46 protein-coding genes and 3 pseudogenes (2 of these 49 cut by a window edge) are annotated in these 57,671 nt (G+C 65.5%); 22 read left to right on the forward strand and 27 right to left on the reverse strand.

Annotation, left to right across the window (positions count from 1 at the left end; all coding sequences use genetic code 11):
- Positions 1–66, reverse strand: partial view of a hybrid sensor histidine kinase/response regulator gene (locus DOL89_RS20020; RefSeq protein WP_162937714.1) — the 5' portion only. 2,499 nt of this gene lie to the left of the window's left edge; the window shows 66 of its 2,565 coding nt (coding positions 1–66); its start codon is at positions 64–66; its stop codon lies off the left edge, out of view.
- A gap of 39 nt (positions 67–105) precedes the next feature.
- Here DOL89_RS20020 and DOL89_RS25080 point away from each other — a divergent pair, with 39 nt between their 5' ends.
- From DOL89_RS25080 to DOL89_RS25085, 3 genes and pseudogenes are all read left to right on the forward strand, one after another.
- Complete coding sequence (locus DOL89_RS25080; RefSeq protein WP_162937715.1) at positions 106–312, forward strand: hypothetical protein; 207 nt, start codon at positions 106–108, stop codon at positions 310–312.
- Positions 313–981: 669 nt separating this feature from the next.
- Positions 982–1,128, forward strand: a pseudogene (locus DOL89_RS26070) (hypothetical protein); the annotation flags it as partial.
- A gap of 9 nt (positions 1,129–1,137) precedes the next feature.
- Positions 1,138–1,482, forward strand: coding sequence for an RNA polymerase sigma factor (locus DOL89_RS25085; protein WP_162937716.1), 345 nt, complete (start codon positions 1,138–1,140; stop codon positions 1,480–1,482).
- 164 nt (positions 1,483–1,646) lie between these two features.
- Here DOL89_RS25085 and DOL89_RS20030 read toward each other — a convergent pair whose 3' ends face one another.
- From DOL89_RS20030 to DOL89_RS26075, 4 genes are all read right to left on the reverse strand, one after another.
- A complete protein-coding gene (locus DOL89_RS20030) occupies positions 1,647–3,851 on the reverse strand; it encodes a cytochrome-c peroxidase (RefSeq protein WP_205574713.1) in 2,205 nt (734 codons plus the stop codon).
- A gap of 452 nt (positions 3,852–4,303) precedes the next feature.
- Positions 4,304–5,092 carry a type II secretion system minor pseudopilin gene (locus DOL89_RS20035; RefSeq protein WP_119681117.1) on the reverse strand — a complete coding sequence of 263 codons (789 nt, stop codon included), beginning with the start codon at positions 5,090–5,092 and terminating at the stop codon, positions 4,304–4,306.
- A complete protein-coding gene (locus DOL89_RS20040; RefSeq protein ID WP_404813503.1) occupies positions 5,089–6,057 on the reverse strand; it encodes a type II secretion system protein GspD in 969 nt (322 codons plus the stop codon). The genes DOL89_RS20035 and DOL89_RS20040 overlap by 4 nt, the downstream gene beginning before the upstream one ends.
- Positions 5,973–7,397, reverse strand: a complete 1,425-nt coding sequence (locus tag DOL89_RS26075) for a secretin N-terminal domain-containing protein (RefSeq protein ID WP_404813504.1) — start codon at positions 7,395–7,397, stop codon at positions 5,973–5,975. Before DOL89_RS26075 ends, DOL89_RS20040 begins: the two co-directional genes overlap by 85 nt.
- Before the next feature lie 170 nt (positions 7,398–7,567).
- On the opposite strand from DOL89_RS26075, the gene DOL89_RS20050 reads away from it, so the two are divergent.
- From DOL89_RS20050 to DOL89_RS25095, 3 genes are read left to right on the forward strand one after another with little or no spacing between them, the layout of a single operon-like run.
- Positions 7,568–8,206: a prepilin peptidase gene (locus tag DOL89_RS20050; protein ID WP_119681119.1), complete on the forward strand. Its 639-nt coding sequence runs from the start codon at positions 7,568–7,570 to the stop codon at positions 8,204–8,206.
- Positions 8,206–9,894, forward strand: coding sequence for a GspE/PulE family protein (locus DOL89_RS20055; RefSeq protein ID WP_119681120.1), 1,689 nt, complete (start codon positions 8,206–8,208; stop codon positions 9,892–9,894). Before DOL89_RS20050 ends, DOL89_RS20055 begins: the two co-directional genes overlap by 1 nt.
- Complete coding sequence (locus DOL89_RS25095; protein ID WP_162937719.1) at positions 9,881–11,074, forward strand: type II secretion system F family protein; 1,194 nt, start codon at positions 9,881–9,883, stop codon at positions 11,072–11,074. Before DOL89_RS20055 ends, DOL89_RS25095 begins: the two co-directional genes overlap by 14 nt.
- A gap of 52 nt (positions 11,075–11,126) precedes the next feature.
- Here DOL89_RS25095 and DOL89_RS20070 read toward each other — a convergent pair whose 3' ends face one another.
- From DOL89_RS20070 to DOL89_RS20110, 9 genes are all read right to left on the reverse strand, one after another.
- The gene (locus DOL89_RS20070; RefSeq protein WP_119681121.1) at positions 11,127–11,591 is read right to left on the reverse strand and encodes a hypothetical protein; all 465 of its coding nucleotides are present in this window, start codon (positions 11,589–11,591) and stop codon (positions 11,127–11,129) included.
- Positions 11,588–12,148: a type II secretion system protein GspM gene (gspM, locus tag DOL89_RS20075; RefSeq protein ID WP_162937720.1), complete on the reverse strand. Its 561-nt coding sequence runs from the start codon at positions 12,146–12,148 to the stop codon at positions 11,588–11,590. Before gspM ends, DOL89_RS20070 begins: the two co-directional genes overlap by 4 nt.
- Positions 12,135–13,199, reverse strand: a complete 1,065-nt coding sequence (locus DOL89_RS20080) for a PilN domain-containing protein (RefSeq protein WP_119681123.1) — start codon at positions 13,197–13,199, stop codon at positions 12,135–12,137. The genes gspM and DOL89_RS20080 overlap by 14 nt, the downstream gene beginning before the upstream one ends.
- 1 nt (position 13,200) lies before the next feature.
- Positions 13,201–13,749, reverse strand: a complete 549-nt coding sequence (locus tag DOL89_RS20085; RefSeq protein WP_119681124.1) for a hypothetical protein — start codon at positions 13,747–13,749, stop codon at positions 13,201–13,203.
- The gene (locus tag DOL89_RS20090) at positions 13,746–14,165 is read right to left on the reverse strand and encodes a type II secretion system protein (RefSeq protein WP_119681125.1); all 420 of its coding nucleotides are present in this window, start codon (positions 14,163–14,165) and stop codon (positions 13,746–13,748) included. Before DOL89_RS20090 ends, DOL89_RS20085 begins: the two co-directional genes overlap by 4 nt.
- Positions 14,155–14,574: a GspH/FimT family pseudopilin gene (locus DOL89_RS20095; protein WP_119681126.1), complete on the reverse strand. Its 420-nt coding sequence runs from the start codon at positions 14,572–14,574 to the stop codon at positions 14,155–14,157. The genes DOL89_RS20090 and DOL89_RS20095 overlap by 11 nt, the downstream gene beginning before the upstream one ends.
- Before the next feature lie 10 nt (positions 14,575–14,584).
- Positions 14,585–15,019 (reverse strand): type II secretion system major pseudopilin GspG, encoded by a 435-nt coding sequence (gene gspG / locus DOL89_RS20100; RefSeq protein WP_119681382.1) that lies wholly within the window; start codon positions 15,017–15,019, stop codon positions 14,585–14,587.
- Positions 15,020–15,620: 601 nt separating this feature from the next.
- Complete coding sequence (locus DOL89_RS20105) at positions 15,621–15,938, reverse strand: anti-sigma factor family protein (RefSeq protein WP_162937721.1); 318 nt, start codon at positions 15,936–15,938, stop codon at positions 15,621–15,623.
- Between the two features lie 560 nt (positions 15,939–16,498).
- Positions 16,499–17,327, reverse strand: a protein-coding gene (locus DOL89_RS20110; protein WP_119678677.1) for an IS5 family transposase whose coding sequence is annotated in 2 segments (ribosomal slippage) — positions 16,499–16,957 and positions 16,959–17,327 — 828 coding nt in all. Because the reading frame shifts where the segments join, the coding sequence is not laid out codon by codon here.
- Between the two features lie 520 nt (positions 17,328–17,847).
- On the opposite strand from DOL89_RS20110, the gene DOL89_RS20115 reads away from it, so the two are divergent.
- The 8 genes from DOL89_RS20115 (at position 17,848) to DOL89_RS20150 (ending at position 28,544) form a co-directional block, all read left to right on the forward strand.
- Positions 17,848–19,038 (forward strand): cupredoxin domain-containing protein, encoded by a 1,191-nt coding sequence (locus DOL89_RS20115; RefSeq protein ID WP_162937722.1) that lies wholly within the window; start codon positions 17,848–17,850, stop codon positions 19,036–19,038.
- Positions 19,039–19,071: 33 nt separating this feature from the next.
- On the forward strand, positions 19,072–20,121 hold the full coding sequence (locus DOL89_RS20120; RefSeq protein ID WP_119681129.1) for a multicopper oxidase domain-containing protein: 1,050 nt from the start codon (positions 19,072–19,074) through the stop codon (positions 20,119–20,121).
- 42 nt (positions 20,122–20,163) lie between these two features.
- Positions 20,164–20,973, forward strand: coding sequence for an SCO family protein (locus DOL89_RS20125; RefSeq protein ID WP_119681130.1), 810 nt, complete (start codon positions 20,164–20,166; stop codon positions 20,971–20,973).
- A 68-nt stretch (positions 20,974–21,041) separates the two neighbouring features.
- Positions 21,042–21,215, forward strand: a complete 174-nt coding sequence (locus tag DOL89_RS20130; RefSeq protein WP_119681131.1) for a Sec-independent protein translocase subunit TatA/TatB — start codon at positions 21,042–21,044, stop codon at positions 21,213–21,215.
- Between the two features lie 124 nt (positions 21,216–21,339).
- Positions 21,340–21,771: a hypothetical protein gene (locus tag DOL89_RS20135; protein ID WP_119681132.1), complete on the forward strand. Its 432-nt coding sequence runs from the start codon at positions 21,340–21,342 to the stop codon at positions 21,769–21,771.
- Positions 21,772–21,934: 163 nt separating this feature from the next.
- On the forward strand, positions 21,935–23,980 hold the full coding sequence (locus DOL89_RS20140; RefSeq protein WP_119681133.1) for a TonB-dependent receptor: 2,046 nt from the start codon (positions 21,935–21,937) through the stop codon (positions 23,978–23,980).
- A gap of 12 nt (positions 23,981–23,992) precedes the next feature.
- Positions 23,993–25,237 carry a PepSY-associated TM helix domain-containing protein gene (locus DOL89_RS20145; protein WP_119681134.1) on the forward strand — a complete coding sequence of 415 codons (1,245 nt, stop codon included), beginning with the start codon at positions 23,993–23,995 and terminating at the stop codon, positions 25,235–25,237.
- Positions 25,238–25,367: 130 nt separating this feature from the next.
- Positions 25,368–28,544, forward strand: coding sequence for a nucleoside hydrolase-like domain-containing protein (locus DOL89_RS20150; RefSeq protein ID WP_119681135.1), 3,177 nt, complete (start codon positions 25,368–25,370; stop codon positions 28,542–28,544).
- Positions 28,545–28,598: 54 nt separating this feature from the next.
- On the opposite strand, the gene DOL89_RS20155 is transcribed toward DOL89_RS20150, so the two are convergent.
- A complete protein-coding gene (locus tag DOL89_RS20155; RefSeq protein WP_404813505.1) occupies positions 28,599–30,332 on the reverse strand; it encodes a catalase in 1,734 nt (577 codons plus the stop codon).
- 442 nt (positions 30,333–30,774) lie between these two features.
- Here DOL89_RS20155 and DOL89_RS20160 point away from each other — a divergent pair, with 442 nt between their 5' ends.
- Entirely contained in the window at positions 30,775–31,080 is a 306-nt protein-coding gene (locus tag DOL89_RS20160) for a hypothetical protein (RefSeq protein WP_162937723.1), read from the forward strand.
- 29 nt (positions 31,081–31,109) lie between these two features.
- Here the strand turns inward: DOL89_RS20160 and DOL89_RS20165 are convergent, their stop codons facing one another.
- From DOL89_RS20165 to DOL89_RS20175, 3 genes are all read right to left on the reverse strand, one after another.
- Positions 31,110–32,735: a sensor histidine kinase gene (locus DOL89_RS20165; RefSeq protein ID WP_119681137.1), complete on the reverse strand. Its 1,626-nt coding sequence runs from the start codon at positions 32,733–32,735 to the stop codon at positions 31,110–31,112.
- Between the two features lie 146 nt (positions 32,736–32,881).
- Positions 32,882–33,802 carry an alpha/beta fold hydrolase gene (locus tag DOL89_RS20170; protein WP_318658544.1) on the reverse strand — a complete coding sequence of 307 codons (921 nt, stop codon included), beginning with the start codon at positions 33,800–33,802 and terminating at the stop codon, positions 32,882–32,884.
- A gap of 55 nt (positions 33,803–33,857) precedes the next feature.
- Positions 33,858–34,961 carry an isoaspartyl peptidase/L-asparaginase family protein gene (locus tag DOL89_RS20175; protein WP_404813506.1) on the reverse strand — a complete coding sequence of 368 codons (1,104 nt, stop codon included), beginning with the start codon at positions 34,959–34,961 and terminating at the stop codon, positions 33,858–33,860.
- 171 nt (positions 34,962–35,132) lie between these two features.
- Between DOL89_RS20175 and DOL89_RS20180 the strand changes: the two genes are divergently transcribed.
- Positions 35,133–35,987 (forward strand): LOG family protein, encoded by an 855-nt coding sequence (locus DOL89_RS20180; RefSeq protein WP_225889997.1) that lies wholly within the window; start codon positions 35,133–35,135, stop codon positions 35,985–35,987.
- Positions 35,988–36,000: 13 nt separating this feature from the next.
- Here DOL89_RS20180 and DOL89_RS20185 read toward each other — a convergent pair whose 3' ends face one another.
- On the reverse strand, positions 36,001–36,681 hold the full coding sequence (locus DOL89_RS20185; protein WP_119681139.1) for a gamma-glutamylcyclotransferase: 681 nt from the start codon (positions 36,679–36,681) through the stop codon (positions 36,001–36,003).
- A 72-nt stretch (positions 36,682–36,753) separates the two neighbouring features.
- Positions 36,754–39,045 (reverse strand): glycogen debranching protein GlgX, encoded by a 2,292-nt coding sequence (gene glgX, locus DOL89_RS20190; RefSeq protein WP_119681140.1) that lies wholly within the window; start codon positions 39,043–39,045, stop codon positions 36,754–36,756.
- Positions 39,046–39,166: 121 nt separating this feature from the next.
- Between glgX and treZ the strand changes: the two genes are divergently transcribed.
- Entirely contained in the window at positions 39,167–44,719 is a 5,553-nt protein-coding gene (gene treZ, locus DOL89_RS20195; RefSeq protein ID WP_119681141.1) for a malto-oligosyltrehalose trehalohydrolase, read from the forward strand.
- Complete coding sequence (gene treY, locus DOL89_RS20200) at positions 44,712–47,495, forward strand: malto-oligosyltrehalose synthase (protein WP_119681142.1); 2,784 nt, start codon at positions 44,712–44,714, stop codon at positions 47,493–47,495. Before treZ ends, treY begins: the two co-directional genes overlap by 8 nt.
- Before the next feature lie 56 nt (positions 47,496–47,551).
- On the opposite strand, the gene DOL89_RS20205 is transcribed toward treY, so the two are convergent.
- The 5 genes and pseudogenes from DOL89_RS20205 to DOL89_RS20215 all read right to left on the reverse strand — a co-directional run bounded on the left by DOL89_RS20205 (position 47,552) and on the right by DOL89_RS20215 (position 51,217).
- Positions 47,552–49,231 (reverse strand): methyl-accepting chemotaxis protein, encoded by a 1,680-nt coding sequence (locus DOL89_RS20205; protein WP_225889998.1) that lies wholly within the window; start codon positions 49,229–49,231, stop codon positions 47,552–47,554.
- Between the two features lie 300 nt (positions 49,232–49,531).
- A complete protein-coding gene (locus DOL89_RS25660) occupies positions 49,532–49,831 on the reverse strand; it encodes a hypothetical protein (protein WP_225890058.1) in 300 nt (99 codons plus the stop codon).
- Between the two features lie 115 nt (positions 49,832–49,946).
- Positions 49,947–50,168 (reverse strand): annotated as a pseudogene (locus DOL89_RS25665) (methyl-accepting chemotaxis protein); the annotation flags it as partial.
- 81 nt (positions 50,169–50,249) lie between these two features.
- The gene (locus tag DOL89_RS25670; protein WP_162937724.1) at positions 50,250–50,708 is read right to left on the reverse strand and encodes a HAMP domain-containing protein; all 459 of its coding nucleotides are present in this window, start codon (positions 50,706–50,708) and stop codon (positions 50,250–50,252) included.
- Positions 50,708–51,217, reverse strand: coding sequence for a CHASE3 domain-containing protein (locus DOL89_RS20215; RefSeq protein ID WP_119681144.1), 510 nt, complete (start codon positions 51,215–51,217; stop codon positions 50,708–50,710). Before DOL89_RS20215 ends, DOL89_RS25670 begins: the two co-directional genes overlap by 1 nt.
- A gap of 554 nt (positions 51,218–51,771) precedes the next feature.
- On the opposite strand from DOL89_RS20215, the gene DOL89_RS20220 reads away from it, so the two are divergent.
- A complete protein-coding gene (locus DOL89_RS20220) occupies positions 51,772–52,656 on the forward strand; it encodes a YihY/virulence factor BrkB family protein (RefSeq protein WP_119681145.1) in 885 nt (294 codons plus the stop codon).
- Between the two features lie 68 nt (positions 52,657–52,724).
- A pseudogene (locus DOL89_RS20225) lies at positions 52,725–54,188 on the forward strand (MATE family efflux transporter).
- A gap of 28 nt (positions 54,189–54,216) precedes the next feature.
- On the opposite strand, the gene DOL89_RS20230 reads toward DOL89_RS20225, so the two are convergent.
- On the reverse strand, positions 54,217–55,332 hold the full coding sequence (locus DOL89_RS20230; protein ID WP_119681146.1) for an NADH:flavin oxidoreductase/NADH oxidase: 1,116 nt from the start codon (positions 55,330–55,332) through the stop codon (positions 54,217–54,219).
- A 197-nt stretch (positions 55,333–55,529) separates the two neighbouring features.
- On the opposite strand from DOL89_RS20230, the gene DOL89_RS20235 reads away from it, so the two are divergent.
- Positions 55,530–55,733, forward strand: a complete 204-nt coding sequence (locus tag DOL89_RS20235; RefSeq protein ID WP_162937725.1) for a hypothetical protein — start codon at positions 55,530–55,532, stop codon at positions 55,731–55,733.
- A gap of 76 nt (positions 55,734–55,809) precedes the next feature.
- Here DOL89_RS20235 and DOL89_RS20240 read toward each other — a convergent pair whose 3' ends face one another.
- Complete coding sequence (locus tag DOL89_RS20240) at positions 55,810–56,142, reverse strand: YnfA family protein (RefSeq protein ID WP_119681148.1); 333 nt, start codon at positions 56,140–56,142, stop codon at positions 55,810–55,812.
- 150 nt (positions 56,143–56,292) lie between these two features.
- Here DOL89_RS20240 and DOL89_RS20245 point away from each other — a divergent pair, with 150 nt between their 5' ends.
- Positions 56,293–57,671, forward strand: the 5' portion of a protein-coding gene (locus tag DOL89_RS20245) for a multicopper oxidase family protein (protein ID WP_119681149.1). The gene runs 58 nt beyond the window's last position; only the first 1,379 of its 1,437 coding nucleotides appear in the window; it begins with the start codon at positions 56,293–56,295; its stop codon lies off the right edge, out of view.

Raw genomic sequence — 57,671 nt, forward strand, 5'->3', positions numbered from 1 at the left:
GGCGAGATATTGCGGATAGCTGGCCCTGATCCGGGCCATAGACGTCTGGCAGGTCGGTGGGTCCATCCGGCCGACACCCATCTCGCTTATGGCTAGGAGCACGTGATGGACATCGTCGACGATGCGCTGCTGTTCGCCTTCCAGAAGATCCAGCAGCCGGCTCGCCTCCTCACGGATTTCTACCGCCCGCGACTGCCGGAGTTGGAAGACCGTGAAAAGTTGGAACGCCACAAGCGGCAGTCCGACAAGAAGGATCAGGGACATCAGGCGGCCGGCGGGCCAGCGACGATCGACGCGCGACACCCCAAATAGCGCGCCAACCTCCGTGCTATCCCGTTCGTTCATGATTTCGCCACGGAATTTATAAACTTCCCGCCGGCAGGGAAGCACCTGCGCAGCTCAAAGAGTGCTAATCGCTCCGCATTTGAGCATGCACGCCACCGCCATAGAAGTATTACGATCGTATGGGATGAGAACTGCACTTTAGTAGCATCTGTACTTCTGTTCCACCTGGAACCTACGTATGAGGCGTCAGGGGCTCAACAAGGTGGCAGGATGCGGGATGCAGGATCGGACGGGCCTCGCCCTGCTATGTGGAACCGCCTTTCCAGTGGCCCGGATGGTTCACCCAGTTACGCCACATCTGCTATCCGCGAATCCGCATAGGCGGCGGAGACATGCTACCTCCGACATCATGTTCCCGGACTAAACAGCGATACCTCCGAGAAAATATGAGTAAAATTGCGTATTTCATGTCCTCATAAAAATGTCGGGCGATTTGCAAGTCGAGACCGGACGGCCTCACAGCGCATCAGAGCACGACCGAAGTTCTCGAACCGCAGGCGACTTGCCATGGCCCTGTTAACTTCTTCCTCCGGCGCCACAGATGCCGAATGGCCTCGGAAGGGCGTTGCGGCTGAAGCGGACAGCGGAAGTGAAGCGGCGACAGAACCAAATTCTCCTGCGGCACATGTCCGTGCGATGTCTTCATTGCCGGTAGCGCTATCGGGCCTCCGACGTTTCGGTTCCGCACTGACAGGCAGCGTCGCCAATGGGGACGACTTCGCCCAGGCGGCGGCGGAGCGCGCACCGCAGAGGCCGGGACTGATGGACAGCATGCATAGCCTGGGAAGCTGGATGCGCCGTATCATTTCCAATGGCTGGCTGGACAACCGCAAATCGGCGCGCCAGCGTTATGAAGCCGCGACCGGCGGACGTGACGGGCTGATCGGCGGGGATGGCGGAGATGCTATACTCTACCAGTCGCAGCTTTGCGCCACCCGGAAGGCGATGGACAGATTGACGCCGGAACTGCGGGAAGCCTTGATCCTGGTCACCATCGACGGGCTGAGCTACCGCGATGCGGCCGCCCGGCTGGGCGTTCCGGTAGCTTGTCTGAACAGCCGCGTGGCGCGTGCCAGGGCTTTCATTGCCGAACAGATCGGCCTTTTCCAGAACGCCCCGGCCAGACGCCAGCACTGACACGTGCAAGGCTGCGGTCTCCTCGACAGGCTGGTACACATGGAACAGCGGACCCGATGTGGATCGGGGCCGCTGTGCTGTTTCTGCGCGGTCAGTCGTCGTTCCGACATTACCGCCGGAATCGGCCGGGCGGATGATCCTCCGCCCGGCCGATTTCCAGTCGGCTACTTGGCCGGCATCCCGTTGATGTTGCGGGCCATGTCGAAAAGGTTGCCGGTATTGGAAGGGCACTTGTTCGACGGGTACCCGGCCTCACCCGTGGCCTTCAGGATACGCAGCCGGTCCGCAAGCCTGCCGTCCTTCTTGACCGTATTGGGCTTGTGCCCGTCGGGGAGCAGCAGTTCCGGATGGTCGAAGGGCGCTCTTGAACACCGCACCCGCTCATCCGTCAGTGCCTTCATGAAGGCAACCAGATCGGCCTGTTCCCTCTGTGTGAGGCCCAGCGGGGTGATGTCGGGGGCTTTCTCCGGATTGTCGAAGTCGCCGCCGCGATTATAGAACTCCACCACCTGCTCCAACGTGGCCTGACCGCCATTGTGGAAGTAGGGCGGCGTCAGCGCGATGTTCCGCAAGGTCGGCGTCTTGAACGCGCCGTCCACGGCCAGGCGCTCCTTCTTCAGATTGGTCCGGGGGGGCCGTACATCGGGGCCGCAGCCGGCCTCGGCCTGTCCAGGGAACTGCACCTCGAACCCGCAGGGATCGACGATGAAGGAATCCACCTTCGGACGCTGCACCCACTGCCGGGCGAAGGACAGCGGAGAGCCGTACGCATCCATGCCACCGACACCCAGATCTTCCTGAGTGGGCCGGACGCCGATGTTGTAGAAGCCGTTGTCATAAAGGGTCACCTGACCATCGGCATTGAGCATGCGCTCCACCAGCTTGGGCTGGCTACCGGGCTTGTTAAGGGAAGCCGCCTTTGAGAAAACCGCGCCGTCATGGCAGGAGATGCACTTGCCCTTGCCCTCGAAGACTTCCTTGCCGCGCTGCTGCTGGGCGTTCAGTTCCCCGCGATCGAACGGACTGTCATCGGATACCAGCATCGCCTCGTACAGCATCACCGTCAGGCCGAAGAACAGCGGGAAGTTCAGCTCCATCTGGGTATAGCCGTTGGGATCGGGCACCAGCGTGGCCGTGCCGTCGCCGGCATTCACGATCTTGTACCGGCCCGTCGCCGACCAGAAACGCTTGGCAAAGGCCTTCTTGATCATGTCTTCATAGGTGTGCTTGAGGCCCATCTTGGATGGGGCCACGAGTTCGCCGAGCGGGCCGACGCGACCAAGCAGGCTGTCGGTCACGTCCACCGTCTGAAGCTTCAGCGCCGGCTGGGCCAGCAGCTTGCGGCCGATATCGGCGAAAATCCGGCTCGTACAGGACATTTCGAAGTCGCTGAGGAGCGGTCCCACTGCCTGCGACGCCGTGCTGGCATCCTCCAACCGCAGGGCCTGCAGGACCAGGCTGCCATCGGCTTTCTGGACCACCGCACGCGCGGCGGGGTCCTTCTTGATGTCGCGGCGGCCGAAGACCCCGGCGCCGCTGAACAGGTTGTTGGCGCGGCCATCCCAGAAGTTGCGGTGGTAGAACACCGAATTGATGACGGACGGCGAATTGCGGGGCTCAACCTTGCGGACACCGTTCCCGCCGACATTGAAGACGGGATGGGCCGAGACCTTGCACCTGTCCGTGTTGGTCGCCCGAGGCTGCTGCTTGGGCCGCTCCAGCGTGCCGATATAGTCGCCCGCGAAGGTGCCCTGCGAGGCCGCGACGTCGTTGGTGTCGTACAGCACCTTGCTCTTCGCGTTCTTCGGGTTCTGGAGCTTGCGGAATGGAAAGTCCTCCGGCACCAGCGTGATGTTCGGGCCGGCAACCTGGCCTGAGGCAGTCAGCCCGCCTCCACCGCTTCCGCCGAAGGTCGTGTCGCCGGCCGCAAGGCCGGGATTGAGCTGGTTCGTGATGCGTGGGTCGGCGCCGGCGCGGAAATGGCAACTGGCGCAGGCAACCGTGTCACTGCCGACCTGCTGATCCCAGAACAGGGCCTTGCCGGCAGCCTTCGCCCAGTCCTTGTTCCTGATGATGCCGGTCAGCTCAGGCAAAGGCGGAGCCTTTCCCTTCAGGGATTCCAGCGGACGATCCTGGGGTTCGTCTACATCCTGCTCCAGATCGTCCGGATCCGTATCCTCGACGTCCTCAATCTCCTCCGGATCTTCATCGACGTCTCCGACCTCGTCCTCAACCTCCTCATGCTCCGGTTCAGGGCTGTCCGGCACCGACTGAGCGATGCCCGGCGCCGGAAAGGCGAGAGCGATGGCGGCGGAGACGACCAATCCCCTGGCGGCTCTGGGCACACGGCTTGAAAATTGCTTCAACACGGGAGGGCATTCCTGGCTTAGCGCCAAGGCTGAGCGGTGCCGTGGGAATGCATGCCGATCAGGTCCGCCTGCGTCAGTCGCTGACGTTTTACGGACCTTCCGGAAGGCGCAAGGCCTCCGGTTCATCATGTATACCCTCGCCCCTACCCGCCTGAGCGGCAGTTTGGACCATTTGTCGGGATGGTCCGGGGGGCCGGGCATGCAAGTGGGAGTTTGCATCCCGCACCGGCCGGCAGTACAGCACCTTGTTCGCAGGGCGGCCCGGCGCAGAAGCGCCCCTGGCGCTCTGGATGAGGTAACTCGCAGGGATCGAAAAGAACCGCCGGACCGGTTCGTCTTCCTTCTGTCGGGATGGTCTGGTGGGTTCGTGCACTCTTTGACGCCACGCGGGCGTATCGGGCAGGGCCGCGCATGTTCCGCCCAGTGCCGCAGCACCGGGCGAAGCGCCCGCACTACGGCAGAATTGTCCAATCCAGCCAGACAAGCGGTTGCGTGCGGTTACGCGAGATGCGCACCGTCGCCTCGCGCCTGAAAGAGATGCCGCGCAGGCTGGCGCTGGCTCCGATCCGGTAGAGCTGCTGGCGAGATTGCCCATTCCATGTCGCCATCGCAGCCTGTGCGCCCATGGCCTGCCGCAGCTGTTCCGGCGACTTCTGCGGATCGGTCAATGCCCGCCCTGAAAAGATCGTGATCAGGGGCCGCATCGCGCGGTAGACCGCCTCGTCCACGCCGAGCACCTGCTGAAGCTCGCTCACCGAATCAAACGGGGCATCCTTCGCCTGCGCGGCCAGACCCGCTGCGGCATAGTCGGGGTCTTCCGCGCCATTCGGCGTGGTGAAGCTGTCGGTGTCACGGAAATCCACGATCCGGCTGGCAAGAACCGGCACCAGGTCGCTTGGCAGGCCTGCCGCCTGTCCTGCGATCAGCAGGAGGTCGTGCGGCGCGCCGTTCAGGTCAACGAGCCCGTCCACGTCGGCGATGGAGACCATGACCAGGATTCCCGCCACCTCGGTTTCATAGACCGTATCGGGCGGCATCTCCACACGGACCTCCGCGTCGAGGAGTTGAAAGGCGGCTTCCTCGATCGCTCCGTCCACCGCCCCGCGGACCCTGGCTGTCGCCTCCGCCACGTCGATCCTGCCCATGTCCACGCGGGACCGGACCATGATGAGCGTGGCGAAGACGCCGATCGCGACAATCAGCCAGAGTACCGACGGCAGGGCGAAGCCCGGACGTTTCACGAAGCGGCCCCGTCCGGTGTCTCGGCGTGGTCATCCAGCGCCGGCACCGCGGACTCCGGCACCACCTCGATGACTGGAGCGGCCGGCAGCGGCAACCCGCCCGGCGGCTGCATCGAGAGCATCTTCATCCGCAGCTCGTCGGTCATCAGCCGCGCATCCTCATCCGTTGCGATGACCCGCGGCGTGAGAAGCACAAGCAACTCCGTACGGCGGCTGTCGGTCCTTCGAGTGCTGAACAGCGCGCCAATCGCCGGCAGGCTCGACAGGATCGGTACGCCTTCCCTGCTGCGCGACGTGCGGTCCCGGATCAAACCGCCCAGACCGATGGTCTGACCGCTACGGACGGCGACGCTGCTGGCGATGCGCCGTTGCGAGATGGTGGGCGCATCGATCCCGGATGTCAGCGTCACGCCGGCTTCCGACACATTCTGGACGATGTCCAGCATCACCATGCCGCCATCATTGACCCTGGGCACGACTTCGAGCGTCACGCCGGTTTCAATGAACTCGATGGAGTTGACGATTACGCCGTCGGGGTTCTCCAAATTGACAGCCTGCTGAACCGGAATCGGAACGCTGTCGCCCACCTGGAGCGAGGCCATCTGATTGGTCAGCGCCAGCACCTGCGGCGAGGAGATCACCCGCACCTCGGTGATGCTGGACAGCGCGCTGAGCACAGCGCGGGCATCGCCGCCGTTGAAAATTGCCGCGGAGCCCGGCAGGGCGGGAACGATGTTGGTGCCGGCCGTCTGGCTGAGAACCGCCTGGAAGTTGCCGCTCTGGAAGAACCATTGCAGCCCGTAGGCCAGCTCGTCCTCCAGCGTGACTTCGGCGATGGTCGCCTCGATCATGACCTGTAGAGGAATCTGGTCGAGTTGGGTCAGCGCCCGCTCGATGTTCCGGTACTGTTGGCGCGTGGCATAGACGACGACAGCGTTGCGCCCCTCATCGGCGATGATCCGCATGTTTCCGGGCAGCGTGCCGGTCTGCGCCGCGCCGAAGGCGGAGACCGGAGCATCGCCGCCGGCGAACAGATCCGTCCCGGCGGAGGCGAGCGGACCGCCCCCGCCCGCAAGTCCCGTTCCCTCCGCAGTTCCCGTCTGCCCGGCGAGCCCCTCCATTCCGCCGCCAGCCGTCGTGCTGCCGCCAGCCGGTTGGCCGCCAATGCCGGCCCCCCTTCCCCGGCCTGCGAGCCGAAGCCCGAGGTGGAGACGCGCGTCCGCCGCGCCGTGTCGCCCGGTGAAATCTGGCCGTTCTGAGGCGATCCTGCCCCGGACCCGTAGATCTGGCCAAGGGCGCCAGCCAAGTCGGCGGCGCGGACATTCTGTGCCCGGTAGACGAACAGTTCGGGCTGGTCGCCTCCCCCCTCCTGGTCCAGGCGGCGTGTCCATTCCAGCACACGGTCGAGCTGGCCGGCATCCCGCGTTACGATCGCGACGGCCCCGAGCCGCTGCAACGGAACCAGACGCACCGTCCCCTCTTCTCCGACATCGAAGATCTGCGACAGTTCGGCGACGAGAGCATCGGGTGCGGCATAGCGCAGAGGATGCAGAGCGATCGACAGCCCCCTGAGGCGGTCCACATCCATGGACCGGAGCAGTTTGGCAAGCGCCTCCGTGCGGCTGCCCGGCCCGGCGATCAGGAGTGCATTCAGTCTGGGTTCACTCACCAGGCTCGTCCCGCCCTGGGCGAACGGCCCGAGGAGCTGCGCCGCCGTTTCGGCCGAGAGGTTCTGGAGAGGAACGATCTGGACCCCGATTCCGGCGCCCGCATCAAGGCTCACGGGGAAATCCACCGTCCGATCGGACGGAACCACCTGATAGCCGCCCGGGATGGGAACCAGTGCCGCCCCGTGCATCAGCAGCACCTGCTCCACCAGCGGAAGCACCTGATCACGTGGAATCTGTCCCTGCGTCTCCAGTGTGACCGTTCCCTCGATACGGCTGTCCACCGCGTAGTTCAGACCGAGGATGCCGCCGAGCACCGCCCCTGCGAACTCACGCACATCGGTGTTCGGAAAGTTGAGCTGGACGCCATCGGCCGCGCCGTTCCCCACCGGCGGCGCCTCGCCTCCCGACCGTATCCGCAGGCCGCCGCGCTCGATGTAGGTTTCGCGCTGGACCCTGTCGCCAAGGGCGGTTGGTTCCGCCGTTGGGCTGCTGCTTCTTGGCCGGACCTGACCTTCGGACGGCTTTCGGACCAGTAGGCCCGCCATGCGCTCTTCGACGCTGGTCGGGCGCGGCGTACAGCCTGCGGCGGCAAGCATGGCGAGCGCGGCGACAGACGCGACACTTGACTTGAACAAGGTAGGGCTCCCCGCAGAACAAATCGAATGGATTAGTTTTTCTCCTTTTGCGCGTCCTGGACTTCCCCGCACCGTCCTAAGACTTTCGCATAGGAGCTTTACGTTTTGCTTTTTCATAGAATACGAACAGTGAGCGCCGACGTATCGCGCTATAATGTGGTAATGCGACGATGAGCATTGTTCAGTTCGCTTACTTAATCATACCTGGACTGGTCATCGGACATGTGATCGGCGCGTGGGCTCTTACGCAGCAGGATCAATCACTTGGCCGCGTCGGCACTTCCTGCTTCCGGCTCTGCATGGTTGCGGCCGGCGCCCTGATCGGCTTCATTGCCGCCGGTTTCCCGCCCTGGCCAAGCATGGCGGTCGCCGGACTGGGGTGGGCGTTGCTCGCCGTCTCGGCCCTTGATCTGCGAGCGATGGTGATCTCCGACGGGATGGCCCTGCCGGTCGCGGCAGCCGGTCTCGTCATGGCGGCCCTGGACGGCATGGCCGTACTCGCCCTGCATGCGGCTGCGGCTCTCGCCGGGTTCCTGGCCGTCTGGCTGGTCAGCCGCGGCATCAGAATGGCCCGCGGGGTAGAGGCAATCGGCAGCGGTGATGCCGTGCTTCTGGCTGCCGCCGGAGCCTGGGTCGGGCCCGACCTGCTGCCGGTCGTCATGGTCACGTCCGGACTGGTCGGCATGTGCGCCCTCGGCGTGATGGCCGCTGCCAGCGGGGCTTCGCTCCAGACCAGAATTCCCTTCGGCCCGGCCATCGCCTTGGCGGCTTGGCTGGCCTATGTGCTGAAACTGAGTGGTGGCATCTGATGCTGGACGTCATGGACCGGACACTGGCGACGGAGCGGCTGGTCGAACACCTCGCCACCGCCGGTCTTCTCAAGGACGCCGACCTGTCGCGGGCGCGAATGGCGAGCGCCGAGGCGGGCATGCCACTGTTCCACGCCCTGACATCGCTCGGCATCGTGCCGGAGGCGGAACTGGTTGCCGCGATTTCCGCCGTCACGGGCGTGCCTCCGGTGACGCCGGAGGAATGGCCGGCGGAATTGCCCGGCGATGCCAGCCTCCGCTGGCTGGAAAGCGCCAAGGTCCTTCCGCTCCGGATAGAGACCGGACGCATCGTGGTCGCCACGGCCGATCCCACCGACACGGCCGTGCTTGAAGCCTTGTCCCTCTTCTTCGATTGTCCGGTGGAACCGCGGGTGGCCTCCCTGTCGGAGTTGCAGCGGAACATCGCGCGGTTCGCGCAAAGGGTGACCATCACAGCCCAGGCCGCTGCCGGTGACGATGTGAAGCGACTGCGCGATCTGGCAAGCGAGGCACCGGTGGTCCGCTACGTCAGTCGTATGATTCAGGACGCGGTGCAGCGCCGCGCCACCGACATCCATCTGGAAGCGATGGGTCACGGCCCCGCCTTGCGGCTGCGGGTCGACGGCCTATTGGTGGACGGGGAACCGCCGCCGGGCGACTCCCTGGCGCCGGTGGTCTCCCGCCTTAAAATCCTGGCCGGGCTTGACATCGCCGAGCGGCGTCTTCCGCAGGACGGGCGGTTCGATGCGACGGCCAGCGGGCGGACAGTGGATATCCGCGTCTCCACCGTGCCCACCCTGCATGGTGAAAGCGTGGTGCTGCGCGTCCACGACCCCTCCGCGGTGGAGCTGGATCTGGAGAAGCTGGGGTTCACGCCGACCATCCGGGAGGCCTGGCTGGCCGCGGCGACCCGGCCCAATGGCATCCTGTTGGTGACCGCCCCGACCGGGCACGGGAAGACCACGACGCTCTATTCCACCCTGCTGACCATCGAGAACCCGACCCTGAAGGTTTTCACCATCGAGGACCCGATCGAGCGGCAATTGCCGCGCATCAACCAGACGCAGGTAAAGCCCGCCATCGGCCTGACCTTTGCCAGCACCTTCCGTTCCCTGCTGCGGCAGAACCCGGACATCGTGCTGGTGGGCGAGTTGCGCGACCGGGAAACGGCCGTGGTGGCTACGGAAGCTTCGCTGACAGGACACCGGGTGCTCAGCACCCTGCACACCAACGATGCGGCAAGCGCGCTGGCCCGCCTTGGCGCCATGAACATCGATACCTACGTTTTGGCCTCTTCCCTGAACGGCATCCTTGCCCAGCGCCTGATCCGGACCCTGTGCCCCCACTGCGCCAAACCGCATCCTGCCGGAATGTCGCTGCTGGAGAGCCTGAACCTCGCCCACCTGTCCTTGGGTTCCGGCGGGCTGAAAGCGCCGGGCGGCTGCCCGCAATGCGGCGGGAGCGGCTGGAAAGGCCAGACCGCCATCGCCGAGTTCCTTCCCATCTCGCCCGAAATCCGGAAGGCGATGGTCGCCCGCTTGGATGCCGGGCACATCGCAGCCGTAGCCCGCGAGGCCGGCATGGTGAGCATGATGGAGGATGGCATGCGTAAGGCTCTGCAAGGCACCACCACGCCGGAGGAGGTGCTCCGCGTCGTTGCCATCGAGGCCGACGATGCCGCTGTTTGAGTACGAGGTCGTCGAGCAGGACGGACGCCGCGCCGTCGGCATGCTGGCCGGGACAGACAGCCAGGACGTGGCCCGGCGGCTCCAGGCCCGCGGGGGCGTGCCGCTACGTGTATCCGAACGGCAGGTGCCCCGCGCGGGCGGGCGCGGCGCTTCCGCCATCATCGTGGCCCGGCTGTGTCAGGATCTGGCATCGCTGCTGCGGGCGGGCATGCGCATCGACGACGCCCTGATCGCTCTGGCGGAGGCGGCGGATCTCGGCCCGGCTGGCAAGATCCTGCCGACGTTAGCCGCCCGCGTCCGCGCCGGCCAGCGCCTGTCCGAAGCCCTGGCGGAGCGGCCGGACCTGGCGCCCGGCTATCTGGTCGGATTGGTGGCTGCCGGCGAGGAAACGGGCGATCTGGCGGGCGTTCTTGAGGTGGCGGGACGGCTTGCCGGCCGGCAAGCCGAGACGGTGCGCTCGCTAAAGTCCAGCCTCACCTATCCCATCATCCTGCTGACGACCGCCGGGATCAGCATCGGGGTGCTGTTCACGATCGTGATCCCCCAGTTGGAGCCGCTGTTCGCCGGGGCGGAGGGCCGCCTGCCCTGGGTAACGCTGGTCGTCCTGGCGGTGAGCCGCGCGGTCCGCGAATACGGAATGATCGCGCTGATCGTCCTGGCTTTGACCGTCCTTGGGATCAGGCTTGCCATGGGCAGCCCGGCCGGCCGTCGCTGGGTTGACGAGACTCTGCTCCGGCTGCCCATCATCGGGCCGCTGGTGCGGGCGGCACAGGCTTCACAATTCGCCCGCATGATCTCCGGCCTGCTGGCAGGCGGGCTGGTACTGGAGAAGGCGCTGGAGCTGGCGCAAGGCGGCCTCAGCAACAGCGTGATGCGCGATGCCGTGTCGCGGGTTCAGGACGGGGTCGTCCGGGGCGAGCGGATGGGTGACAGTCTGGCGGCCACCGGAGCCTTCCCGAAGGTTGTCTCCGACCTGGCCCGTGTCGGCGAGTCCGGCGGCAGCCTGCCCACCTCCCTAGCCCGCGCGGCCGATATACTGGAGGAACGGTCGGAGAGCGGGACCAAACGGTTGCTCGCGATCCTTGGGCCGGCGGTAACGCTGCTGCTGGGCGGCCTGATCGCGCTGACCGTTGCTTCGGTGGTGCTGGCCATCATGAGCGTCAACACCATCGCCCAATAAGCAAAACAGCGGGACCGCCCCGATATGGGCGGCCCTGCTGGCCGGCGGCTATTTACTTCCGGATCACCACCGGCACATCGACCGTGGCGCCATCGCTGCCGAAGGACACGAAGTCCGGGCGGATCGTTTCGACCGTCCAGCCAGCGATATCGTCACCCTGGCGGACACTCTTCTGCCGACCATCCTCGTCGCTCACCACCACGATAGCGATCCCGCCGGACAAGGCGACGCCCTGCACTCTCGGCACGCCGGGCTGGCCGGTATCGCCCAACGCGATCTCCACGTCCCCCTCTGGCGGGCGGCGTCCGGGGGAAAAGATCGGGCGCTCCGTCATCGTGACGACATGGGGCTCCACGGCGACCACCGGAAGGGGACCTGCCTTCGCGGCGGCAAGCTGCCCGTTCTCCGCGCCGGTGAGCGGGCCGGCCGGAGGCGGCGTCGGCTGCCACGCCAGCGCCGTCCAGGCCAAGGCTGCGCCGGCGACAAGGGCGGAGACGGGAAGGATGTGGCGTTTCATCGTGCGGCCTCCACTGCGACGGCCTCGATCTCGGCCTGGAGGAGAAGGGGGACGATCCCGTCTTCTGCGGCCTGGGCCGAAGTGCCAATGCTGATCTGGGCGATGGACAGGACCGGATCATGTTTGGCGAACGCTGCCAGGAAGTCCGGCAGGTTCGGCTCATCAAGATTAGCACGCAGCCGCGTCCGGACGGTCAGCACATCGCCGTTCTTCTTCGCCGAGAGCGGCTCAAGGCTCAGCACCTGGGCGCCAGCCCCTGCCGCCACGGCCTGGGCCAACGACTGTAATTCCGCCGCGGCCAGAGCCTCGCCTGTCGCCTGGAGGGTACCGGCGACACGGCCGCGCGCCTTCAGGGCGGCCTCGATCTCCGGGGCCCGGGCCGCAGAGGCTTCCAGCCGGTGCTGCCATTCCGCCGCGGCGGCGACCCGGTCCCACCCCTCCTGCCAGCGGAGGACCAGCGGGGCCACCAGCCATTGGCAGAAGCCCGCGACCAGGATGAACAGAATGGACAGGGCCAGAGCCCGCCGGATCGGCGGGGACAGGTCAGCGATTGCCATGGGCCACCTTGCTGGTCTGGGCTTCGATCTGCGCCACCAACCCGAACTGGTCGCCGCCATCGGGAGCGGGAACCACAGGTCCGCGCAGCGCTGTAGCGGCGAAGAGCGGGGAGTCTTCGATGTCCCGCGCTACGACTGCGGCAGAGCCGCCCTCGGCCTGCACTTCAACGCTTCCGGTGGTGAAGCGCAGGCTGGTAACATGGGTGGCGTCCTCCACCACGCGCGTGAGTTCGGCCAGGGCGGCCAGGGCCGTCACGCGGGCGCGGAATTCCTGGACCGTGCTCTGCAGCGCGGCGTCGGCCTGCAGCCTCTCCTCCATCTGGGCGGTGCGACCTGCAGTGACGCGGAGCTGTGCCAACTGCGCCTCCATCTCCTCCGCCAGACGTTCGACCCGCTGGACCGGGACGATCACAGCGATGGCAAGCGCGGCCGCTGCTCCGGCCCAGCCTGCGGCATGCAGGCGCTTGGTCCGGGGGGGAATGGTCGGTCCGGCCGCCAGCGGCAGATCGACTTGCTCGCCATCCAGTTCCGCCTGGAGACTGGCCGCCCGCGCACCAGCGGCCGTGATCGCATCGAGGACCGGCGCGATCACCCGCTTCGGCAGGCAGACCATGTCCACCGTCAGGGTACGCGCCCCGTCCTGCCGCGGAAGCAAGCGGTAACCGATCAGAACGTCGGCAGCACGGAACGGTGTCCGCCGGTCCACCTCGAACGCCAGCGCCGTCTGAAGGGAAGCCTGGACGCTGGCGGGCAGCGAAAGGCGCTGGACCAGAAAAGCGCCCTCCTCCACACGGATCTGAAGGGACGCGTTCCGCAGGAAGGGCGCCATATCCTGCACCGCGATCTGCGACCGCGCCCACTCCGCGCCTGTTACCGCGCGCCCATCCCGACGAAGGGAGATGCGCTCCCGCGTCAGACGCAGTTCCGCGCGTCGTGCGCGGGCAAGCCGCTTGAGCCGGGCCGGCACACAGGCGGCCAGCTCCCCCACCCACCAGGAAAAGCCCTGACGTAACCCATCCAGCGCGCCCTGTGCAGTCAAAGTCTTGTCCATGTCAGCCCCCTGCCCGAAGGCGTGCGGTGATGGTCCAGGGCTCGTCCTCGGGACCGAGACGAAGTTCCACGATGACCGGCAGCTGCGTCGGGGTCTGCCACTCGGACAGCCAAGGCCCCGTCGGCGTTTCACGATAGCGCAACCTCAGCCCGGCCGGGGCTGGTGCAATCAGGTGTGTCTTGGGCTCAACCGCGTTGGTCCGCAACGGGGCCCAACTCATGACGATGCCGTCACGGTCCGGCTTTAGGTTCACCAGATGCGGGCCGGCCTGTCCGAAGCGCGCCGGAAGATCGGTGACGAACGCGATCCGGCCGGCCTCTCCCTGGAACAGCAGGGGCGCATTGTCCCGCCGGCGCGACCGCACCGGCTGCGCCGCGCTGAGCCAGTCCTGAAGCTGGCGCGCCAGGACGAAGCCGTCCCCGCGGTCTCCCGGCGCTTCCGCCGCCTTGCGGACAAGGGCGAGCGCATGCTGTCCGCCCATCCAAATCATCCCGAACAGGGTCAGGGCGATCATGGCTTCCAGCAGCGACAGGCCCGGCCGCCGCTTCATGGCGTCACCTCTTCCAGGATGACCCGGCGGGTCTTGATCTGGACAAAGCGCGCACCCGGTTCAGGGCTTTCCGCGACCTGGACGGTAAGGTCCACCAGTCGGGCCGGAACGCCGCGCGGGCGGGGCCGCGCGCAGCAGATTTCCAACCGCCAGGGGCGGCCGTCCGCGGTTTCGCCGTCCAGAGTGGTGACTGCACGGTCGAATGCCTCGGGCGGAAACTGCCGCTCCACGGTCGCAAGAGCGGCTTCGGCGGCCAGTACCGCCGCCTCCGTCCGGGGGGCCTGCGCCGATACCCGGCTTGCCAGGGAGACGCGCGGCAGAAGAACGCCCAACGAGATGCCCAGGATTGCCAGAGCCACTAGGCTTTCCAGCAGGATGAAACCCGGGCGGCGCGCGGGATGATGCCTATTCCACATCGACGCGACCCGTCACGAAATCGATGGCGATGCGAGACGCCCCATCGCCTTCGCCCAGGGTGAGCCGCCCGCCGGACGATCCGCCATCGGCATCGAACCGGATCAGCGCCGGCCGGCCCGGCGCACAGATGCCGAGGACGTCCAGCGGTCCGCCCGGCAATTCTCCTTTGGCAAGAGCCGGCTCCGTCCACCAGGTGCGCCCGTGCAGGTCGAAGAAGACCTCGACGGGCTGGCGCTGGGCCGTTGCCGTCTGCCGGGCCAGTGTGAGGCCGGAAACGATGGCGCGCGTCGTCATCTGCCGCTGGGCAGCCTCGACCCAGCCCTTCATGTTGGGGATGGCCATGGCCGTCAGGCCCAGGATCGACACTGTGACCAGGGCCTCGAGCAGGCTGAAGCCGGGGCGGTTCATTCCAGTTCCCCTACCAGCTCGTCACGTCGCGCGCTTCACCTTCGCCGCCAGCGGCATTGTCGGCGCCGAGACTGAAGACTTCGACTTCCTGCGTGGCGCCGGGGTAGCGGTACTGGTAGGGGCGACCCCACGGATCGACCAGGTTTTCCGCCTTGCGGATATAGGGACCGTTCCAGCGCACCGCATCCTGAGGCCGCTCCACGAGTGCGCGCAGTCCCTCGGACTGGTTTGGGAAGCTGCCGACATCCAGCCGGTAGAGTTCCAGCGTGGATGCCAGATTCTGGACCTGGAGGCTGGCCGCATCGGATTTCGCTCCACCCAGCATCTTGCCCAGCGTGGGCGAGGTCACGGCGTAGATCAGGCCAAGGATGACCAGACAGACCAGAGCTTCCAACAGCGTGAAGCCCGGACGGCCTTTCGCCTGCTTCTGGTTCCGACGGTTCATTGTCTCCTCCTCCGGGGAGCGTCGCGGCAGCGCGCCTCCCCCGCATTGCTCGTTGGCAGCGCCATGGGATGTGAAGATCGGCGACGGATGCGAAAGATGGTGCGGCTGCTTGCCGGACTGGCGTGACCTCGGCAGCGGGAAGGTGATGGCAGACGCTTTCCGATACTGGCGTCCGCGGCGGCGGAGATCGCTGGCCGCCATTCCGGCGATTACTTTAAAATAGCGCGTTTCCATTATGCGACCGCGCACCGAAATGCGCCTCCCGAGAGCCGGTATTCTTCATCATGTCACATGCAGACCAGACGAAGCCCGACGATATCGGACATGTGACTTGGCTCATTCAGCCCTCCACATATCCACCTCGGCAGACGCCTGCCCTGCTAATGAAGAGACGATCAGCGCCGGTCTTTCTTTTTAAGCGGCCCATGTATCTGGAGAGGTAGCCCGCCCGGCAACCGGGGTGCAGGGGCGCGCCTGGCCTGAACAAGACAGGTTCGGAGATTGCCGCCGTAGGCGGACGGTCAGGAATGCGGGGCACAACGCCACGAGCTGGTGGCTTTGGCTGGAAAGTTCAGCGGGCGGCATATACGCCCGCCCCCCCCTATGCCATGGAAAAATAGAGAGCCGCAGCGATTGCCAGGACAAGGATGATGACCGCGATGGCCAGCGTTCCCGATATCCGCCTGACGGGGCCGCCGCACCGTGGCTGCGGCTCCTGTTCCGGCGGCGCAAGCTCCGTCCTTGTACCCGCTCCATCGGCATGGGCCGCGCGCACGAGCACCGACACGCTGCGGAAGGCCTCAAGCCGCGCCTGTGCTTCCGGATCGCGCTGAAGCTCGGCATCCACGAATGCTCTATCTTCTTCGCTCAGTTCACCGTCTTCGTAGGCCGCCAGCAAGTCGTCGGTAAGTTTTCTCATGCTCGTCCCACCACGCCAAGGTCAGGCGTCTACGAGGAAGTCGAGACCTGTCGCATTTCGGCCGACCAGAGGCAATGCGACGATTTCCCGCGTTAATTCAATGATATCAGGCACCATGAGCCGCGCCGGGGCTGCTGCGACGCGCGGCATTCCGCTGTCAGCCGGAAAGCCGAAGACACTCACGCTGTCGGGTTGACGAGCCGCCCTTCGAAGCAATGGGACCGCCTTTCCATCGTGAACTGCGGAAATCTAATCCCTTCTGCGGCCTGATCAACGATTATATCTGACGTATATTTCAGCGTATTTTGCGAGATTTCCTTTTGCGTGCTCGCCCTCTGCATTCCGGAGGCCGGGTGGTCGTATGCACGGGGCTGTTCGCCGACACCAGTGCCAAGTGGTCGCTTGCAGGTATGGCGTCATCACTTCGAATAAGCCGCATATCTACGGTCGAAGCCGGAACGAGCTGCATCCGCGTCCGTTCCGGCTGCGACAGCCGACCCGCTTCCCCGAGCCCTTTCAAGACACTTGGCCATGGCTGGCCCGGGATGCAGGCTTAGAACCTATTTCAGTAGGCAGACGAACTCCCAGACGGTGATGGCGCAGACGAAGTGGAGCATGGCTTCATAGGTGTCGGCGCGCTTTTCCCATCGGACGAGGATGCGGCGGTATCGGTTCAGCCAGGAATGTGCCCGCTCGATCATCCAGCGGCGGGGTTGGTGCGGGTGGGCGGGCGTTGCCGTGCGATCCTCACCCCTGCGGCGGATGTGGGTCGTGAGCCTGTAATCATACCCAAGCTGCCGCGGCCCGTCATAGTCGTAGCCCTTATCGAGGCAGAGATGCTGAGGATGCGCTGGGGTGGGCTCAGGCCGCGGCACGACAACAGCCTCAAGCGTCTGCTCCAGCAGCTTGAAGTCGATCACGTTGGCGCCAGCGACCGCGAGGCCGAGGGGGAGGCCGCGTCCATCGGTCAGCAGGGACCGCTTGGTGCCCAGCTTGGAGCGGTCGGTCGGGTTGGGGCCGACTTTTTTCCCCGCCCAACGGTGCCTTGGTCATTGCTCCGTCTGCCGACATCCAACTCCAATCAATCCCGACCAGGCCGTCATAGGCCAGCAGCCCCTCACGCCAGAAGGCCTCGAACACACCGGCCTCGGTCCATTCGCGAAAACGGCGGTAGGCGGAAGATGGCGAACAGATGCCGGTGGCTTTGAGCGCCTGCCACTGACTACCCGTGCGCAGGACAAAGAAGATCGCGTCCATCGCGGCGCGATCTGGAACCCGCGGATTATGGCAGCCCAGCGGATGCGCTGGACGCTCCGGCAGCAGCGGCTCCATGCGCCACCAGAGCTCATCCGGCAACCGCCAGCCATCGTCCTGGACCAATCTCCCCATCGTGACCTCCACCCGTTGAAGAGCAAAAGTCCAACAGCCCAGATACGGCAAGCTCCCTACTGGAATAGGCTCTTAGCTGAGGAAACTGGTGGCGATTGCCTACCGGGCTCTGACGTCGTTGGTTATACTGGCACATCCCGGGGAATGTGCTGCGCAACTGTGTGGCGGCCTGTATCAAGTCCAGGCTTCTTTGCCATGTGCCGAACTGTCCTGACATGCAAGAGGACGAGGACGCACCGAGCTTCTTCTTCCTTTCCATTCGGCTTACCGCTCACGTCCAGTGCGCCCGACCCCTTAGACGGGAATACTGGAAGGGGCAGCTCCTTCTTCCAGCATGGATTCCGAGTTTTACATGCCGGGCTGGGATGTACGCCGTCGCCTCGGATGTAATCCCACGGACTCCATTGCGCTCCCCGCGGCACCATGCGCAATCATTTGACGTGTGCACCCGTCTGCCGAGCTGTCCTGACAAGCAGCTTGAACGGGCCGCGTTGGCGGCCCAGGCAGAGGGGGCTCTTTCATGAAACGGCGTAGTTTTCTTAAGCGCGGTCTGCTGTCAGGGGCGGTGGCGGCTGGCGCCGCTGTATCGCCGCTGGGTCTGCGCCAGGGTTTCGCAGGCGACGATGACGTCCTGGAGGACATCCTGGACGATTTCGAAGGGCCCGAGATCCGTCTCGACATCGACGACGTCAAGCTTGAGCTGATCGATGGCAAGCGGGTGTTCATGTGGGCGTTCGGCCTGCATGACGATGCCCCGACAATCCCCGGTCCGGTGCTGCGCCTTGAGCAGGGCAAGACCTACCTGTTCGAGATCAGGAACCGGTCCACGTCGCGGCATTCCTTCACCATTCCCGGCATGGTCTCGCCCGATGGGCTGGCAGTTCATGTCGAACTGGAGGGCAAGGACGACAGCGACAATAGCAGGAAGTCCATCCTGGTCCTGGCCAAGGATTGCGGGGCCTTCCTGTACCAGGACGCCCTCAACGCTCCGATCGGCCGGGTCATGGGCCTGCACGGCTTCTGTGTCGTCGAACCCAAGGAGAACATTACGGTCGGCAACGGCAACATCCCTTACCCGACCAGCGTCGCGCCGCAGGCGGTGACAAGCCTGTTCGAGACGCTTGGCCTTGAAGGCAGCGTGTTTCCGGGAAATGGCTGGAAGGCCAAGTCCGATCGCGAACGGGAATGGATTTTCAATTCCGTCGATCCGCGCTGGTGCGACCGGTTCGAACAGGGTCAGGTCGTGAGCGCCGGCGAAGCCACCGACTTCAAGCCCCGCTATTTCACGCTGAACGGCAATAGCGGCTATGATGCCGCCCACGACCATGACTGCGTGCCGACAGGAACCATCGGTCAGCCGCTGATCCTCCGGACCGCGAATGCTGGCCTTGCCTGGCATTCCCCCCATATTCACGGCAACCATGTCTACGAGTTCAGCCGCCGCTCAGCCAAAGGCGAATTGAGGCTGCACGACAATATCCGCGAGATCGATACCTGGACCATGCCGCCGGGCGAGATCGCTGAACTTCTGCTGCCGTTCAAGATGCCGCCGGATATTCCGCTGTCCAAACGGCCGCCCAACGCGCAGGAGAAGTTCCCCTACTCGTTTCCCATGCACTGCCACAATGAGATTTCCCAAACCTCCGGCGGCGGCTCCTACCCGATGGGGCTGGTCACCGATTGGGTGATCACGGGTCCGTACAAGGGCTGATCCGCGCAACAGACCGCGCCAACGAGGACAATCATGACCGACATCATCATCTCGCATCCTGCGCACGATCCGGCGGCATTCGACGAGTTCGGCTGCCATGTCTATGCCGCCAGCCCGTCCACGCCCGACAAGCTGACGCCGACCAAGAGGTTCTTCCGCCAGGTATCCAGCTGGAACGTCACCATGGCGGATGGCAAGAGCGTGCCGTTCTGGGGGTTCAAGGACCCGAACGTCAGCGGCAGCGACAGCCCCTGGCCGTCCAAGATCATCCGCGTGAATGTCGGCGACATCGTTCATTGCAACATGAAGCCGTCCAAGGGCACCCATACCATCCATTGGCACGGGATCGAACCGACCCCGATGAATGATGGCGTCGGCCACACCTCCTTCGAGGTGAAGAGCGAATATACCTATCAGTGGCAGGCTTCTACGGCGGGCACCTATTTCTATCACTGCCACAAGAACACCGTGCTGCACTTCGAAATGGGCATGTACGGCATACTGATCGTGGACCCGAAGTCCAAGACCAAGAAGCTTTACGATCCGGAGGAGGGCGACAAACTTGGCGACGCCACCATCCCTGCCCGCTATCCGGCATATGACGCCGAGGGCATCTGGTGCTTTGACGATGTCGACCCCCGCTGGCACTTGTACGACCACGATGCCGGCATCTGCGGCGAAGACATCGGCATGGACCGGTTCGAGCCGAAGTATTTCCTGTGCAGCGGCGTGCCGAGCAACAAGACGCTCACCGACTCCCGCACGCTAGTAAAGGCCAAGGCCGGCAGCCCTGTGCTGTTGCGCATCGTCAATGCATCCTACAGCGAGCTGCGGATCACTTTCCCGAAGGATGTTCTGGTCGCTGAAGAGGACGGCCGCGTTTTCCGCACCAATCCCCTCAGGGGGAACTTCTCCAAGCCGTTCTGGACCAGAACGCTGAACCTGAGCACCGCCCAACGGTATTCCGTCTTCCTGGACGCGCCCGCGGCCGGCAGGTCGTGTGACGTGAAGACCGAGTTCCTGCACTGGTGCGACTACAACCGGGTCCAGGGCACGGTCACAACCCGGGTGCTGGGCACCTGACCCGCCCGGCAGGACGGGACGAAAACCGAAGAGGAGGAAGAGATGAAGGTCGCGCTGTCGGTTGCCGCTGTTTGTGCGCTCGGGCTTGTCGGGGCTGCAGCATTGCCGCAAGGGCTGATCCCCGGTTGGGGATCAGCCTCCGAGCAGGTTGAAGCTGCCGGAACAACCGCCCACGGTCATGAAGAACGGGAACACCGCAGCGCGGCCCGTGAAGAGCTGGAGCGTCAGGGGATCACCGTCAAGAACGGCGGAGCCAAGGTCACCAGGATCGAGCCGGAAACGGGCTACAGCCATGGGCATTGGCCGGAACCGTCGAGCCTTGGCGGCGACTTCTCACTGGTCACGCACAAGGGGCAGCCGGTGACGCTGGACAGCTTCAAGGGCAAACCCAGCGTGATCTTCTTCGGATATGCGAAGTGCGACGATATCTGCCCCTTCAGCGTGCAGCTGATGGGCGCGGCCCTGGATGCCATGCCGGACAAGGGAGAGGCGATCAACGCCCTTTTCGTCAGCTTCGACCAGAAATACGAGACGCGGGAAGATCTGGCCCGCTTCATGGCCAAATCGCATCCCAAGCTGGTCGGGCTGACCGGCACCCGCGCCCAGGTCCATGAAGTGTCGGCCAAGTTCAAGGTCCACCGGGAAATGATGCCGCATGTCATGTGGAAGAGCGCGGACGAGCCGGGCTGGCGGCATACGTCGCACTACTACCTGCTCTCCGCGGAAGGGAATGTGGTCGACTATGTCTACCCCACCATCTCGCCCGAAGAGTTGGCGCAGAAGCTGACTGATCTGGCGAACGGCATCATGCCGGTGCCCAAGGTGACGGCAGCCAATACGGCGCAGCATTAACAGTCGATTTGGGCGGAGGCTCCCGTCTGGCGCGCTCCGCCCCGAACCTTCCGCACTGGGGAATGGAAATGGGCAATATCGGCATCTGGCAGATCGTATTGGTTCTTCTGGTTTTCATGCTGCTCTTCGGTGCGGGCAAGCTTCCGCAGGTCGCAGCCGATCTCGCCAAGGGCGTGCGCGGCTTTAAGCGGGAACTCAATGGCGGCGAAGAAGCGGCCGCCGACAATGTGAAGCAGTCCTGAGGGCGGACCTGAACGTTCTCAGGCCCTCCTATAGTTCGTATAGTACCGAATGCCGCTGGACAGGCCCCGCCCTTCGACCTTTCATGGCCTCATGAACCGCCGCCCCCCCATATCCCGAAACACCATGCGCAAGGCTGCCCACTGGCTGCTGCTTTGCGCGTTGATGGTCCAGGCCTGGGTGCCGGCAGGCTTCATGCCCGATATCGGCCGCTTGGCCGAAGGAGGGTTCCCCCTGGTCCTCTGCACCAGGATCATCCAGTCCGGTTCCGCACAAGAAAGCGCCGTGGCCGCGGACCATGACCATGGTCCGGACATGCATGCCGGCCATCATGACGCCGGTCATGCACCGGCGGAGATGGCGCCGGTCGGTCCCTGCCCGTTTGCCACCATGGCCGGGGCCGCGCTGCCGGTTCTGCTCTATGCGCTTCTTCTGCTGGTGGTCTGGCCGCGCTCACCGGTTCCAAAACCGCCCCGCACGGATGTGCGCCGCCCGCTTGCCCGTAGTGCGGACTGCCTCGCCCGCGGACCGCCCGGTCCGGCAGTTTCGGTCGCCTGAGCCGGCCACCGGCAGGATCTGCCCCGGCAGACACCCGGCCGCCCGCCTGCCTCGGCTGCGATCCCCATGACAGCCACCAAGCACCCGGCCTTTCAGCGCTGGCGCACGATGCCGCGCGCGGCGGGCTGTGTGCACCCTGGGTATCCCACCGTGCGAGACTGCGATGACTTCCCGACCGCATCTGTTCCTGCGGGCTTCACTGGCCGTTCTAGGCCTGAGCCTCACCACGCCGGCCCGCGCCGAAACACCCCCACGTACGGCCGCATCGGCCAACGACGCGTCCTTCATCATCGATGAGCTTATCGTGACCGGGTCGCGCATCCGGTCCAGCGCCAACGTCTTTACCTCTGTCGACGCCATCGGCGCTGACCAGATCGAAAGGCAGAGTGTCGACAATGCGTGGGAACTGCTGGGCCGTATGCCGGGCGTCCTGCTCACCGATTTCAACCAGGGCACGACCTCCGGCAAGTTTTCGTTCCGCGGTTTCAACGGCGAAGGCGAGATCAATGCCGTTAAGCTGCTGATCGACGGCATTCCCAGCAACAGCAATGACGGCAACATGCCGTTCATCGACATGGTGTTCCCGCTGGAGCTGGAATCCATCGAGACCGTCCGCGGGACCACCGATCCCCGCTGGGGCATCTACAACATCGCCGGCAGCGCCGACATGCGCACCAGGACCGGCGGCGACTATCTGCTGGCCCGCCTGACCGGCGGCAGCTACGGCACTGCAGAGGCGCAGGTCGTCGCCGGGGCCGAGGCCGGCGGGTTGAGCCAGAACTATATGTCCGCTTATCGGCAATCCAACGGCTACCGCGACCATGCGGAATTCGACCGGGTTAGCGCAGCCGGCAAGTGGTTCTACGCGTTGAACGGCGGCGCGACCAGGATCGGGGCCATCGCACGCTACGCGCAGAACAGAGCGGAGGAGCCGGGCTATCTGACATTCGAGGATTCCAGAACGACGCCGCAGCTTTCCTACCCCTTTTCGGAGACGGATGGCGGGCGACGGCACCTCGGCCAGTTCAGCCTGCATCTGGACGCCGACATTACCGATGAGTTGGATGCATCCGCCAAAGCCTATGTGAACCGCTTCAAGGACCGGCGCTGGGTTCAGTTCTCAGCCGATGTCGCCCAGCAGGAGCGGATTGCCGACGAGTGGCATTGGGGCGGCGTTGCGGCCGTGCACTACACGCCCTCGATCAGCTTCCTGCACGGTCTGACCATTGAGGGCGGTGGAGACTTCCAGATCCAGGAGAATGAAAGCCTGCGCTATCTCACCGCCCAGCGGGAGCGCACGCGTCAGACCCGCGATCAGAGTTTCGATTTCGACATCTATGGCGGTTATGTGCAGGCCGTTATCGAACCTGTCAGCTTTCTGAAGATCGGCCCGGCCTACAGGATCGACGTGCTCGACGGCTCCTTCCGGGACGGTCTGACCGGTGGGCGCTACGAGATCAACGACTATGGCGTCATCGAGCAGCCGAAGCTGAGCGCCGCGCTCACGCCCATCGATGGCATCGTGCTCTACGGCAACTGGGGACGCACCTTCCAGACCGGCGTCGGATCGGGCGCCTACAAGGTCCCACCGCGCACCGCCGATCTGGAACCGTCAATCAACGAGGGCTGGGAAGCGGGCGTCAAGCTCACCCATGGCGACTGGGTGGAAACGCGTTTGGCCTATTGGGAGCAGACAGCCTCCGGCGAGGTGCGGCGGCGCTTGAACGACCCGCTCGGCGATTTCGACAATCTTGGCCGTACGAAGCGGGAGGGCATCGATGCACAGATCAACCTCCACCCGTGGGAGGCGGTCGAGCTATGGCTTGCCTATGCGTGGCAGCGCGCCCTGATCGTGGAGCCGGACCCGGCCTCCCCGGCCACCCGCGGCAACCGGATCGACCATGTTCCGGCGCACCTCGTCTCGGGCGGGGTGGATGTCCAGGTCACGCCCTTGCTGCGCCTCTCCCTCTGGGGAAACGGGCAGAGCAGCTACTATCTGGAGCAGACGAATACGGCGGGACGGTTCGGCGACTACGTCCTGCTGCATGTCGAGGCGGCGTACCGGATCAGCGAATCCCTCGAGGCATCCATCCAGGTCAAGAACCTGACGAACACCTACTACGGATATGTCTGGTGGGACGGCGCGCAGAGCCTGCACTCGCCGGGCGACCGGCGGGCCGTCTACGGCACCCTTGGCCTTCGGTTCTGACGGGAGACAGAGATGAAACCCTGTTCCGTCGATGGCAAATCCGCTACGCCGCGCCGCTGGTTGCGCAGCTTCTGGCGTCTGGCCCACCTTTATCTCGGCCTGTCGACTGGCGCCTTGTTCGTCCTGGCCGGAATCACCGGCAGCATTCTGGTCTATTACGTCGAGATCGACCGCTGGCTGAACCCCGAGATACGGGCCGTGGCGTCCAATGCCCGCCCTTCCTCCTACGAGGACGTGTTCCGTGCTCTTCAGCAGTCTGCGCCCGAGCGAATCGGCGCATGGCGCATCGAAGTGACGGAAAGCGGCGGGGCCATTCCCGTACGCTTCTACAAGCCGTCGGAGAGGGCCGGACACGGCTTCAGCCCCTTGATGGCCTGGGTCGATCCGGAAACGCTGGAGGTGGTGCGCAGCACCTTCTGGGGCGACTACGCCATGACCTGGATCTACGACCTGCACTTCCGCCTGCTCCTGGGACCGGCAGGGGCCACCATCATGGGGATCGCGGGGCTGGTCCTGTTGGTTCTGATGCTGAGCGGCGTGTATCTCTGGTGGCCCGCTAGAGGGAAATGGCTGTCCGGCCTGACGGTCAAGGCCAGGACGTCGCCGCAACGACGGATCTATGACATCCACAAGGTAACGGGCGTGTACGGGCTGGCGGTGCTGCTGGTCCTTGTCCTGACGGGCGTGGTGCTGAGCCTGCCCGGAACAGTGCGCCCGCTTCTGGACCGGATGTCCCCCCTGCACGCGCCCTCGGCCGTGTCGCAATGGGTGCCTGGGGCGGAGCGGATCGCGGTGGACATGGCTATGCGCATCGCGCAGGCGCGGTTCCCGGGGGCCGAGCTGGCATGGATCGAGACTCCGGCCGGCCCCAACGGAACCTTCCGCATCAATCTCTGGCAGGAGGGAGAGCCGAGCCGGCGCTTCCCGCGCACCAATGTCTGGATCGATCCGTCCTCCGGTCACATCCTGGATGTGCGCGACGGCCGCAATGATAGTGCAGGCGATACCCTGCTCGCCTGGATGCACCCGCTGCACAGCGGGGAGGCGTTCGGTACAGCGGGCCGTTTGCTGATCCTGCTGTCCGGCATCCTGCCGGTGCTGCTGTTCGCGACCGGCTTGGTCCGGTGGCGGCAGAAGCAGGACGGTCGCAGCACTGCCCGCCTGAAGTCCGTCGCATCCGAGGTCCGGCCGAAGTCGCACCGCGGTCCAGAAATCCGTGCTTCTGTCACCCCCGAACAGGCTTCCCAAGCGGGTTAGCCCATAAACGGCCAGAAAGAACAGCGCAACGCAGATCGTCCTATGGGCATGCCGGGGCGATTACGGTGCAAGCGCATCCCGTCCGGCAAATGGATCTTGGAATGTCATTGCCAGAGAAGGGTACGCAGAGATGACGAATCCTCGTGTCTTCATTTCCTCCGATATTGGCGGAAGCGACAAGGACGATGATCAATCTCTTGTCCATGCACTTCTTTATGCCGATGACCTGCGAATTGAAGGCCTGGTGTCTTCTCCTGCACCCCATGGCGGTCGCGCCAAGGACATCCATGAGGTGATCGATGCCTACGCCAAGGATTACGCGAACCTCAAGAGCCACTCCTCGGACTATCCCACGCCGGACTATCTGCGCTCAGTGACGCACCAGGGTTCGACCAGCGCCCAGCCCTCGGCCGGCTATTCCAACTCCACCGCCGGTTCGCGCGCCATCGTTGAGGCCGCCCGCGAGGGGTCGGCGTCCGATCCGCTCTACATCCTGACCTGGGGCGCCATGACCGATGTCGCCCAGGCGCTGCATGATGCGCCGGACATCGTGAACAAGATCCGCCTGCTCTCGATCGGGGCCACCAACACGACCTTCGACAAGAACGCCCGCGACTACATCTACAACAACATGGATAAGGGCGAGGCGTTCGAGAACCTCTGGTGGGTCGAGAACAACTCCACCTTCCGCGGCATGTACGCCAGCTCCAGCGGCGCCAACGATCCCTCGATCCACAATGGCTGGATCGACGCCAATGTGAAGGGCCATGGCGCGCTCGGCGAATACTTCGCCAGGATGAGCGTGGATCTTTACGGGGCCGGCTCTGTCGATGGCCTGAAGATGGGCGACACCCCCTCGCTCATGTACCTGCTGGACAATGCACAGAAAGGTGATCCTAGCGACGATGGTTGGGGCGGCAGCTTCAAAAGGACGGGGCACGCGGACAACTACTGGACGGACAGCGAGTCCGGCGGTGACAGGCTGGGCTCCTACAATGGCGCCAAGACGGTCTATGAGCACCGCAACGAGTATCTGAAGGACTTCGCCGCCCGTCTGGACCGCGCCAAATCCTCGGGCGACAACAAGGATGAGAGCCCGGCTCCGGCTCCGTCAAAGCCTGCTCCGGCGCCGCCGCCGGAACCGGAGGCATCCCCGGACATGCCGAAGCCGGAGCCGGAGAAGGAACCGCCCCCGCCCCGTGAGCCCGAGATGGCGGTCGCGAGGATCTCCGTCGGCAGAACTGAAGCCGAGGACCTCGACCTGTCCGAGAGTTATGAGGTCGGAACTGACAGCAGGGCATCCGGTGACATCTTTGTCGAACTCTCCGGCAATGGCGCGCTCTCGGGCGCGTTCTCAGGCCCGTCCGATCGCTATGATGTGAGTTTCGGTTTCCGGAACGGCAATAGCGATACCGTTCCCTTCACCGTGCGCCTTAATCTCGACAAAGGCGATGTCCTGAACCTCTCCGCCACCCACTGGCGTGGCGACTTCGCCCGGCTCGACTGGCTGGACATCAGGAAGGCGGAGGGGAACACCCCGGACTCCGATGGCTCCGCTGTCAGCGATTGGATGCAGGTCGACAGCGCCGCCAGCTTCCTCCTAACCGTCGATGAGAAGAACGCTGCTGCCTGGGCTGTGGCAAACGGCAGTCACCCCGCCGAACCGGAGGAAGGAACCGACCCTGAGGAGGAAAGCGAGCTTCCCCCCGTCACCTGGATCGGCGTCGAGGCCACTGGGCTGCCGGGCGAAGACGCCGTCATCACGGTCGGCGGCACCGAAGCAGAGACGCTCGATCTGGAAGAATACAAGGTCGAAGGGCGCGGAAGCGCGTCCGCCGGTTCGTCCATCACGGTGGATGGAAGCGGACAGGCATCCGGAGTCTTCTCCGGCCCACCCGGCAGATACGATCTGAGCGTCGGCTATATCAATGAGGATGATGGGGAGGCCACCTGGACGGTTCTGATCAACGGTGAAAAGGTCGACAGCTGGATTGGAACAGGCGGCAGAAACAGCACCGAATTCCGCAAAATAGCGTTGGATCTGCTGCCCGGCGACAGGATCATCCTGGCCGGCGAGGCTGACGGTTCGGAATATGCCCGCTTCGATTCCGTAACCATCGACCCGGCCTGGGGCTCCGCCATCACGGAAGGAAGAACCGAAGCGGAGACGCTGTCACTCGGCGGCGGCTACATTGTCGAAACGCGCGGCGATGCCTCCGCCGGAAGCCTGATCATGGTGGATGGCAGCGGTCAGGCCGCCGGGATTTTCACCGGCGCTTCCGGCACTCATGAGATCACGGTTGGCTACCTGAACGAGGATAACGGAACCTCCAGCTTCGCCGTGCTGATCAACGGGGTAGAGGCGAACGCCTGGACCGGGACCGGCGGCAGCAACAAAGAATCGACGCGAAGCTTCACTGCCGACCTGAAGACAGGCGATACCATCACCCTGGCCGGCACGCAGGAGAGCCAGGAACGTGCCCGGTTCGACTGGCTGACTGTGGACCCCGTGGGTACGGATGTGCCGACGCCCAAGCCCGTGCAGAAACCAGAGTCGACGCCGGAGCCGGTGAAAGCCGAGCCTTCCGGTCTTCAGAACGGGGATTTCGACGCCTTCGCCTTTGTGGGTCAGTCGAACGCGGCCGGTCACTTCTTCAAGCGCGGCGGGGACCAGTCCGGCGGCTCGCTCGGCAGCGATGTGTTCGAGAAGACCCTGTCGGCCAAGCTGGACGGGGCGGTGAAGACCATCAACGCCGCCAGCTCGGGCAGCGGTTCGAACGAGAAGGTGGACGGTTCGAGCTACTGGTGGAACCTCAGCCAGGACAAGCCCGGCCCGGCGCTGCGCGAGGCCGTGTCCAAGATCAAGGCCGGTCTCGGCGGCAAGGATCTCGACGGCTTCATCTGGGCCCAGGGCGAGGACGACGCCCGTGCGGTCAAGAGCGACTGGAGCAACCTGTCCGAGGTGGTGAACGACTTCACCACCGCCACCAGGAAGGTGTTCGGCTACCTGCAGGACCAGTTCGGGGACGACCTGCCGATCTTCGTCCAGGAGCTGGGCGCCTTCCGCCAGGACAATGCCTGGCTGGACGGCCCCGTCGGGGCGCTGGACAAGCTCCGCGAGGCCCAATCCAAGCTGATCTCCGGCATGGATGACGTGTATCTGGGCGCAAAGACCGCCGGTCTAGCCGCCTATGACGACATTCACTTCAACAATGCCTCGTACGGCACGATCGCGATGCGTCTGGCCGACAGCGTCGCCGTCGAACTGGTCGGTTTTCGTGGCGTTGCCGCTGTCGGCGACGCGTGAGAATGGAAACGGGGCGGCGTCGCAACGCCGCCCCGGTCCAGGTCCGTGCCGCCGTTACTCGGCGGCCCGGCTCTGCGCCTGCTGACCCATGTTCCGCATTCCGCCAAGTACCTCTTCGGCCGTAGCCTTGTGGTTCTTGACGGAGCTCGTCCACTGGCCCCAGACGGTCGGGTCGATCTTGTCGCCGTTATTACCCAGATTCTGCAGACGGCGCTTATCATCTTCGGTCAGCACCTGCTTCGGCAGGGGCTGGAGGTGACGTACATCATCGGCGGAGATACCGAGCATCTCGCCCACCCGGTTGCCGTAATCGTCATGCACCAGCAGGAAATGCCAGATCATGCGTTCCTGCACGTCGCGTTCGCACTGCCCCAGCAGCGTGCCCATGTTCAGCACCAGATCGTCCCGCTCCCAATCCATCATGGTGCAGAAGCGGCCGCGGGCCTGGGAATAGTCGTTGCGGCGTTCGAGGACGCTACGGGTCAGGCGGCCACGGATTTCCGGCGAATTGTTCGGCTCTTCTCGCGGCGCTTCCATTAGGCCATTATGGATCGACGGTTCGAAGTTGATGTGCGGATTCTGGCCCGGTGCGAGGTCCCGGTAGAAGGACATCTGCCCGCCTACCTGATTGGTCGCCACCCGGGCATTCTTGGGGGCGTTGACCGGGAGCTGGAGATAGTTCGGGCCGACCCGGTAACGCTGGGTGTCGGAGTAGGAGAAGGTGCGGCCGACCAGCATCTTATCGTCGGAGAAGTCCAGACCGTCCACCAGCACGCCCGTGCCCATGGCGATCTGCTCATTCTCATTGAAGTGATCCTCCACATTGCGGTTCAGCGTCATGACGCCGATCTTGCGCAACGGGAAATCCTTCTCCGGCCAGATCTTGGTGTCGTCCAGCGGGTCCCAATCCAGCTCGGGGTGGTCATGATCCTCCATGATCTGGACGAACACATCCCACTGCGGGTACTCGCCCCGCTCGATGGCCTCGTACAGATCCTTGGAGGCGGAGCCGAGGTCCTGGCCCTGCACCTTGGCCGCTTCCTCCGCCGTCAGGCTGGCAATGCCGCAGCGGGGATGGAAATGGTACTTCACCAGCACGGTCTCGCCCTGGGCATTGACCATCTTGTAGGTGTTTACGCCGAAGCCTTCCATGTGCCGGTAGCTGGCCGGAATTCCACGCGGGCTGAACAGGTGCGTCAGCATGTGCATGGACTCGGGCGTCTGGCTCATGAAGTCGAAGATCCGGTTCGGCTCCTGGCGGAAGGTCACCGGGTCAGGCTTCAGCGAGTGGATCACGTCCGGGAACTTGATGGCGTCGCGGATGAAGAACACCGCCAGGTTATTGCCGACAAGGTCCCAATTGCCGTCTTCGGTATAGAATTTCACGGCGAAGCCGCGCGGATCGCGGGCGGTTTCCGAAGAATCGCGCCCACCGATGACGGTCGAGAAACGAATGGCCAGCGGTGTCTTCTTGCCGGCCTGCTGGAACAGCTTGGCGCGGGTGTATTTGGACGCCGGCTCATCCCCGATCTTGCCGGTGGCCTCGAACTCGCCATAGCAGACGAAGCCGCGGGCATGGACCACGCGCTCGGGAATGCGCTCGCGGTCGAAATGGGAGATCTTCTCCAGGAACTGATAGTTCTCCAGCGTGGCCGGACCGCGGCTGCCGACCGTCCGCTGGGACTGGTTGTTGGTGATCGGATGTCCCTGCCGGTTGGTCAGGACGCGCTCCGAGCCGTTCGGCGATCCACCCATTCCGGAGCGGGGCTCGTTGGGGCTCTTGTCCATTGTCTCCTCCATGACGTTGTCGGCAACACCGAGATCGGTATCCGGCCAGGCTCCGAACCGCCTCGCGGGCGGCAGGACATGCAACAACCGGCCAGGAACGTAATCGACCCTCTGCATGCCGCGGCGTGGCATTGCAGTGTCTCAATCCCATCGGCGCAGCCCGCCGACAGATTAGAATTATTCTAAAGAATGGCTGTCAAGGAACCTTGGCCTGTGCCATCCTTAATTGCCCGTGCACGGCCGTTCTGACCGGACCTGCCTCTTTCGGCGGGCCATTCATACCGTGCAACGGCAGCCGGCAGCTTCCGGCTCGGCCCATTGTCAGTCGGGCTACGCAAGTTCCGGCCATCCGGAAACAGTCGGGATCGGCATCGGTCCCGTAGGTTCCGGCAAATAAACGGGCAGTCGCCGGCTGCCGGATAATCCAATGGGAGGTTCGGTGATGGTTCAGCCGATTGCCCTCAACGCTCACCGGGAAATCGCCGCCTTTGCCGAGACGGTGGCCGATATCTGCCGTCGGCGCCTGTGCGAGCGTCCGTTCGATCCCGTGCCGCTGGAGCACATCATGGCCCAGACCATGGAGACCCGTCCGCGCGTCGAAGCCGCCGTCACGTGGCTTGAACGGGAGGAGCGCCTGCACCTCGGCCACTATGTCATGCGGTCGCGCCCACATGTGGCCGTGGACGCGGTGGACAGGATCGACGATGTCGTGATCAGGCTCAAGGAACGCGGAACGGCGGGCGGTTGATGCCGCTCGGCATTCCGCGCGGGTGCCGGTCAGACCAGCGCGCCGTCAGGCGCTTTCTCCTCGGCGGCGACAAGGCGGGATGCGGGGAACACCAGCGCCGCCGTGGTTCCCAAGCCGGGCATGCTCTCGATCAGCAGCTCGCCGCCATGCAGGTTGATCAGGCTGCGCGTCAGCGGCAGGCCCAGGCCCGTGCCCTGGTGCCGACGGGCAAGGCTTCCGTCGACCTGCCGGAACGGCTCCAGCGCCACCGGCACGTCCTCCGGCCTCATGCCGCATCCCGTATCGACGACCTCGATCCGCAGATGCTCCCCGACCGATGCGCGCACAGTGACCTGCCCCCCGGCCGGCGTGAACCGCACCGCGTTCGACAGCAGGTTCAGCAACATCTGCCGTAGGCGCTGAGCATCCGCGATGAGCCGGGGCGGATTGGCCGGCAGGTCGATCCGAAGGTCCACGCCAAGGGTGTCCGCATCCGCCTGGACCATGCGGACCGCCTCGCTCACGGCGACAGCGATCTCGAGCGGCTCCGGCTGAAGTTCGAGCCGGTTGGCCGCCACCTTCGAGAAATCCAGAACATCCGAAACAAGCCCGAGCAGATGATACCCGCTGGCATGGATGTCGGCGGCATAGCCCCGGTACCGCTCGGGAAGCGGTCCCCATACGCCGTCGCGCATCAGTTCGGAAAATCCGATGATCGCGTTCAGCGGCGTGCGCAGCTCGTGGCTCATCGTCGCGAGAAACAGGGACTTGGCTTCGCTTGCCGCCTCGGCGGAGCGCAACGCCTCCTGCAAGGCCGATTGCGTCTGCTGCCATGCGCGCAGGACCCGCGCCGCCAGCACAAACACCAGCACCACCACGCCGAGGATGCCGGTGACCAGGAACTCCATCAGTTCGGTACCCGGGGTCGACGGCGCCCAGCTTAGATGTCCCGCAACTCGGCCGTCGATAGCTTCGAGCGGCAAATGCACGTCCGCATCGCTGTTCGCGTCCGCCCAGTGCAGATTGGTGATCATGAACTGGTCGGCGATCTTGTCGAGAACCCGGCCGTCGATCTCCTTCACGACCAGCAGCACCCCCCGCCCGGGCGGCTGCATCTTCACCTCCCAATGCGTGAAGGGGCTGGCGATAATGAAGTTCGGCTTTCCACCCACCACGATGATGCCGCTCACCGGGACAACGTCGGTCAGCGAGGACTTCCGTGCTTCCGCTGCCAATGCTGCCGCCTCCGGGCCAAGATAGCCCAGCGCATCCTCGCCCACATGGTCCGGTCCGACCGAGGCGAGGATCGTCCGGTTGACCTCATCAAGAATGAAAACGCCGGTGAGGTGGTAGCTTTCGGCCAGCGCCTCGCCAAAGTTCGACCAAGCCCAGTCTATGTCCTTCTGGACGAAGACCCGGTCGACCGCATCCCCCCACCAGCTGTAGCTTACGGCGACGTCGGCCAAAGTCCTGAGCTCCGCGCCCACGGCGGAACGGACGAGGTGAGCCTCGTTCCGGAGCGATATCCGGTTCTGGGCGTAGGAAGCGAAGTAGACGAGAGCGCAGACCAGAACCGCGGCAAGCGCCAGGATCTGCGCAGCCGGGACCAGCAGGTTGGTTTCGGTATGGCCGGAAGCCGGCAGGCTTGGTCTTGGCCATCCCGGAAAATTCAACACGCCCCCCTCCGCACGGCCAGCTTTCTGCGCACCGTATCATTCTGGGGTATAGTTAGACTTTGAAATTGATAATCCGTAAATCCAGTTCCGATATGCTGCCCCGCCGGACGTGCGAAAGCAGCGGCACAATGCCTCCACGGCCCGGATCAGGCCGTCCGCATCCCGCCTAGAAATGCCTCGATCTGTTGAGAGACAAGTTCCGGCTTCTCATGCTGCAGCCAGTGGCTGGCATCCTCCACATGGAGAATTCGGGCCTGATCGCACAAGGCCCCTGCCGCCTCGGCCAGACCGGGTTCCAGGAAGCGGTCGCAATCGGCCCACAGGATCAGGACCGGAGGGCGGACCCTTACAGTCGGCGGCGCCACGCGACGGCGCAGGGCACGGTACCAGTTCAGCATGGCCGTCAAGGCTCCCGGCCTGGACCAAGCCTCGCGATAGCGGGCAAGGTCGGCGGCATTGAAGGTGCCTGGCCGGCTCGTTCCCGTCAGCGCCTGCTCGGCCAGCCGGAAGCCCTGCCACCGGATCAGCAGTTCGGGCAGCTGCGGAATCTGGAAGCCCAGCACGTATAGGCTGCGTACCGCCTGCGTGGGGTGCTGCCTGGCGTAAGGCCGCATCGTTGCGGGGTGCGGCGCATTCAGGATGACAAGCCGCTCCACCCGGTCCGGCGCTGTCAGCGCCACCCACCAGGCGACAATGCCGCCCCAGTCATGCCCCACCACGGCAAAGCGGTCGCACCCGGATCGGTCTGCCAGACGCAGCACGTCGGCGGCTAGCCGGTCGGCCGTATAGGCAGCAATTCCCGGCGGCTTGCCACTGGTCCCGTAGCCACGCTGGTCCGGGGCCAGGACATGGTAACCAGCCTCCGCCAGCGCCCAGATCTGCCGTCGCCAGCCGTACCAGAACTCCGGAAATCCATGCAGCAGGATGACCAGCGGTCCGTTCTCCGGGCCGGCCTCGACGACATGGAGGTTGATGCCCGGCTCCACCTCGACCATGCGATGCCGCAGGCCAGGATCGTCCTCCGCCTTCCCTGCTTCGGCCAGGCCGTTCTGATACGTGCCGGTCACCACCCAGCCCTCCCCGCTGATCCAGGTCTTCCAACCGGGAACCGCGGAGTTTGGCTCAGGGCTCTCCCTTGAAGATCGAGACGACCGGATCGCCGCCCTCGACAAGCCTCGCCCGATACATGCCGGAGGTGTTGAAGCTCCAGGCCACCTGTCCGTCCGGCGTGACCGCGATGACGCCGCCATCGCCGCCCAATTCGGTCAACTGGCGGCCGATCACCTCATCCGCGGCAGCCTGAAGGTCCATCCCCTCGTACTTCACCAAATTGCAGACCTCGCGCGCGACGCCGAGCCGGATGAAATACTCTCCGGTGCCGGTGGCCGATACTGCGCAGGACTCGTCCGAAGCGTAGGTCCCGGCCCCGATGATCGGCACGTCGCCGATCCGGCCCCAGAGCTTGGCGGTAGTCCCGCCGGTGGAGGTTCCGGCCGCCACATGGCCATTCCTGTCCAGGGCGACCACTCCCACAGTGCCGAACTTCCTGTCTTCCGTCAGGCCCGCGGCAGCGGCAGAGGCGGCCGGTTCAGGCGGGGCTCCGGCCGGGCGCGGCGGAATCGGCAGCCCACGTTCCTTCAATGTCTTCAGCAATGACTGCCAGCGGCGTTCGGTGAAGAACCAGACGGGAGCCGCCTGCTCCACCCCCTTCTCAGCCCCGAACCGCTCGGCTCCAGCGCCGATCAGCATGACGTGGGGAGAGCTTTCCATCACCGTCCGCGCCAGCGTGATGGGATTGCGCGTGCCGGTCACGCCCGCCACTGCTCCCGCCTTCAGGGTGGCGCCATCCATGATGGCGGCATCCAGTTCGTTACGGCCATCGGCGGTGAAGACGGCCCCGCGGCCGGCGTTAAACTGGGGATCATCCTCCAGCCCGCGGACCACCGCCTCCACCGCGTCCAGGGCGGACCCGCCCTGTTCAAGGATGGCCGAGCCGCGGGCAAGGGCCGCGTTCAAAGCGGCCCGGTAGGAGGCTTCCGTGTCCGGCCCCATCGTCTCCCGGTCCATGATCCCGGCGCCGCCATGCACGGCCATGGCCCAACCCGGCCGCGCCGCATCAGACGCCGGCTTTGCGGCGCATCCGGTAAGCACCAACCCGATGGTCGCCAGGACGGCGAAACGGCTGAGAAGGGTCGAGGGGGCGGGCGGAAACTTGCGGACGGTCAAGCGTCTCTCCTCTTTCGGCGGGGCGATGGGCCAGAATTGGACTCTTACCAACCCTCTCCGCGCGGCCGCAATCCATCGCCGCATGCCGACGGCGGTACGCCGAGAAGAGGCTTGCCGTCGCGCCGCTGGCCGCGCAAACCGAACGCTGGAGATCGAACCCAGGAGACCGGAGTGTCCGAGACGCCGAAAGCCACCCTGACGCGCAGCTATCTTCTAGCCGTGGAGGATGAGGAATTCCTGAAATGCGACCAGACCCGCGCCATCCGCTTCGCGCTGGAGTACGAGAAGGCGGAGTTGGGGCTGCGCGCATGGGGCATCCGCTCCACCATCGTCGTGTTCGGAAGCGCCCGCATCCCCTCGCCCGAACAGGCCGGAGCCCTTCTTGGCGCAGCCCGAACGCCGGAGGAGCGGGCAACGGCCGAGGCCAAGGCGAAGCGCAGCGCCTGGTATGAGGAGGCACGCCGCTTTGCCCGCATCGTGTCCGAGACGGGCGGCGCGCTGACGCCCAGCGCCCAGGGCATCCTGGACAATGTGATCTGCTCCGGCGGGGGGCCCGGCATCATGGAGGCGGCGAACCGCGGCGCCCACGATGTCGGCGCGCCCAGCATCGGGCTGAACATCCTTCTGCCGCATGAGCAGGGGCCGAACCCCTACAGCACGCCGGAGCTGACCTTCAACTTCCATTATTTTCACATGCGGAAGTTCCATCTGGCCCAGCGCGCCAACGGGCTCGCCGTGTTCCCCGGCGGCTACGGCACCCTGGATGAATGCTTCGAAATGCTGAACCTCCGGTCCACGAACAAGAGTTCGCCGCTGCCCATCGTGCTGGTCGGTCGCGACTATTGGAGCCGGGTGCTGAATTTCGACGCTCTGCTGGAGCACGGCATGATCAGCCCTGGCGACCTGAACCATTTCGAGATGGTCGATACGGCGGAGGAAGCCTGGCAGGCAATGCAGGCCCGCGGCCTGCGCCGGCGCGAACCGCCATTGGCGCCGGACACCGCGCCGCCGGCGGAGCAGCGCTGACGGGCAGGCGGGCTCAGCTGCGGGAGAGACGCTCCCGCACCTTGGCCGCCAGCTCATCCAGATGCCTGTCCGGCAGGTCGATCTCCCGCAGATGGTCGGCTGTGCTGAGCAGATAGGAGGCGCAGGTGCCGAGACGGCCGGAAGCACTGGCGATAAGGTCCGCCGCCCGGTCTTCCGGCACAGCCCCGGCATAGAGCGGATGCGCGGGGTCCGCCACGAATGTCAGCGCCGGAAGCGTTCCCCCGTCCGTCTCCAGCTCGACCCAGCGCGCCGCATAGGCGCCTGTGGCCATTTCCCGTACCCAGACCAGCGCCAGTTCGGAGCGTACCTGCCCGGCCGGGATGCGGAACGCCACGCCGCGGCAGAAATCGCCACGGTCCAGGGCCAGCATCAGACCGGGATGCTCGACCGATCCGCGCCCGATCCGCAGCCACAGGCAGAAGCTGCGCTGCCAGCCCCGGAGCAGCGCCACCCGCCGCTCCACGAAGCGGAAGGCAGGATTCCAGACCAGAGAACCGTAGCCGAACAGCCAGACATCGCTCCGCCCGTCCCAGCGCTGCAAGACACTCTCGAGCGAGGCCTCCAACTCCTCATCGCTGAGAACGGTATGTCCAGACGTCGGGGCGGTCCGCGTCGACTCCCGTATGAAGGCCAGGACTTCGCCGCTTGCCAGCGTGTCCCGCGTGATCTGCATGTCCGCTCCAGTTCCATGCCGCCATGCGCGGCCCTGCCGGGTGGGCTGCCACCCGGCAGGGCCGCGTTCAGCTCAGCGCCGGTCCTTGCCGCCGGCGACTACAGGATCGTCGGCTTTCTCGGCCGGTTCGACAACCTGTTCAGGCAACGGCGCCGGTTTCTCATCAACCTGCCGCAGGGCACGGCTTGCCCGGCGGAGAGCGGAGGAGTGCTTGCCCTCCGGCTCCAGCACGAACATCAGGAAGGAGCGGCCGGTGACTTCGTAATCCTCACCGGCCTCGAACGGCTCCATGCCCTCTGCACCGTCGGCGACGTTGGTGTCCAGCATCAGCCGCCATGTAGATCCGCCGGCAACCTCGGGCAGGGTGAAGCGGACCACATCGTGGTGGGAGTTCACGATCAGCAACACCGTCGCGTCCATGCCCGGACGGCGAATGCCGGTAGCCTGGGCGCGACCGTCCACCAGCATGCCGAGGCAGCGGGCGTTGGGATCGCCCCATTGGTCCTGCTCCATCTCCACGCCGGCCGGCGTGTACCAGGACAGATCCTTCACATCCAACTCGGCATTATAGGCGCCGGTGAGGAACCGCCCGCGCCGCAGAACCGGGAAGGACTGCCGGAGCGCGATGGCCCGGCGCACGAACTCGGTCAGCGCCCGGCCCTCGTCGCCGATCCCCTCCCAGTCCAGCCAGGCGATCTCGTTGTCCTGGCAATAGGCGTTGTTGTTGCCGTGTTGGGTGCGGCCGAACTCGTCCCCGGCCAGCAGCATCGGCGTGCCCATGGACAGGAACATGGTGGCCAGCATGTTCCGCTTCTGACGCTCGCGCAGTGCGATGATCTCGGGATCGTCCGTCGGTCCCTCAACCCCATGATTCCAGGAGTGGTTATTGGAGTGGCCGTCGCGGTTCCCCTCCCCGTTCGCCTCGTTGTGCTTGTCGTTGTAGGAGACGAGGTCGTGCAGGGTGAACCCGTCATGGGCGGTTATGAAGTTCACCGTGGCCCAGGGCTTGCGGCCCCGGCGGTTGAACATGTCGCCCGACGCGGTCATGCGGGTGGCGAGGTCCGACAGCTTGCCGGCATCGCCTTTCCAGAAGGCGCGGGTAGTGTCGCGGAATTTGTCGTTCCACTCCGCCCAGCCGGGCGGGAACTGGCCGACCTGATAGCCGCCGGGCCCGATGTCCCAGGGCTCCGCGATCAGCTTGACGGAGGAGAGGATGGGGTCCTGCAGACAGGAATCCAGGAAGCCGCCGCCCTCGTCGAAGCCATAGGGCTCCCGCCCCAGGATGGTGGCGAGGTCGAAGCGGAAGCCATCGACATGCATCTCCTGCACCCAGTAGCGCAGGCTGTCGGTGACCATCTGCAGGACGCGGGGATGGCTGAGGTTCAGTGTGTTCCCGGTGCCGGTCTCATTGATGTAGTAGCGCTGCTGGTCGGGGATCAGGCGATAGTAGCTGGCATTGTCGATGCCCTTGAAACTCAGCGTCGGCCCGCGCTCATTGCCCTCGGCCGTGTGGTTGTAGACCACGTCCAGGATGACCTCGATCCCGGCGTCGTGGAGGTGGGCCACCATCTCCTTGAACTCGTCCAGCTTGCCGGTGGCCGAATAGCGCGGCTCCGGCGCGAAGAAGCCGATGGTGTTGTAGCCCCAATAGTTCGCCAGCCCCTTGTCGACCAGATGCTGGTCCTGCACGAAGGCGTGAACCGGCAGCAACTCGACCGAAGTAACGCCCAGGCTCTTGATGTAATCCACCACCTCCTTCACCGCCAGACCGGCATAGGTTCCGCGCAGGTTCGGCGGCACGGCGGGGTGGAGCTGGGTAAAGCCCTTCACATGGGTTTCATAGAAGATCGTCCGCTCCCACGGGATGCCGGGTGAACGGTCCCGTCCCCAGGTGAAGGCGGGATTGACGACACGGCATTTTGGCATATAGGGCCCGCTGTCGCGGTCGTCGAAGGACAGGTCAAGGTCGGGACTGTCCATCTGGTACCCGAAATGCGACGGGTCCCAGCGGATGGTGCCGACAATGCCCTTGGCATAGGGGTCGAGCAGCAGCTTGTTCGGATTGAACCGGTGCCCGTTCTGGGGATCGTAGGGCCCGTGGACACGGTAGCCGTAGACCAGACCCGGTCGCGCATCCGGCAGGTATCCGTGCCAGATCTCATTGGTGAACTCCGGCAACTCGATCCGCTCGAGTTCGGTCTCGCCGGCCTCATCGAAGATGCAGAGCTCCACCTTCGTGGCATTGGCCGAGAACAGGGCGAAATTGACGCCCAGCCCGTCCCATGTGGCGCCGAGCGGGTAAGGCAGGCCCTCGCTGACGCGAGACGGCTTCATAACCTGGGGAGCAGACACCCGGGCGTCCATGCTTGATCTCCATGCGTTGCAAGCTGGCAGTGAACACGCGGGCTTCCAAATCGTTGCAACGACGGAACGACTCGGGTTGGAAGCTGTTCGGGCTCCACCCGCCCCTCTGCCGCGAGCCGCCATGACCGCTCCCGCCTACCGAATCACCCTGAACCCGGTATCCGCCACCAATGATCCGGCGGCCTGGCTTTCAGGTGACACTCTGGACACCATTGCCGACATGGTGCTGCCGGCCTATCTCGGGCGGCAGCGCTGGTATGGATCGAAGGACGCCGGTCCTCCCCGCGTCAGCCTTGCCGAAACAGTTCCCTTTCCCGCCGAGGGCATCACCGCCGTACTCGCCATCTGGCAGGTGGAGCCGCCGGGGCGCACTGCCCAGCGCTATTTCCTTCCCCTGGCCGTGGTGCCCCCCGGCATTGTGGAGGCGGGTGACGCATCGGTGCTGGCGGGGGCGCATCCGGAAAATGGCGGGTGGCTGGTTATCGACTCCTTCGCGGCCGACGCTTTCGTGCGCGCCTTCGTCGGAGCGATGCTGGAAGATGGCGGAACGGAACGCGATCCACGGCTGCTGACCGGCTGGACGGGTGTCGCCGCGGCGGATGCCCTGCCGGTCGGGGCCGCTTGGCCGATCCGCCGCGGCTCCGCCGAACAATCCAACACCTCCATCCGCGTCGGCGAAAGCGCGATCCTGAAGGTATTCCGCCGGCTTGAGGAGGGGATTCATCCCGAGTTGGAGATGGGCCGTTTCCTGACGGAGGAGGCAGGATTCCCGGCCATTCCTGCCCTGCTGGGCTGGGCCGAGGTCCAGGGCGGCGGTGGAAAGTCCAGCACGCTGGGCGTGCTGCAGCAGTTCGTCGCGAATGAAGGCGACGGCTGGTCGTGGGTGCTGGACCATCTCGGCGGAGACGCGCCGGACCCCGACCGGAAAGCCGTCACTTGGCTGGCACAGCTCGGCAGCCGCACGGCGGAAATGCATCGGGCGCTGGCCGTGGAAACCGACGACCCGGCCTTCCGGCCGGAGCCCGTGACAGCGGAGGATCGGCGGAACTGGACGGAGGCCGCGCGCGAGATGGCCCGGCGGGCGCTCGACGGGCTTGCTGGCGCCGAAAACCTGCCGGAACAGGTCCGGAAGATTGCGGACAGCCTCGTCGCACGTCGCGAGGAGGTGATGGAGCGCATCGCGGCGCTGCTGCCGGAGGTACCGGTCCACAAGACCCGTCATCACGGCGACTACCATCTGGGCCAAGTGCTCGTGCCCAAGGGGGCGCAGGACGCCATCATTGTGGATTTCGAGGGGGAGCCGCTACGTCCTTTGGCGGAGCGCCGGGCCAAGCATTCGCCGCTGCGCGACGTGGCCGGCATGCTGCGCTCCTTCTCCTACGCCGCCGCTGTCGCGGCGCGGGAGAGCGGCGGGGAGACGGATGCGGATGCGCTGACCCGATGGTCGCACGACGCCTCCAAGGCTTATCTGGATGCCTATCTTGCCGGCTCCCAGGGCTGCCCGGGCTGCGGCCCCTCGGCGGAGGACACGATCCGGCTGGTGCGCTTCTTCATGCTGGAGAAGGCGCTGTACGAGGTGGTGTACGAACTGGCCAACCGTCCAGACTGGGTGGCGATCCCGCTGGGCAGCGTGGTGGCGCTGCTGGAGGAAGGTGGCCAGGCGGCAGGCGCCTCCGCCGGGCCGGTGCGCCGCGCCCACCAGATGCCGTTCGGGGCGGAGGTCCAGGCCGACGGCCGCGTCCGCTTCCGCCTCTGGGCGCCGAAGCATCCCGCCATCCAGGTGGCGATCGAGGGCGGGGAGACCCTGCCCTTGGTGGCGCGGGACGAGGGCTGGCATGAGCTGGTCACTGACCGTGCCAAGGCGGGCGGGCGGTACAGCTTCGTCCTGCCCGACGGCATGAAGGTGCCGGACCCGGCCTCCCGCTTCCAGCCGGAGGATGTGCACGGGCCGAGCGAGATCATCGCCCCCGCCGCCTATGAGTGGCGGGATGCCGACTGGCAGGGCCGCCCCTGGGAAGAGGCGGTGGTCTATGAGCTCCACCTCGGCGCGTTCACGCCGGAGGGCACCTTCCGGGCCGCCATCAAGAAGCTGGACCATCTGGTCGATCTGGGCGTCACCACGCTGGAGATCATGCCGGTGGCCGATTTCCCCGGCCGGCGCAACTGGGGTTATGACGGCGTCCTGCCCTATGCCCCCGACGGCGCCTATGGCCGTCCGGAGGATTTCAAGGCGCTGGTGGATGCCGCCCATGCCCGCGGCCTGATGGTCATGCTGGACGTGGTCTACAACCACTTCGGGCCGGAGGGGAACTACCTGCCCCTGCTGGGACCGATCTTCAACGAGCAGCACCACACGCCCTGGGGTGGGGCGGTGAATGTGGACGGCCCCGGCTCGCCGGCCGTGCGCGAATACATCATCCACAACGCCCTGTACTGGATCGAGGAGTTCCATCTGGACGGGCTGCGCCTGGACGCCGTCCACGCCATCATGGACGACAGCAGCCGTCACCTGCTGGACGATCTGGCGGAGCGGGCGCGCACCCTGGCGGGCAGCCGCCACATCCACCTCGTCCTGGAGAATGAGGAGAACCAGGCCAGCCGGCTGGAGCGTGACGAGCAGGGCCGGCCGCGCACCTTCACCGCCCAGTGGAACGACGACGTCCATCACGGCCTGCACGTCGCTGCGTCCGGCGAGAGCGCCGGCTACTATGTGGAATATCACGGCGACCTGGAGAAGCTGGCCCGCGCCCTGGCGGAGGGTTTCACCTTCCAAGGCGAGATGATGGAGTACAGGGGCGAGCCGCGCGGGGAGCCCAGCGGGCATCTTCCGCCCGGCGCCTTCGTGGCCTTCCTGCAGAACCACGACCAGATCGGCAACCGCGCCTTCGGCGACCGCATCACCGCCGCCAACCCTGCCGAGGCGGTGAAGGCCGCCGCCAGCCTCTATCTGCTCTCCCCCCAGGTGCCGATGCTGTTCATGGGGGAGGAATGGGCGGCCGCCCAGCCCTTCCCCTTCTTCGCCGATTTCGGCCCCGATCTGGCCAACGCCGTCCGTGAAGGCCGCCGCAAGGAGTTCGAGCGCTTCCCCGAATTCAAGGACCCGGAAGCCCGTGAGCGCATCCCCGACCCCACGGCGGAAGGCACCTTCACCTCCGCCAAGCTGGCCTGGGACGACCGCACGAAGACCCCGCATGCCGAGTGGCTGGACTGGTACCGCAGCGCGCTGAAGGTCCGGCGGGCGGAGATCGTGCCGCGCCTGCGCGACATCAAGGGAAATGCCGGCAGCTACGAGCTTGTCGGCAAGGCCGGCATCGTGGTGCGCTGGCGGATGGGCGACGGTTCCACCCTGGCCGTGGCCGCGAACCTGTCAGCCGAACCGGCCGAGGGCTTCCCGGAGCCGGCGGGCCGGGTGATCTGGAGCGTGGGCGAGGCGACGGGCGGCCGGTTCGGCCCCTGGGCGGTGCACTGGCACCTTGAGGAGGGCGGCGGCGGCTCCGGGAAGCAGCAGGAACAGGCCTCCACGCCGCTGGACCAGCTTGCCGCACGCTGCGGGATCGAGCCCGGTTTCAAGAACGCGATGGGCGAGCAGGTCACCACCTCCGCCGACACCAAGCGGCAGCTCCTATCCGCCATGGGCATCCAGGCCGATAGCGAGGAGCAGGCCCGTAGCGCGTTGGAGGAACTGGACCGGAAGGAATGGGGCCGCCCCCTTCCCCCGGTCCAGGTGGTCCGCGCCGACGGGGAGATGCGGGTCGAGATCACCTTACCGTCTGGTGCCCGCGACATCGGCTGGCGGCTCGCGCTGGAGGAAGGCGGGGAGCGCACCGGCCAGTCCAGCTTCGACAGCCTTGCCCTGGTGGACCGGCGCGATCTGGATGGGCAGGCGGTTGAACGTCGGGCCTTGACCCTTCCGCCGGACCTGCCCTGGGGCTATCACCGGCTGGAGCTGGACAGCGGCGCGTCCACGACCCTGATCGTCGCGCCCAAGGCCTGCTGGCTTCCCCCCACCATTGAGCAAGGCGGAAAGCTCTGGGGGGTATCGGCCCAGCTCTATCTCCTGCGCTCCGCCAGCAATTGGGGCATCGGCGATTTCACCGATCTCCGCACCCTTGTCGAACGCACCGCGGAGCGGGGGGCCGACGTGATTGGGTTGAACCCGCTCCACGTCATGTTTCCGGACAATCCCGCCCATGCCAGCCCCTACTCCCCCGCCAGCCGACTGCTGCTGAACATCTTGAACATCGACGTCACGGCGCTTCCGGAATTCGCCTCCTGCACAGAGGCGCAGGAGATCGCCGGGTCGGAGGAAAGCCGCACGCGGCTGGAATCCTGCCGCGCCGCAAAGCTTGTGAATTACGAGGCGGTGGCGGACCTGAAGATGCAGGTCCTGGGCGCGCTGTTCGAGAGCTGCCGCTCCGCCAACCCGGAGCGCTGGCAGGCATTCCAGACATACCGGGGGAAGCAGACGGAGGCATGGGAGCGCTCCTGCCTGTTCCTGGTGATGCGCCAGCATTTCGCCGAGCACGGCCCCGGCCCGGACTGGCACGACTGGCCGGAGGAGTATCGCGACGTCGGTTCCGACGCGGTGCAGCGCTTCGCTCGCGAGCACAGCCACAAGACCGACTTCATGGCTTGGCTGCAATGGATCGCGGACGAGCAGTTGGCCGCAGCGGCCGAAGCGGCGCAGGCCGCCGGCATGGAGATCGGACTGTACCGGGATCTCGCGGTCGGGGCCGACCGGGCCGGGGCGGAAACCTGGGTGAACCCCTCCGCCATGGTGTCGGACGCGCAGGTCGGGGCACCGCCGGACATCTTCAACCCCGCCGGCCAAAACTGGGGCCTGCCTCCCTTCGACCCGCGGGCGTTGCGGGAGGAAGGCTATCGCGGCTTCATCGAGCTGGTGCGCGCCAACATGCGCCATGCCGGCGGACTGCGCATCGACCATGTCATGTCGCTCCAGCACCTGTACTGGATTCCGCAGGGCGCCGAGGCCACGGATGGGGCCTATGTAGCCTATCCCATGGACGACATGGTCGGCATCCTGGCCCTGGAAAGCCAGCGGCACGGCTGCCTGGTGGTGGGCGAGGATCTGGGCACCGTGCCGGAGGGTTTCCGCGAGCGGATGGCGGAGGCCAACATCCTGTCCTACCGGGTGCTGTTCTTCGAGCAGGACGGCGAGACCGGGGCGTTCGCGACGCCCGACGACTACCCCCGGCTTGCCCTGGCCGTGGTTGGAAGCCACGACCTGCCGACCCTGAGTGGCTGGTGGGAGGGGAACGACATCCCGCTTAAGGAGCGGCTGGGCCTCTATCCCAGCAAGGATGAGGCGGAGAAGCAGCGGACCCGCCGCGGGCGCGACCGGTCTCAACTGCTCGAGGCGTTCCGGAACGAGAAGCTGCTGAAGGATGGCGAGGAGATCGACGACAGCCGGCTGGCGGAGGCGGCACACGCCTTCCTGGCCCGCAGCGAGGCCGCGCTCGCCATGGTGCAGATCGACGACCTGACCGCCGAGTCCGACCCGGTGAATGTGCCAGCCACATCGACCGAGCACCCCAACTGGCGCAGGCGCCTCTCCATACCCCTGGAGGAACTTCCCCGGAACCAGCGTTTCAACTCCGTCTGTGAAGTAATCCATGCCGCGCGCGGCGAAGGGGAGATGACCACGAATGTCTGAGCATCAGGACAAGGTGCCGGTGCCACGCGCCACCTATCGGCTTCAGTTCCGGAGGGAATTCGGCTTCGATGATGCCGCTGCCGTGGCTGCCTATGTGGCGCGCCTGGGCGTCAGCCACATCTACGCCTCGCCCTATCTGAAGGCCCGCCCTGGCAGTACCCACGGATACGACATCGTCGACCACCAGAGCCTGAACCCCGAACTGGGCGACGAGCAGGCGTTCCACCGCATGGTGGAGGCGTTCCGCGGCAATGGTCTCGGCCAGATCATGGATTTCGTGCCCAACCATATGGGTGTCGGCGGGGCTGACAATCCGTGGTGGCTGGACGTGCTGGAATGGGGTCCGGACAGCGTCTATGCCGGCTGGTACGATATCGACTGGGACCCCGACCGCCGCTATCTGGAAGGCAAGCTGCTGGTGCCCTTCCTGGGCGATCAGTACGGCGCGGTGCTGGAGTCCGGGAATTTCGAACTCCGCTTCGACGAGGAGACCGGGAGCTTCGCGGTGTGGGCCTACGGCTCCCACAAGCTTCCGATCTGTCCGCTGCATTACGCCCGCATCCTTGGCGTGGAGCATCCGGAGTTGGAGCGGCTCGGCGATTCCTTCTCCGCCCTGCCTTCCTGGCGGCCGCATGTCCACCGCCGGGCGCGCGAGCTGCAGGCGGAACTCGCCCAACTGGCGCGGGAGCAGGAGGATGTGCGGCAGGCAGTCACTGACGCCCTTGCCCGCCTGAACGGCGATTCCGGGAACCTAGAAAGCTGGCGCGGCCTGGACGATCTGATCCAGGAGCAGCACTGGCGGCCGGCCCATTTCAAAGTGGCGGCGGACGACATCAACTACCGCCGCTTCTTCAACATCAACGAACTGGCCGGCCTTCGCATGGAGCTGCCGGAGCTGTTCGACCATGCCCACGAGTTCGCGTTCAAGCTGCTGGAGGACGGTACGCTGGACGGGTTGCGCATCGACCATGTGGACGGGCTTCTCGACCCCAAGGGCTACTGCCAGCGCCTGCGCGAGCGGGCCCCTCGCCCCTTCTATCTGGTGCTGGAGAAGATTCTCGCCCGGCATGAATCGCTGCGCAGCGACTGGCCGGTGGAAGGCACCACCGGCTATGAGTTCACCAATCTGGTACTGGGCCTGTTCGTCGATCCGGACGCGGAGGAGGCCTTCACCCGCGCCTATCAGGAGTTCGCGGGCAAGGCGCGCCCCTTCGCCGACATGGTGCGCGACTGCAAGCTCCTGATCATGGAGAACGAGATGGCGAGCGAGCTGAACGTGCTCGCCCGCGACGCGGCGCGCGTCGCCCGCCAGAATCCCCGCACGGCCGATTTCACCCGCAACATTCTTCAGCGGGCCTTGAAGGAGATCGTGGCCTGCTTCCCCGTCTACCGCACCTATGTGGACGGGTCGGAGCCGCGGCCGGAAGACAGGCGGGACATCGACTGGGCCATCAGCCAGGCGCGGCGCAATGAGCGCGATCTGGACCCGAGCGTGTTCGACTTCCTGCACAAGCTGATGACCGGCGAGCTGGTGGCCCAGCCGCGCAGCGGATTCAGCCGGCAGGCGGCTATCCGGGTCGCCATGCGGGTGCAGCAGTACAGCGGCCCCGTCATGGCCAAGGGCTTGGAGGACACCGCCTTCTACCGCTACAACCGCTTCGTGGCACTGAACGAGGTCGGCGGGCATCCGGACCATTTCGGGCTCAGCCCGGCGGCCGTGCACAAGGCCAATGCGGACCGGGCGCGGGACTGGCCGCACACCATGCTGGGCACTTCCACCCACGACACCAAGCGCGGCGAGGACACCCGCGCGCGGCTGGCCGCCCTGTCGGAGATGGCGGAGGAATGGACCCGGCGTACCCACGCCTGGAGCCGTATCCTGCGCGCCCGCCGCGGCGATGTGGAGGGAACGGCGCCGCCGGATCGCAATGACGAGTACCTGTTCTACCAGCTCATGATCGGCGCCTGGCCGGCCGAGCTGACCGGCATCGGCCTCCCGGATGCGGATGCGCTGAAATCCTATGCCGACCGGCTGGAAGGGGCGATGATGAAGTCGATGCGGGAGGCCAAGGTGCACAGTACCTGGGCCGCCCCCGACACGACCTATGAGGATGCCATGCTGGGGCTGGTGCGCGACGCGTTGGACGTGTCCCGCCCGGCCTTCCTGGAGGAGTTCCTGCCCTTGCAGGAGCGGGTGGCACGGTTCGGCGTGGTCAACAGCCTGGGCCAGACTCTGGTGAAGCTTACCGTTCCCGGCGTGCCGGACATCTACCAGGGTGCGGACATGTGGGAGCTGAGCCTGGTCGATCCGGACAACCGCCGCCCGGTGGACTTCAATGCCCGGTCACGCCTGCTGGACGAGTTGGAGCCCCGGTTGGAGAATGAACCGGAAGCGGCCTTCCGGGAGCTGCTGGAGGATTGGCGAAACGGCACCGTCAAGCTCGCCCTGATCCGGCAGGTGCTGAAGCTCCGCACCCAATCGGCGGAGCTGTTCGCCAACGGCAGCTACGAGCCGCTACGGGCAGAGGGGGAACGGGCGGAGCATGTCTTCGCCTTTGCCCGCCGCCTTGGAAGCCAGATCTCCGTCACCGCGGTGACGCGCCTGCCCGTCCGCCTGGAAGCGGCGGGCGGCTGGGGCGATACCCGCCTGATCCTGCCGGAAGGGGCGGAGCTGAAAGACTGCATCCTGGGCCGACGGATTGCGGCCGACGGACAGTCCGTAAGGGCGGCCGACCTGTTCGCCGCACTGCCCGTTGCCCTGCTGGCGACCGGCTGACAGGATGACGCCCTGCCGCTTGGCGGCGGCAGGGCGGAACCTCTCGCGCGGCGACTTCACCTGCCGATAGCGCTGGCCTCCGCCGCGGCCCGACGCATGGATGCCGACATCTCGTTCGATATCGCGGACTGCTGTTCGACCGTGACCGCGGTCGAGGTGACGTAGCTCTGCACGTTGTCGATGGACTCACGGATGGCGGTGAGGGAGGTCAGGACCTCGTCCGACACATCGCGCAGCTCGCCGATCTCCACCCCGATCCGCTCGGTCGCCGCCCGGGCCTGGGCAGCGAGGTTCTTCACCTCGTTGGCGACCACGGCGAAGCCCTTGCCGGCCTCTCCGGCCCGCGCGCTTTCGATCGTGGCGTTCAGGGCAAGGAGATTGATCTGGCCGGTGATGGTGTTGATCAGCCCGACGATGCCGCCCATGGACTCCGCCGCTTTCGCGAGACGCTGCGCCGAGCTGTCGGCACCGGCGACCCTGGCGGAAGCGCCGTCCGCCGTGTCCTTCGCCCTGATCATGCTGGCGGCGATCTCCCCCATGGAGAGGTTGAGTTCCTGTGCGCCGGCGGAAACGCTTTCCATGAGGCCGGCGACATGCTCGCTCCGCTGCCGGGCCAGGGCCTGAGCGGTAACATCCAGGGCGAACTTGATGACCTTCACAGGCCGGCCGGACGGGTCCAGAATCGGGTTGTAGGTCGCCTGGATCCAGACCGGCCGACCGCCCTTCCCCACCCGCCTGTATTCGCCGCCCTGGAACTCGCCCCGCTTCAGGCCCTCCCAGAACCGACGATAGGCATCCGTGCCGGCCTCCTCGGCGTCCACGAACATCCGATGATGCCGTCCGACGATCTCATCCAGGCGGTAGCCGAGGGTGGCCAGGAAGTTCTCATTGGCCGAGAGCACGGTCCCGTCGAGACCGAATTCGATGACCGCCTGCGACTTATGGACGGCCGAAATCTGCCCGAGGCGCTCTGCGTCCTCCAACTTGCGCGCGGTCACTTCCGTCGCGAACTTGACGATCTTCACCGGCCGTCCATTCGGGTCCAGGATCGGCGTGTAGGTCGCTTGGATCCAGACCTCCCGCCCGCCCTTGCCGACGCGGAGATATTCGCCGGCCTGGAACCCGCCGGCCCGTAGGTTGGCCCAGAAATCCCTGTAATCAGCGCTTTCCCGGTGTTCCGGCGGAACGAACATCCGATGATGGCGGCCCAGTATCTCCTCGCGGGTGTAGCCCATGGCATCCAGAAAGTTCTGGTTCGCCGTCAGGATCGTGCCATCGAGATTGAACTCGATCACCGCTTGGGATTTGTGGATGGCCGCGATCTGTCCAGCACGGTCCACCGCCTCCAGCTTCGCCGCAGTGACGTCGGAGGCGAACTTGACCACCTTGTAGGGACGCCCGTCCGATCCCAGAATGGGGGTGTAGGTGGCTTGGATCCAGACCTCCCGCCCGCCTTTGCCGAAGCGCTTGAACTCCGCGGCCTGAAACTCCCCGTTCCGCAGCTTGTCCCAGAATTCACGATATGCAGCGCTGTCGGCTTCGGTAGGAGCGACGAACATGCGATGCCGCCGCCCGGCCACTTCCTCCAGCGTATATCCCATTGCCGTCAGGAAGTTCTCATTCGCCACCAGGATGGTGCCATCCATGTCGAACTCGATAACCGCCTGGCTCCGCCCGATGGCGGCGATCTTGGCTTCCAGTTCCGCCCGATCGCGCGATTTGAACCAGTGCAGCAATTCTGTTCTCCCCATTTTGGTTCAAGAGCGCCGCCCCGGAGCCGGGCACCTGCGGCAGCTCCGCGTCAATCATCCATTTACCACTAAATAGAAGACAGTCCAGTCCCTACTCCTGGTTTTTCTTGCACTTCTTAAGTATTTGTATTAGCAGCACCTAAAACATACATCTGTCTTACTCCGATATATGCGGTAAGGCGTAGGGATGCCGCTCCGGGCCGGGAGGTATTTCCTGTATAGTCGCGCCGATTATCCGCGCGGGAAGGGACGGCGGCGCACCTTCCTCTCCACCCCGACCCTCGCTCAGGCCGCGCGGATGCCGGCCAGGAAGCGCTCGATCTCAAGTCGTAGCCGGCGGATTGCCTGCTGATCGAGCTGCCCCTCTGCGGCGAGCACCTGCGCCGCGGAGGCGCTGGTCATATCGGCAGCCTCGCTCAATTGGGCCACATTGCCGGATACTTCCTGAGTCCCGGCCGCAGCCTGCTGCACATTCCTGCTGATCTCCGAGGTGGTGGCATTCTGCTCCTCCACCGCAGAGGAGATGGTTGTCGCGATCTCGCTGATCGTCCGGATGGTGCCGGAGATGGACTGGATTGCATCCACGGCGCTGGCGGTCGCCGACTGCATCGACTGGATCTGGACGGAGATGCCCTCCGTCGCGCGCAGTCTGGTTGGCGAGGCTCTTCACCTCGCTGGCCACCACGGCGAAGCCCTTACCGGCCTCGCCGGCGCGCGCCGCTTCGATTGCGGCGTTGAGGGCCAGCAGATTTGTCTGCCCGGCGATGTCCTGGATCAACTGCACGACGGTTCCGATCCTGGCAGCTGCATCAGCCAGTGCGATCACCGTCGCGTTGGTCTGTTCCGCCTCGTCCACCGCCTGACCGGCAACGGTGCTGGAACGGGGGACTTGGCGTGCGATCTCCTGGATTGAGCCGCTCATCTCCTCTGCCGCCGCAGCGACGGTCTGGACGTTGGCTGAGGTCTGCTCGGCAGCGGCGGCTGTGGCGGCTGTGGCGGCAGCCTACCGCTTCGTCTGTTCCGCCAGCGTGTTCATGCCCTGTGCGGTGCTTCCCAGTTCCATTCCTGCCTTGGAGACAGCCTTCAGGATTTTGGCGACGGTTCCATCGAAGTCGCCGATCAGCGCCTCCAACGCCCGGGCGCGGCGCTGCTTCGCTTCCTGCTCGCCGGCCTGCGCCGCCGTAAGCCGGTCGGCTTCCACCGCATTAGGCTTGAAGATTTCGACCGCCTGGGCCATGGCGCCGATCTCGTCCTTGCGGCCAAGACCTTCCACCACCACTGACCCGTCCCCGTGCGCCAAGCGACGCATGAGCTCCGTCATGGCGACAATCGGCGTGGCGATGCCGCGGCTTAGACCGAGGGCCACCCCGATGGCGACGAGCTGGGAATCACCGCCACCTGCGAAGGTCACCGCATACGCGGTCGAGAATGCCCCGTCCTGCGCTTCGGCGCGGCTCCGCATCAGGCTTTCCTCGGCATCAAGGATTTCGTGGGCCAAGCTACGGACGGTATCCATCTGCCGCCGCCGGCCTTCGCCGCTGTCCGCACCTGCTCCGGCCCGCCGGGCTGGCGCAGCAAGACGATCTGGTCGCTTGCGTAGGCGACCCACTCCTCGGCAGCGCCGTTCAACGCATCCACTCGGCGCTGCTGCTCCGGATTGTCGGCAGTCAGTCGTTTCGCCCGGCCGAGTGCCTCCAGATAGGCATTCCTGCCTGAATTGTACGGAGCGAGGAATGCATCGTCGATGGTGATGGTGAAGCCGCGAAGGCCTGTCTCCTTGTCCACCATGGCCGCCAGGACATCCTTGACGGCGTCCAGCACCAAGGCCGTGTGCTTGCCCGAGGCGGTGGTGCTCTGGATAAAGCTCAGCCGGCTGTAGGTGACCGCGCCGACGCCGAGCATCAGGACGATCAACACGGCGAAGGCTGCTGACAGCTTCCGGGATATGGTCAGCTCGCTGAAGAACCGCATCAGAAACTCCAAGGCATTGATACTCGAAGCCCGTGTCGGAGCCGGGAAGCCAGCCGCGCGGGTCTAGCCGCAGGTCCAGGATCTACCGGGCCACCTATCTTTGAATGCGTAAATTTAGCTAATGTCACCACCTTTAGCTGTTACACTAGCTCGAAACAATGTGGCGAATGAATGGTTACGATCACCGGCTGCAACTTTAACTTTGATACTTGCACATGCTGGAACGGAGATCGGGCCGGCTGATTCCATCTGGATGCGTCGGATCGTGAAGTAAGCCTCCCCGCCGGGAGGGTGGGCAGCCACCTCGCCCGACGGGGAACCACCAGGAGGCCGGACGGTTCGAATGGGTCAATGGCACACGGGAGGGAGTCTTGTTTCTCTTTTTCTCGAACCGCCTCGGCTTGGCGGGCTCGATCATTGTTTCACTGGTGCTGACGGTCGTGCTGCTCGCTCTCCTGGGCATCTTCTAGCCAGACGTGAAAGCGGGCTTGATCGACGGCGTGTCCCGCCCAACACCGGGATGCATGAACAACCTTGGCCATCAGAGTTGAGATATGGAGCGGCTGCTGCAGGTCTATCGGATCGTGGTGAAGGCCGCGAGCGCGTGGTTCGAGGATGGCGCCATGAGCATGGCCGCCGCGATCGCCTTCTATACGACCTTCTCCCTGGCCCCGATTGTCATCCTCGTGACCGCGTTCGCCGGCATCATTTTCGGTGAGCAGGCGGCGCAGGGCGCCATTGCCGATCAGATCGAGGAATTGGTCGGCCCGGCGGAGGCGCAGACGGTGCAGACGCTCGTCGCCAGCGCACGCAGCCCTGGGGCCAGCACGCTGGCCGGCATCTTCGGCATCGGCGTTCTGATCATCGGGGCCACCACGGTGTTCGGTGAGCTGCAGGCGGCACTGAACCGCATCTGGCGGGTAGAGCCGCCGAATGAGGCCCTCGTGACCTGGCTGGTCAAGGCGCGCCTGAAAGGCCTGGCTCTGGTCGGGGCCATCGGATTCCTGCTGATTGTCTCCTTGACCATCAGTACGGCGCTGGGCGCCCTCACCACCCTGGCCAAAACCCATCTTCCCGAGGGCGCAGCCCTGTTCTGGATGTTCGACCTCGTCGTGAGCTGGTTCGTCTTCGCCGTTCTTTTCGCTGCCGTCTTCCGCGTCCTGCCCGACACGCACATACCCTGGCGCGATGTAGCGCTTGGGGCGGCGATTACTTCGCTGCTGTTCCTGATCGGCAAGTTCCTGATCAGCCTGTATCTCAGCACGGCCGGGGTCGCCAGCACCTATGGGGCCGCGGGATCGTTCGTCGTCATCCTGCTCTGGGTCTATTATTCCGCGTCCGTGTTCCTGTTCGGGGCGGAGGTGACACGGTTCTATTCCGAGCATCTTGGCAGCCGCACCGGGAGGAACACATCCGCCCGGCAGGCAGCGGCGGAGTAGAGCGCACGCAGGACACCGTGGCAGTTCCAGTGGCCGGAACAGTGGACCGGCGCAGCCATTGAGGCAGCATGCCCGCCGCCCCCGCTTCCTCCCGCCGTACCTACAGCACTGACCTGACACAGGGCCCGATCACGCGCACATTGGCGCTGTTCGCCTAGCCGGTGCTGGGGTCAAACGTGCTGCAATCCGTGAATGGCTCGATCAACGCCCTGTGGGTCGGACGTTTCCTTGGGGAAGAAGCCCTAGCGGCCACGGCCAACGCCAATCTCGTGCTCTTCCTGATCCTTGGCACGGTGTTCGGGATCGGAATGGCCTGCACGATCCTGGTCGGGCAGGCCTTTGGCGCCCATGACCTGGAGCGGGCCAAGCGGGTGGTCGGCACCAGCGCTACATTTTTCTTGGCGATCTCCGCCCTGTTCGCCGCCGGCGGATATTTTCTTACCGACCATGTCCTGCGCCTGCTTGGGACGCCGCCGGATGTGGCGCCCCTCGCCTCCACCTATCTGCGGATCATCTTCCTGGCCGTGCCGGCGATGAACTGGCTGAGCTTCCTGATGACCGTGCTGCGCGGAGCCGGGGATTCGCGGACCCCCTTCTACTTCATGGGTCTGGCCGTCGTGCTGGACGTGGTTTTGAATCCGCTGCTCATCACGGGAGCGGGGCCGCTGCCGCCCTTGGGAATTGCGGGAGCTGCCCTGGCGACGCTGATCTCGCAGGCTGTGGCGCTGACGTCGATGCTGGCCCTGCTTTATGGCCGGCGTCATCCTCTGCGCCTTGCCGGCGCGGATCTCGCCTATCTGCGTCCTGACCCGGCCCTGTTGCGAACGGTGCTGGCCAAGGGCGTGCCCATGGGGCTCCAGATGATCGTGATCTCGGCGTCCGCCTTGCTGCTGATGGGCTTGGTGAACGGCTACGGTTCCCGCGTGACGGCGGCTTACGGGGTGGCAGCGCAGCTCTGGACCTATGTGCAGATGCCGGCCCTCGCCATCGGAGCGGCCGTGTCCTCCATGGCTGCGCAGAATATCGGGGCCGGACGCTGGGACAGGGTCGGCCGCATCACCCGGGCGGGCATCATGTTCAATCTCTTCCTGACCGGAGGGCTGGTCGCCCTGCTCTATGCCGCCGACCGGCCCGCCCTGGCCCTGTTCCTGCCGGGCGATCCGGAGGCGGTGGCCGAAGCAGTTCACATCAACAGCATCGCTGTCTGGTCCTTTGTGCTGTTCGGCATCACCATCGTCCTGTTCGGGACGGTGCGGGCCACCGGCGCCGTGGTTCCGCCGCTGGTGATCCTCACCCTCTCCCTCCTCGCCATACGCGTATCCTTCGCCTACCTGCTCCAGGACACCCTCGGCGACGACGCCATCTGGTGGAGCTTCCCCGCAGGCGCCGGCGTCTCACTGCTGCTCGCCGCCGGCTATTATCGCTGGGGCCGATGGCGGGAGGCGCGCATGGTGGGGCCGCGTCCGGTGGGCGGAGAACCGCCGGATACCGGCTTTGGCATTCCCCGCGGCCACGCGGCCATCCACCCGTGAACGCTGCTCTGGCCGCAGCACTGGGGCGTCAGCGCTGCTCGATGGAGGTGGTGCCGAACAGGCGCTTGTACTCCCGCGGCTGGGAGCGCCAGTACTGCTTGGGCGCCTTGATCTCGGCCCCCAGCTCCGCCGCCGCATGCCAGGGCCAGCGCGGGTCGTAGAGGATGCCGCGGGCCAGCGCCACCATGTCCGCCTTTCCGGTGGCGATGACTTCCTCCGCCTGCATCGGCTCGGTGATCAGCCCCACGGCGATGGTGGGCATGCCGGTCGCGGCGCGGATCGCCTCGGCGAAGGGCACCTGATATCCCGGTTCCAGCTTGATCTTCTGCGCCGGGGTCAGCCCGCCCGACGACACGTCGATATAGTCGCATCCTCGCGCCTGCACCGCCTTGGCGAAGGCAATCGTCTGCTCCAGATCCCAGCCGCCCTCCGCCCAGTCGGTGGCTGAAACGCGGACGCCGACCGGGCGGTCGCTGGGGAAAGCGGCGCGCACGGCGTCGAACACCTCCAGCGGGAAGCGCATGCGGTTCTCCAGGCTGCCGCCGTAGCTGTCGTCGCGCTGGTTGGAGATGGGGGAGAGAAACTGGTGCAGAAGATAGCCATGCGCAGCGTGGAGTTGCACGGTCTCGAACCCCATCCTGGCCGCCCGCTTCGCGGATTCCACGAAGGCATCGCGCACCCGGTCGAGGCCTGCCGCATCGAGCGCCAGCGGCGTCCGCTCACCGGGATCGTGCGCCAGCGGCGATGGGGCGAAGCAGTCCCAACCGCCTTCCTGGCGCGGCACCTGCCCCCCGCCCTGCCATGGCGGACGGACAGAGGCCTTGCGTCCGGCATGGGCGAGCTGGATTCCGATCGGCACGGCGGATTCCTTGCGGACGGCTTCCAGCACGCGGGTCAGCGCCGCCTCCGTCTCGTCCGACCAGAGTCCGAGATCGGCCGGGCTGATGCGGCCTTCCGGCTCCACCGCCGTGGCCTCCAGGAACATCAGGCCGGCTCCGGACAGCGCCAGATGCCCGAGATGGATCAGGTGCCAGTTCCCGGGTTTTCCATCCTCTGCCGAATACTGGCACATCGGCGCGATGACGATCCGGTTCTCAAGCTCGAGATTGCCGAGCCGGATCGGCTGGAACAGGTGACTGGTCATCGCAACGCTCTCCTTATTTGGCCGGAACCGAAACGGGATATACCTCGGCGCTCCGTTTTCCCAAGGGCAGGTAACATCAAGCCGTGCAGGCGGCTGCGGTCAAGCTGGTCTCAAGGCTTGCGCGCGCATTGGTGCCATCAGGGAACAATCCTCCTCTGCTCCGATTGTGGGCGGAGTGATGACTCATGGAGGAAACGATGGCGGATAATCGCAATCCCGAAGGTCGGGCCGGCGGCACGGCGGACCCGAAGTCGAATCCGCCCAGCGGCGAGGGTCCGGCGGCCAAGCACAATCCGGATGAAACACGCCGCGGCGACAAGGCCGGCCAGGTCAGTCAGGAAGGCGGATCGACGGCAACCAGCCGGCCCGACACGCAATCCGGCAAGCCGGGCTGGAAATAAACCCCGCCAGAGGCAACCCAGGCTCTGGCGATACCGCCTCGCTGGCGAAGTTGATCGGGCGGCCTGCCCGCTCCGCTCAGCTCGCCGTCCCGCGCGGCCCCAGCAGGATGAGGGCAGCGCCCACCAGACAGATGGCCGCGCCGGTGACGTCCCACCGGTCGGGCCGCTGCCCCTCCGCTATCCAGAGCCAAGCCAGTGAGGCTGCTATATAGACCCCGCCATAGGCGGCATAGGCGCGGCCTGCGAAATCCGCGTCGATGCGGGTGAGCAGCCATGCGAACGCGATCAGGCTAGCGATGCCGGGGACGATCCACAGGGGTGTCCTGTCCAGGCGCAGCCACGCCCAGAAGGAAAAGCAGCCCGCAATTTCCGCTAGCGCCGCAAGACTGTAGAGGACGAGGGCGTTCATCGGCGGCAGTCCAGCATTCCATACCGGGCACGACCGGACAACGGCAGGTCGGACCAAGCGCCTGGACGGCTGCTACTGCGCCGTTTGCGTCCAGACGCCGTTTCAGGGCAGAAATGGAGCTGGGGGACCAGCACCTGGTTGAGGATTTGCATGCGGTACAGTTTCTCTGGTCCGTTGGTCGGCCGACGTCGCCTGCTCCTGGCTGGTGGCGCCGCCACGGCCGCAGCTTTGTCGCCCGGACTGGTGTGGTCGGCCGGGGCGGCCGGACCGGTTCATAGGCTGAAGCCCGGCCCCGGGCAGGTCAAGCTGGTCGGAGACGGCTATCCGGAAACGGCGGTATGGGCCTATGACGGCCTTGTTCCCGGTCCCGAAATCCGCGTCCGCCAGGGCGACCGGCTTCGCATCGAAGTAACCAACGCGCTGGCCGAGGAGACCACCGTGCACTGGCACGGCATGCGCGTTCCCAACGGCATGGACGGCGTTCCGCACATGCCGCGCCCGCCCATTGGCCCCGGCGAGACCTTCACCTACGAGTTCGATGCGCTGGACGCCGGCACCTTCTGGTACCACCCGCACATCCGCAGTCATGAGCAGGTCGAACGGGGCCTGTACGGTGCGCTTATCGTGGAGGAGCGTGAGCCGATCCAGGTGGACCGGGACGTGACCTGGGTACTGGATGATTGGCGGCTGGAGGCCGATGCCTCCATCAGCGGGGATTTCGGCAATTTCCACGACCTCAGCCACAATGGCCGGCTGGGCAACACGCCCAGCATCAACGGCCGGCTGCCGGACGCCTTTCCGGCGCAGGCGGGAGAGCGTATCCGGCTGCGCCTGATCAATGCCGCCAACGCCCGCATCTTCGGCCTTCGCTTCCAGGACCATCAGCCTCGCATCATCGCCATCGATGGCCATCCGGTGGAGCCGCATGAGCCGGAGGACGGCCAAGTGGTGCTGGCCCCGGCCATGCGCATCGACCTGATTCTCGACATGATCGGCAGTCCGGGGGACCGCGCCACAGTGGTGGACGAGTTCTATCCCAGGCTGGCCTACCGGCTGGTCGATCTGGCCTATGGGCCGGAGCGGCTGCGGGACCAGCCAATGGACACGCCCATCGCCCTGCCGGCAAACCCTGTGCCGGAACCGGACCTCGCCGCCGCCGTGCGGCATGAGGTGGTGCTGGGCGGAGGCATGATGGGCAGCATGACCGGGGCGATGCTGGACGGGAAGCCCCTCGACATCCGCACAATGATGCGGCAGGGCATGGCCTGGGCCATCAACGGCACGGCCTCCAGCGGCCATGTCATGGAGCCGATCCTCACGCTGGAGCAGGGCCGGAGCTGCGTAATTGCCATGGCGAACGACACGGCCTGGCACCATCCCATGCACCTGCATGGCCACACATTCCGGGTGCTGTCCCGCAATGGAAAGCCGACCCGCTTCAGGGAATGGCAGGACACCGTGCTGCTATCCCCTAAGGAGCGGGTCGAGATCGCCTTCGTCGCCGACAATCCCGGCGACTGGATGTTCCA

This window comes from Indioceanicola profundi (assembly GCF_003568845.1).
GTDB classification, from domain to species: Bacteria; Pseudomonadota; Alphaproteobacteria; order Azospirillales; family Azospirillaceae; genus Indioceanicola; species Indioceanicola profundi.

Coding starts and splice junctions, on each gene's coding strand:
- DOL89_RS25080 (WP_162937715.1), top strand. CDS start 106: ATGGACATCGTCGACGATGCGCTGCTGTTCGCCTTCCAGAAGATCCAG.
- DOL89_RS25085 (WP_162937716.1), top strand. CDS start 1,138: ATGCGCCGTATCATTTCCAATGGCTGGCTGGACAACCGCAAATCGGCG.
- DOL89_RS20040 (WP_404813503.1), bottom strand. CDS start 6,057: ATGCGGATCATCGCCGATGAGGGGCGCAACGCTGTCGTCGTCTATGCC.
- DOL89_RS20050 (WP_119681119.1), top strand. CDS start 7,568: ATGAGCATTGTTCAGTTCGCTTACTTAATCATACCTGGACTGGTCATC.
- DOL89_RS20055 (WP_119681120.1), top strand. CDS start 8,206: ATGCTGGACGTCATGGACCGGACACTGGCGACGGAGCGGCTGGTCGAA.
- DOL89_RS25095 (WP_162937719.1), top strand. CDS start 9,881: ATGCCGCTGTTTGAGTACGAGGTCGTCGAGCAGGACGGACGCCGCGCC.
- DOL89_RS20070 (WP_119681121.1), bottom strand. CDS start 11,591: ATGAAACGCCACATCCTTCCCGTCTCCGCCCTTGTCGCCGGCGCAGCC.
- gspM (WP_162937720.1), bottom strand. CDS start 12,148: ATGGCAATCGCTGACCTGTCCCCGCCGATCCGGCGGGCTCTGGCCCTG.
- DOL89_RS20080 (WP_119681123.1), bottom strand. CDS start 13,199: ATGGACAAGACTTTGACTGCACAGGGCGCGCTGGATGGGTTACGTCAG.
- DOL89_RS20085 (WP_119681124.1), bottom strand. CDS start 13,749: ATGAAGCGGCGGCCGGGCCTGTCGCTGCTGGAAGCCATGATCGCCCTG.
- DOL89_RS20090 (WP_119681125.1), bottom strand. CDS start 14,165: ATGTGGAATAGGCATCATCCCGCGCGCCGCCCGGGTTTCATCCTGCTG.
- DOL89_RS20095 (WP_119681126.1), bottom strand. CDS start 14,574: ATGAACCGCCCCGGCTTCAGCCTGCTCGAGGCCCTGGTCACAGTGTCG.
- gspG (WP_119681382.1), bottom strand. CDS start 15,019: ATGAACCGTCGGAACCAGAAGCAGGCGAAAGGCCGTCCGGGCTTCACG.
- DOL89_RS20105 (WP_162937721.1), bottom strand. CDS start 15,938: ATGAGAAAACTTACCGACGACTTGCTGGCGGCCTACGAAGACGGTGAA.
- DOL89_RS20115 (WP_162937722.1), top strand. CDS start 17,848: ATGAAACGGCGTAGTTTTCTTAAGCGCGGTCTGCTGTCAGGGGCGGTG.
- DOL89_RS20120 (WP_119681129.1), top strand. CDS start 19,072: ATGACCGACATCATCATCTCGCATCCTGCGCACGATCCGGCGGCATTC.
- DOL89_RS20125 (WP_119681130.1), top strand. CDS start 20,164: ATGAAGGTCGCGCTGTCGGTTGCCGCTGTTTGTGCGCTCGGGCTTGTC.
- DOL89_RS20130 (WP_119681131.1), top strand. CDS start 21,042: ATGGGCAATATCGGCATCTGGCAGATCGTATTGGTTCTTCTGGTTTTC.
- DOL89_RS20135 (WP_119681132.1), top strand. CDS start 21,340: ATGCGCAAGGCTGCCCACTGGCTGCTGCTTTGCGCGTTGATGGTCCAG.
- DOL89_RS20140 (WP_119681133.1), top strand. CDS start 21,935: ATGACTTCCCGACCGCATCTGTTCCTGCGGGCTTCACTGGCCGTTCTA.
- DOL89_RS20145 (WP_119681134.1), top strand. CDS start 23,993: ATGAAACCCTGTTCCGTCGATGGCAAATCCGCTACGCCGCGCCGCTGG.
- DOL89_RS20150 (WP_119681135.1), top strand. CDS start 25,368: ATGACGAATCCTCGTGTCTTCATTTCCTCCGATATTGGCGGAAGCGAC.
- DOL89_RS20155 (WP_404813505.1), bottom strand. CDS start 30,332: ATGGACAAGAGCCCCAACGAGCCCCGCTCCGGAATGGGTGGATCGCCG.
- DOL89_RS20160 (WP_162937723.1), top strand. CDS start 30,775: ATGGTTCAGCCGATTGCCCTCAACGCTCACCGGGAAATCGCCGCCTTT.
- DOL89_RS20185 (WP_119681139.1), bottom strand. CDS start 36,681: ATGCAGATCACGCGGGACACGCTGGCAAGCGGCGAAGTCCTGGCCTTC.
- glgX (WP_119681140.1), bottom strand. CDS start 39,045: ATGGACGCCCGGGTGTCTGCTCCCCAGGTTATGAAGCCGTCTCGCGTC.
- treZ (WP_119681141.1), top strand. CDS start 39,167: ATGACCGCTCCCGCCTACCGAATCACCCTGAACCCGGTATCCGCCACC.
- treY (WP_119681142.1), top strand. CDS start 44,712: ATGTCTGAGCATCAGGACAAGGTGCCGGTGCCACGCGCCACCTATCGG.
- DOL89_RS25670 (WP_162937724.1), bottom strand. CDS start 50,708: ATGCGGAGCCGCGCCGAAGCGCAGGACGGGGCATTCTCGACCGCGTAT.
- DOL89_RS20215 (WP_119681144.1), bottom strand. CDS start 51,217: ATGCGGTTCTTCAGCGAGCTGACCATATCCCGGAAGCTGTCAGCAGCC.
- DOL89_RS20220 (WP_119681145.1), top strand. CDS start 51,772: ATGGAGCGGCTGCTGCAGGTCTATCGGATCGTGGTGAAGGCCGCGAGC.
- DOL89_RS20230 (WP_119681146.1), bottom strand. CDS start 55,332: ATGACCAGTCACCTGTTCCAGCCGATCCGGCTCGGCAATCTCGAGCTT.
- DOL89_RS20235 (WP_162937725.1), top strand. CDS start 55,530: ATGGCGGATAATCGCAATCCCGAAGGTCGGGCCGGCGGCACGGCGGAC.
- DOL89_RS20240 (WP_119681148.1), bottom strand. CDS start 56,142: ATGAACGCCCTCGTCCTCTACAGTCTTGCGGCGCTAGCGGAAATTGCG.